General features: G+C 59.4%; 41 protein-coding genes and 1 tRNA gene (1 of these 42 cut by a window edge). 21 read left to right on the top strand and 21 right to left on the bottom strand.

What is annotated here, in order from left to right; all coding sequences use genetic code 11:
* The 6 genes from VH599_07950 to VH599_07925 all read right to left on the bottom strand — a co-directional run.
* On the bottom strand, positions 1-140 hold a 140-nt coding region (locus VH599_07950), incomplete at its 3' end, for a GTP-binding protein (GenBank protein ID HEY7348241.1).
* A 38-nt stretch (positions 141-178) separates the two neighbouring features.
* Positions 179-2,257, bottom strand: a complete 2,079-nt coding sequence (gene fusA / locus VH599_07945) for an elongation factor G (protein ID HEY7348240.1) — start codon at positions 2,255-2,257, stop codon at positions 179-181.
* Positions 2,258-2,310: 53 nt separating this feature from the next.
* Positions 2,311-2,781: a 30S ribosomal protein S7 gene (rpsG, locus tag VH599_07940; protein HEY7348239.1), complete on the bottom strand. Its 471-nt coding sequence runs from the start codon at positions 2,779-2,781 to the stop codon at positions 2,311-2,313.
* Positions 2,782-3,116: 335 nt separating this feature from the next.
* Entirely contained in the window at positions 3,117-3,560 is a 444-nt protein-coding gene (rpsL, locus tag VH599_07935; GenBank protein HEY7348238.1) for a 30S ribosomal protein S12, read from the bottom strand.
* Positions 3,561-3,673: 113 nt separating this feature from the next.
* The gene (gene rpoC, locus VH599_07930; protein HEY7348237.1) at positions 3,674-7,945 is read right to left on the bottom strand and encodes a DNA-directed RNA polymerase subunit beta'; all 4,272 of its coding nucleotides are present in this window, start codon (positions 7,943-7,945) and stop codon (positions 3,674-3,676) included.
* A gap of 6 nt (positions 7,946-7,951) precedes the next feature.
* Positions 7,952-11,377: a DNA-directed RNA polymerase subunit beta gene (locus tag VH599_07925; protein ID HEY7348236.1), complete on the bottom strand. Its 3,426-nt coding sequence runs from the start codon at positions 11,375-11,377 to the stop codon at positions 7,952-7,954.
* 604 nt (positions 11,378-11,981) lie between these two features.
* On the opposite strand from VH599_07925, the gene VH599_07920 reads away from it, so the two are divergent.
* A complete protein-coding gene (locus VH599_07920) occupies positions 11,982-12,386 on the top strand; it encodes a hypothetical protein (GenBank protein HEY7348235.1) in 405 nt (134 codons plus the stop codon).
* A 9-nt stretch (positions 12,387-12,395) separates the two neighbouring features.
* On the opposite strand, the gene VH599_07915 is transcribed toward VH599_07920, so the two are convergent.
* The 5 genes from VH599_07915 to VH599_07895 form a co-directional block, all read right to left on the bottom strand.
* Positions 12,396-13,409, bottom strand: coding sequence for a radical SAM protein (locus VH599_07915; GenBank protein HEY7348234.1), 1,014 nt, complete (start codon positions 13,407-13,409; stop codon positions 12,396-12,398).
* Positions 13,410-13,489: 80 nt separating this feature from the next.
* The gene (locus VH599_07910) at positions 13,490-14,665 is read right to left on the bottom strand and encodes a transposase (GenBank protein HEY7348233.1); all 1,176 of its coding nucleotides are present in this window, start codon (positions 14,663-14,665) and stop codon (positions 13,490-13,492) included.
* 215 nt (positions 14,666-14,880) lie between these two features.
* Positions 14,881-15,789: a type II toxin-antitoxin system HicB family antitoxin gene (locus VH599_07905; GenBank protein HEY7348232.1), complete on the bottom strand. Its 909-nt coding sequence runs from the start codon at positions 15,787-15,789 to the stop codon at positions 14,881-14,883.
* Positions 15,790-15,841: 52 nt separating this feature from the next.
* Complete coding sequence (uvrB, locus tag VH599_07900) at positions 15,842-17,824, bottom strand: excinuclease ABC subunit UvrB (GenBank protein HEY7348231.1); 1,983 nt, start codon at positions 17,822-17,824, stop codon at positions 15,842-15,844.
* A 335-nt stretch (positions 17,825-18,159) separates the two neighbouring features.
* Positions 18,160-19,383 (bottom strand): transposase, encoded by a 1,224-nt coding sequence (locus VH599_07895; protein HEY7348230.1) that lies wholly within the window; start codon positions 19,381-19,383, stop codon positions 18,160-18,162.
* A gap of 615 nt (positions 19,384-19,998) precedes the next feature.
* On the opposite strand from VH599_07895, the gene VH599_07890 reads away from it, so the two are divergent.
* From VH599_07890 to obgE, 7 genes are all read left to right on the top strand, one after another.
* Positions 19,999-20,838 carry an ABC transporter ATP-binding protein gene (locus VH599_07890; GenBank protein ID HEY7348229.1) on the top strand — a complete coding sequence of 280 codons (840 nt, stop codon included), beginning with the start codon at positions 19,999-20,001 and terminating at the stop codon, positions 20,836-20,838.
* On the top strand, positions 20,826-22,667 hold the full coding sequence (locus tag VH599_07885) for a hypothetical protein (protein HEY7348228.1): 1,842 nt from the start codon (positions 20,826-20,828) through the stop codon (positions 22,665-22,667). Before VH599_07890 ends, VH599_07885 begins: the two co-directional genes overlap by 13 nt.
* A 21-nt stretch (positions 22,668-22,688) precedes the next feature.
* Entirely contained in the window at positions 22,689-23,411 is a 723-nt protein-coding gene (locus VH599_07880) for a cytochrome c biogenesis protein CcdA (protein HEY7348227.1), read from the top strand.
* A gap of 129 nt (positions 23,412-23,540) precedes the next feature.
* Positions 23,541-24,389, top strand: coding sequence for a DUF2085 domain-containing protein (locus tag VH599_07875; protein ID HEY7348226.1), 849 nt, complete (start codon positions 23,541-23,543; stop codon positions 24,387-24,389).
* Between the two features lie 865 nt (positions 24,390-25,254).
* Positions 25,255-25,725 (top strand): hypothetical protein, encoded by a 471-nt coding sequence (locus tag VH599_07870; protein HEY7348225.1) that lies wholly within the window; start codon positions 25,255-25,257, stop codon positions 25,723-25,725.
* A gap of 12 nt (positions 25,726-25,737) precedes the next feature.
* Positions 25,738-25,810 (top strand) — tRNA-Ile (locus tag VH599_07865).
* Between the two features lie 4 nt (positions 25,811-25,814).
* A complete protein-coding gene (gene obgE, locus VH599_07860; protein ID HEY7348224.1) occupies positions 25,815-27,116 on the top strand; it encodes a GTPase ObgE in 1,302 nt (433 codons plus the stop codon).
* Between the two features lie 35 nt (positions 27,117-27,151).
* Here obgE and VH599_07855 read toward each other — a convergent pair whose 3' ends face one another.
* Positions 27,152-28,402 carry a hypothetical protein gene (locus tag VH599_07855; protein HEY7348223.1) on the bottom strand — a complete coding sequence of 417 codons (1,251 nt, stop codon included), beginning with the start codon at positions 28,400-28,402 and terminating at the stop codon, positions 27,152-27,154.
* 266 nt (positions 28,403-28,668) lie between these two features.
* Here VH599_07855 and VH599_07850 point away from each other — a divergent pair, with 266 nt between their 5' ends.
* From VH599_07850 to VH599_07840, 3 genes are read left to right on the top strand one after another with little or no spacing between them, the layout of a single operon-like run.
* Positions 28,669-28,899 (top strand): type II toxin-antitoxin system HicA family toxin, encoded by a 231-nt coding sequence (locus VH599_07850; protein ID HEY7348222.1) that lies wholly within the window; start codon positions 28,669-28,671, stop codon positions 28,897-28,899.
* Positions 28,896-29,111, top strand: a complete 216-nt coding sequence (locus tag VH599_07845; protein ID HEY7348221.1) for a type II toxin-antitoxin system HicB family antitoxin — start codon at positions 28,896-28,898, stop codon at positions 29,109-29,111. Before VH599_07850 ends, VH599_07845 begins: the two co-directional genes overlap by 4 nt.
* A gap of 49 nt (positions 29,112-29,160) precedes the next feature.
* The gene (locus tag VH599_07840) at positions 29,161-29,949 is read left to right on the top strand and encodes an SDR family oxidoreductase (GenBank protein HEY7348220.1); all 789 of its coding nucleotides are present in this window, start codon (positions 29,161-29,163) and stop codon (positions 29,947-29,949) included.
* Positions 29,950-30,036: 87 nt separating this feature from the next.
* On the opposite strand, the gene VH599_07835 is transcribed toward VH599_07840, so the two are convergent.
* Positions 30,037-30,615, bottom strand: a complete 579-nt coding sequence (locus VH599_07835; GenBank protein ID HEY7348219.1) for an HD domain-containing protein — start codon at positions 30,613-30,615, stop codon at positions 30,037-30,039.
* 215 nt (positions 30,616-30,830) lie between these two features.
* Here VH599_07835 and VH599_07830 point away from each other — a divergent pair, with 215 nt between their 5' ends.
* From VH599_07830 to VH599_07820, 3 genes are all read left to right on the top strand, one after another.
* The gene (locus VH599_07830) at positions 30,831-31,145 is read left to right on the top strand and encodes a non-heme iron oxygenase ferredoxin subunit (GenBank protein ID HEY7348218.1); all 315 of its coding nucleotides are present in this window, start codon (positions 30,831-30,833) and stop codon (positions 31,143-31,145) included.
* A gap of 26 nt (positions 31,146-31,171) precedes the next feature.
* Positions 31,172-32,311, top strand: a complete 1,140-nt coding sequence (locus tag VH599_07825; protein ID HEY7348217.1) for a peptidoglycan bridge formation glycyltransferase FemA/FemB family protein — start codon at positions 31,172-31,174, stop codon at positions 32,309-32,311.
* Positions 32,312-32,397: 86 nt separating this feature from the next.
* The gene (locus tag VH599_07820) at positions 32,398-33,039 is read left to right on the top strand and encodes a YggT family protein (GenBank protein HEY7348216.1); all 642 of its coding nucleotides are present in this window, start codon (positions 32,398-32,400) and stop codon (positions 33,037-33,039) included.
* A gap of 28 nt (positions 33,040-33,067) precedes the next feature.
* Here VH599_07820 and VH599_07815 read toward each other — a convergent pair whose 3' ends face one another.
* Positions 33,068-33,565 (bottom strand): helix-turn-helix transcriptional regulator, encoded by a 498-nt coding sequence (locus VH599_07815; protein HEY7348215.1) that lies wholly within the window; start codon positions 33,563-33,565, stop codon positions 33,068-33,070.
* 270 nt (positions 33,566-33,835) lie between these two features.
* Positions 33,836-33,985, bottom strand: coding sequence for a hypothetical protein (locus tag VH599_07810; protein HEY7348214.1), 150 nt, complete (start codon positions 33,983-33,985; stop codon positions 33,836-33,838).
* Between the two features lie 79 nt (positions 33,986-34,064).
* Here VH599_07810 and VH599_07805 point away from each other — a divergent pair, with 79 nt between their 5' ends.
* From VH599_07805 to queD, 4 genes are all read left to right on the top strand, one after another.
* On the top strand, positions 34,065-34,463 hold the full coding sequence (locus VH599_07805) for a hypothetical protein (GenBank protein ID HEY7348213.1): 399 nt from the start codon (positions 34,065-34,067) through the stop codon (positions 34,461-34,463).
* Positions 34,464-34,537: 74 nt separating this feature from the next.
* Positions 34,538-35,254 (top strand): 7-cyano-7-deazaguanine synthase QueC, encoded by a 717-nt coding sequence (queC, locus tag VH599_07800; protein HEY7348212.1) that lies wholly within the window; start codon positions 34,538-34,540, stop codon positions 35,252-35,254.
* Positions 35,251-35,892 carry a 7-carboxy-7-deazaguanine synthase gene (gene queE / locus VH599_07795; GenBank protein ID HEY7348211.1) on the top strand — a complete coding sequence of 214 codons (642 nt, stop codon included), beginning with the start codon at positions 35,251-35,253 and terminating at the stop codon, positions 35,890-35,892. The genes queC and queE overlap by 4 nt, the downstream gene beginning before the upstream one ends.
* 12 nt (positions 35,893-35,904) lie before the next feature.
* Positions 35,905-36,267: a 6-carboxytetrahydropterin synthase QueD gene (gene queD, locus VH599_07790; GenBank protein ID HEY7348210.1), complete on the top strand. Its 363-nt coding sequence runs from the start codon at positions 35,905-35,907 to the stop codon at positions 36,265-36,267.
* 7 nt (positions 36,268-36,274) lie between these two features.
* Here queD and queF read toward each other — a convergent pair whose 3' ends face one another.
* The gene (gene queF / locus VH599_07785; protein HEY7348209.1) at positions 36,275-36,739 is read right to left on the bottom strand and encodes a preQ(1) synthase; all 465 of its coding nucleotides are present in this window, start codon (positions 36,737-36,739) and stop codon (positions 36,275-36,277) included.
* Between the two features lie 113 nt (positions 36,740-36,852).
* A complete protein-coding gene (locus VH599_07780) occupies positions 36,853-37,083 on the bottom strand; it encodes a hypothetical protein (protein HEY7348208.1) in 231 nt (76 codons plus the stop codon).
* A gap of 252 nt (positions 37,084-37,335) precedes the next feature.
* Here VH599_07780 and VH599_07775 point away from each other — a divergent pair, with 252 nt between their 5' ends.
* Positions 37,336-38,217 (top strand): alpha/beta hydrolase, encoded by an 882-nt coding sequence (locus VH599_07775; protein HEY7348207.1) that lies wholly within the window; start codon positions 37,336-37,338, stop codon positions 38,215-38,217.
* 241 nt (positions 38,218-38,458) lie between these two features.
* Here VH599_07775 and VH599_07770 read toward each other — a convergent pair whose 3' ends face one another.
* On the bottom strand, positions 38,459-38,656 hold the full coding sequence (locus tag VH599_07770; protein ID HEY7348206.1) for a hypothetical protein: 198 nt from the start codon (positions 38,654-38,656) through the stop codon (positions 38,459-38,461).
* Between the two features lie 20 nt (positions 38,657-38,676).
* Positions 38,677-39,381 carry a hypothetical protein gene (locus tag VH599_07765; protein ID HEY7348205.1) on the bottom strand — a complete coding sequence of 235 codons (705 nt, stop codon included), beginning with the start codon at positions 39,379-39,381 and terminating at the stop codon, positions 38,677-38,679.
* Between the two features lie 705 nt (positions 39,382-40,086).
* Here VH599_07765 and VH599_07760 point away from each other — a divergent pair.
* Positions 40,087-41,010 (top strand): hypothetical protein, encoded by a 924-nt coding sequence (locus VH599_07760; protein ID HEY7348204.1) that lies wholly within the window; start codon positions 40,087-40,089, stop codon positions 41,008-41,010.
* Here VH599_07760 and VH599_07755 read toward each other — a convergent pair.
* Entirely contained in the window at positions 40,988-42,265 is a 1,278-nt protein-coding gene (locus tag VH599_07755) for a VWA domain-containing protein (GenBank protein HEY7348203.1), read from the bottom strand. The genes VH599_07760 and VH599_07755 overlap by 23 nt on opposite strands.
* A gap of 21 nt (positions 42,266-42,286) precedes the next feature.
* On the bottom strand, positions 42,287-43,585 hold the full coding sequence (locus tag VH599_07750; GenBank protein HEY7348202.1) for a VWA domain-containing protein: 1,299 nt from the start codon (positions 43,583-43,585) through the stop codon (positions 42,287-42,289).
* Positions 43,586-43,911: 326 nt separating this feature from the next.
* Between VH599_07750 and essC the strand changes: the two genes are divergently transcribed.
* Positions 43,912-46,641, top strand: partial view of a type VII secretion protein EssC gene (essC, locus tag VH599_07745; protein HEY7348201.1) — the 5' portion only. The gene runs 1,668 nt beyond the window's last position; only the first 2,730 of its 4,398 coding nucleotides appear in the window; the start codon lies at positions 43,912-43,914; its stop codon lies beyond the right edge, outside the window.

The following is a 46,641-nucleotide window of genomic DNA, read 5'->3' as shown; positions in this document are numbered from 1 at the left end:
AAGGCGGTGTACTTCGCCAGCTTCGCCTGCGCCAGCACTTTGGTGATGGCGGCGGTGAGCGTCGTCTTGCCATGATCAATGTGCCCAATCGTCCCCACGTTCACATGCGGCTTGCTCCGCACAAACTTCTGCTTCCCCATGCTGGGTATGTCTCCTTTTGTCTTAGATTTAGAGCCGGTTACTTACCCTGTCGCTTGCGTATGATCTCTTCGCTAAAGCTCTTGGGTACTTCCGCGTAGTGCGAAAACTCCATTGAATAGGAGGCCCGGCCACTCGTCATTGAGCGCAAATCGTTTACGTAGCCAAACATCTCTGCCAGCGGCACGTTCGCGCGAATCACCTGCGAACCGCCACGTTCTTCCATACCAATGACATGTCCGCGACGCCGGTTAAGATCGCCCAGCACATCCCCATAGAAATCTGGAGATGTGACCACCTCGACCAGCATCACCGGCTCCAGCAAAACGGGATTGGCCTTTCTTGCCGCTTCCTTGAAGCCCATCGAGCCAGCCGTTTTGAACGCCATTTCGCTCGAATCAACCTCGTGGTACGAGCCATCAAAGAGGGTCACACGTATATCAACCATCGGATACCCCGCGAGTATCCCGTTCTCCATTGCCTCGCGCACACCCTCTTCCGTCGGCTTGATATATTCGCGGGGGACCGAGCCGCCCACAATCGCGTTGACAAACTCGAACCCCTTGCCGCGTTCCAGCGGCTCGACCTTCAGCCAGACATCGCCATACTGGCCGCGCCCACCTGTCTGCCGGACGAAGCGCCCCTCAGCCTGCGCTGTGCTGGTAATCGTCTCCTTGAACGCCACCTGGGGCCGCCCAACGTTCGCTTCCACCTTAAACTCGCGGAACATCCGGTCTACAATCACTTCCAGGTGTAGCTCGCCCATCCCGGAGATGATCGTCTGGCTGGTCTCCTCCTCAGTGCGCACCCGGAAAGTCGGGTCTTCTTCCGCCAGCCGCCCCAGCGCAATGCCCATCTTATCTTGATCGGCTTTGGTCTTCGGCTCAATGGCAATCGAGATGACCGGCTCCGGGAACTGAATGGATTCCAGGGTGATCGGATGCTCAACCTCGCAGAGCGTATCGCCGGTAAACGTGTTCTTCAAGCCCACCGCCGCGCAGATGTCGCCCGCGCGAATCTCGGTAATATCTTCGCGGTGATTGGCGTGCATCTGGAGCAGGCGCCCGATGCGCTCCCGCTGGCCCTTCGCCGAGTTATAGACATACGAGCCTGCCGAGAGCGTCCCGGAATACACCCGGAAATAGGCCAGCCGACCGACAAAGGGATCAGACACAATCTTGAAGGCCAGAGCAGCAAAAGGCGCGTCATCGCTGACCTTTAAGCGTTTCTCTTCGCCGGTCCTGGTATCTGTCGCTACGGGAGGCGGAATTTCGAGGGGAGAAGGGAGGTAGTAAATCACCGCGTCCAGCATCGCCTGCACGCCCTTATTCTTCAGGGCCGAGCCGCATAACACTGGAATCAGCTTTCCCTCAATCGTTGCCTTGCGCAGCGCGGCCCGAAGCTCATCAACGGTAATCTCCTGGCCTTCGAGGTACTTGAGCGTCAGTTCCTCGTCGGTCTCGGCCACCCGTTCAATGAGGTAGTCGCGCTGCTTCGCAGCTTCTTCCGCCAGATCGGCAGGAATAGCGGTCTGATCAGACCTGGCGCCCAGATCATCAACAAAGACCACTCCTTTCTGCTCGATCAGATCAACAAATCCCTTAAACTGGCTTTCCCGACCAATCGGAATCTGGATAGGCACAGGTACCGCGCCCAGCCGGTCACGAATCATATCCACAGTGCGCCAGAAATCAGCGCCGATGCGATCCATCTTATTCACGAAACAGATGCGCGGCACATGATATTTATCTGCCTGGCGCCAGACCGTCTCGGATTGCGGCTCGACTCCGGCCACCGCGTCAAAGACGACGACACCGCCATCAAGCACGCGCAAGGACCGTTCAACCTCAACCGTGAAGTCCACGTGTCCAGGGGTGTCAATGATATTAATTCGATGATCCATCCAGAAACAGGTCGTCGCCGCCGCCGTAATGGTGATGCCGCGTTCCTGTTCCTGAACCATCCAATCCATCGTCGCCGCGCCTTCGTGTACTTCGCCCATCCGGTGGATGCGCTTTGTATAAAAAAGGATGCGCTCGGTGGTGGTGGTTTTACCTGCATCAATATGTGCGATGATGCCAATATTGCGCGTTTTTTCGAGCGGGTATTCTCTCGCCATAATGTTCTTACCAGTAATGCTCCTGAGACCCTGAGACCCTGGGATCATCCCTCCTACCAGCGATAATGGGCAAATGCCTTGTTCGACTCGGCCATCTTATGCACTTCTTCACGACGCTTAATCGTTGCGCCCTGGCCTGCGGCGGCATCCATCAGTTCCCCGGCCAGCCGCTCCGCCATCGCCCGGCCCTTGCGCTCACGCGCGTAGCGGATCAGCCAGCGCATTGCCAGCGCGTTGCGGCGCTCGCCGCGAATCTCCACCGGCACCTGATAGGTCGAGCCACCAACACGCCGGGGCTTCACTTCCAATGTTGGCGTTGCATTCCGCAGCGCCTGCTCAAACACATCAATGGGGTTACGCTTCTGGCGCTGCTCAATCAGATCGAGCGTATCGTACATGATGCGCTCCGCCAGACTACGCTTGCCATCCAACATCAACTTCCCAATAAAACGGGTCAGATTCTTGTTGTTGTACTTCGCATCCGCAATGACAACACGCCGATCAACCTTTGCTCGCCTTGGCAAAGCATGCCTCCTTGATACAGGGCCGATTATCTGCGGCCCTGGTTCTGATGGATAATGAGCCTGTTTTAGACAGCGCCGGGGGCGCCGAGACAAATCTCAGCGCCCCACACGCAAGCGCCTTTCCACTTTGCTCCGTATCGGTACACGAAACGCTTTGAGCAGCGGAGGACACCCGACTCTGCCAGCGCAGCAGCACTGACCGTGTGTTGATCGCCGACCTGGCTACATCTTCTGTACCAACCGCCCTTGCAGCCGGTATCGGCTTGCCGAACGCACTCTTCGCGCGACATCGGCGGCTTACTCTATTTCAACCACCAGCCTCTTCGGCCTGACAGTTAGTGGCGACCCCTCGCGGCTTCCTGACCGCCTTTTGGTCGCTTGGCCCCATACTTCGAGCGCCCCTGGCGCCGTTTCTCGACCCCATTACTATCAAGCGTCCCACGCACGATATGGTAACGGACACTGGGCAGATCCTTCACGCGGCCACCGCGAATCAAGACTACCGAGTGCTCTTGCAGGTTATGCCCCTCGCCCGGAATATACGCCGTCACCTCCATCTGGTTCGTCAGGCGCACACGAGCGATCTTGCGCAGCGCAGAGTTCGGCTTCCTGGGCGTCATGGTTCGCACCAGGGTGCAGACACCGCGCTTCTGGGGCGCGGCGCGCAACTTGCGGGTCCGGTTTGTCAGGGCGTTAAACGCGAAGTGCAGCGCAGGCGCCTTGACCTTCTTGCCCTTTTCTTTGCGCCCCTTGCGCACCAACTGATTCACTGTCGGCATATGTTCTTATCCTCAAGACCTTCATCAACCAGGCATTCGACGGCAGTTTTGGGGGCGATCAGCCATCACCCCCAAAAGCTTTTTCTTCACCTAGCGCACGATACAGCATCGTATCACGAACCAAGAATCATGTCAAGAGCAGTAGTGGAAGAAGCGGCAGCAGCCAGGCGCTCTGCCTGCTGCTTACCCAGCAGTTCCTTGCGCCCAAGCACACCCGTTCCGGCGGGAATCAGCTTGCCGATGATGACATTCTCCTTGAGTCCAACCAGATGATCGGTCGAGCCATGCACCGCCGCATCGGTCAGCACGCGCGTCGTCTCCTGGAACGAAGCCGCCGCCAGGAAGCTCTCCGTGTTCAAGGATGCCTTGGTCACACCCAGCAGCACCGTCTGGGCAGTTGCCGGTTCCCCGCCTTCTGCCAGCACCCGCGCATTGGTTTGCTCATAGATGAACCGATCAACCAGATCGTTTGGCAGCAGTTCCGTATCGCCGGGATCATCCATGCGCACCCGCCTGAGCATCTGCCGCACAATCACCTCGATATGCTTATCGTTAATATACACACCCGTGTTGCGATAGACCTTCTGCACTTCCTTGACCAGATACATCTGGACCGCATCGCGCCCCTGGATACGCAGCACATCCTGCGGATCAACCAGCCCTTGTGTCAACTGCTGGCCTGCCTGCACGCGCTGGCCCGCAGCCACATCTTTGTGGATGTTCACGGCTGCCGGTACAGGATACTCGCGCTCCTCGCGCTCCTCGAAACGCACCGCAAGTTTGCTATCGCCCTTCAGAATCACCTCGCCAGCCGTGCGCGCTTTCTCCTCTCGCCCGGCGCCAGCGCCATCCTCCGCTGGAAGTCGCGCGATCACCTGATCGCGCTCGATATGATCCCCATCTCGGACCAGCACCTCGGCGCCCGATGGCAGCGGATACTCATCCAGGAAGACTTCAGCCGAAACGACCTTGAGTTTGCGCGCCCCGTTCTCGTCCACCGCAATCTCCACCAGGCCATCAATCTCACTGATGATCGACTTATCCTTGGGTACACGCGCCTCAAAGAGTTCTTCTACACGCGGCAAGCCCTGCGTGATGTCTTCCTGAGCGCCCGCAATACCACCCGTATGGAAGGTACGCATCGTCAACTGCGTGCCAGGCTCGCCAATCGACTGTGCCGCAATGATACCCACCGCGTCACCCAGCGCGACCAGTTTGCCAGCCGCCAGCGCCCGCCCATAGCACTTACGGCACACACCATGAGGCGCCAGGCACTGAAGAACTGAGCGCACATAGACCTTATCAACGCCGCTCTTCAGCATCGCGTCAACCGTATCCTCATCCAACTCCTCGCCTGGCAGCGCCTGCTCAAAGCCGGGTACCGCTGCTGCCAGAATACGACCCACCAGCCGATTCCGCAGCGGCTCCGACATAGCTGTGCTATCCTCAGCGGTGATCCAGATGCCCTCAGTCGTGCCACAGTCCTCTTCAAGCACGATCACATCCTGGGACACATCAATTAACCGCCGCGTCAGATAGCCCGACTCTGCTGTGCGCAGCGCCGTATCCGCCAGACCCTTGCGCGCGCCGTGACTACTGATGAAGTACTCCAACACCGTCAGCCCTTCGCGGAAGTTGCCACGAATAGGCACCTCGATGATACGACCCGATGGATCAGCCATCAGGCCGCGCATGCCTGCAAGCTGGCGAATCTGTTGGAACTTCGCTTTCGTCGCGCCGGAGTTCGCAATGGTATAAATCGAGCCATACGGATCAAGCGTCGTTTTGACCGCATCAGTGACGCGTTCTGTGGCTGTGTTCCAAAGTTCCACCAGCCGATGATAACGCTCGTTCTCCGTAATCAAACCCTCGCGATATTGCTCGTCCAACTCGACGACCCTGGCATCGGTCTCCTCAAGGATGATCCGTCGCTCCTCTGGCACAACGACATCGCTAATGGCAATACTGGCCCCGGCCTTGGTGGCATAGGCAAACCCAAGCCGCTTGATCTCATCGGCCAGTTCAGCCGTTGGCTGCCGACCATACTCGCTAAAGCATTCGGCGACCACCAGCTTGAGGTTGCTCTTATCCATCGGATAGTTCTTGAACTGCAAGTGCTCTGGCAGCACCTCGTTAAAGATAATCCGGCCAGCCGTAGTCTCGATCAGCCTCCCATCAGCCAACGCAGAAGCCACGCTTGGCGAACGGAAGACAGCGACCCCTTCTGGCAGGCGAACCTGAATCTTTGCCTGGAGGTCAATGACCTCATGGTGGAAAGCCAGCAGGGCTTCGTTTCTATCGGCAAAGCGCCGCCCCTCGCCTTTCAACCCCTCGCGCTCCATCGTGAGATAGTAACAGCCAAGCACCATATCCTGGGTAGCGCCAATCGATGGCTCGCCAGTCGCCGGATGCAAGATATTGCGCGTCGAAAGCATCAGCTTGCGCGCCTCTTCCTGCGCCTTCTCCGAAAGCGGCACATGCACCGCCATCTGGTCTCCATCAAAGTCGGCATTGAAGGCCGAACAAACCAGCGGATGCAGTTGAATGGCGCTCCCCTCCACCAGCACCGCCTCAAACGCCTGGATGCCCAGGCGGTGCAGCGTCGGCGCCCGGTTCAGCAGCACCGGATGGTCGTGAATGACCTCTTCCAGCACATCCCAGACCTCCGGCTTGACGCGCTCCACAAAACGCTTGGCGCTCTTGATGTTGTGCGCCAGGTTCTGCTCCACCAGCTTACGCATCACAAAGGGCTTGAACAACTCCAGAGCCATCTTTTTGGGCAAGCCACACTGGTGCAGCTTCAGATCGGGGCCAACCACGATCACCGAGCGCCCGGAATAGTCTACGCGCTTGCCCAGCAGGTTCTGGCGGAAGCGCCCCGCCTTACCTTTGAGCATATCGGAGAGGCTCTTGAGCTTATGGTTGCCCGAACCGGCAACGGCTCGTCCGCGCCGTCCATTATCAATGAGCGCGTCGCACGCCTCTTGCAGCATACGCTTTTCGTTGCGGATGATGATCTCTGGCGCGCCCAGTTCCAGCAGCCGCTTCAGACGGTTGTTGCGGTTAATCACCCGGCGATAGAGATCGTTCAGATCAGACGTGGCGAAGCGCCCGCCATCGAGCTGCACCATCGGACGCAGATCGGGCGGCAGCACCGGCAGCACCGTCATGATCATCCATTCAGGGCGGTTGCCAGACTTGCGAAACGCCTCGACCACCTTCAACCGCTTTGTCGCCTTCTTGCGCCGCTGGCCGGTGGTCGAATGAATCTCATGGCGGAGATCTTCCGCCAACTTATCCAGGTCAATTGCCGCCAGCAGTTCACGCACCGCCTCCGCGCCCATGCCAGCGCGGAAGACATGCCCAAAAGCGTCGTTTAACTCACGATAGCGCGCCTCTTGAAGCAGATCGCCCCGGCGCAATCCCTCCAGATCGCGCCGACGTGTATCCACCTGCGCCTGCATCTGATTGCTCTGGCCGACAAGCTGGTCCTGAAGCGCGTTGATCTCGCCATCAGTCGCCAGCCGGATACGCTCGGCCTCGCGCTCGCTCTCCAGGCGCGCGCGTTCGATCTCTGCGCGCGCCTGCTCAGCGGCAGCATTCCGGGCTGCCTCGCCAGCTTTCTCCAACGCCTCCAGATGCTGCGCCGCAATCGTATCTCCCTTGCGAGCAATACGCTCGCCAGTCGGCTCATAGAGGGCATCGTCCTTGATGACTTTGCCCATCTCAGCGCGCAGCGTCTCGCGGACGGTGGTTTCGGCGCGGTTGGCCGCCTGCAAGGCTTCGCTGCGCTGCATCTCGGCTTCTTCGCGCACCGTTTGTGCCTGCGCCAATAAGTCCTCGATAGCGCGGTCGCGCCCTGCCTGCAACTCCTGAATGCGCGCTGTCGCGTTCTCCTCCAACCGCTGAATCTGGCGCTGCACATCCTCATCTATTTGTCCAACCACCTCACGCCGCGCATCTTCGTCAATATGAGTGACGACATACAGAGCGAAGTAGAGGATACGCTCCAGGTTCCTTGGGGACAGGTCCAGCAGCAGGCCAATGCGGCTGGGCGTACCCTTGAAGTACCAGATGTGACTGACCGGCGATGCCAGTTCAATATGCCCCATGCGCTCGCGCCGCACCTTGGAGCGCGCCACTTCTACGCCACATTTATCGCAAACAATGCCCTTAAAACGGACGCGCTTATACTTTCCACAATAGCACTCCCAATCCTTGGTCGGGCCAAAGATGCGCTCGCAAAAGAGGCCATCTTTTTCCGGCTTGAGCGTGCGATAGTTAATCGTTTCCGGCTTCGTCACCTCGCCATAGCTCCACGAGCGAATCTGCTCCGGGCTGGCGAGGCTGATGCGGATAGCGTTGAAATCGTTCACTTCGAGCATGGGCGGTCACTCTCCTTCAAACCCAGACAGGTTGATGCCCAGCTCCGGCATCACGTCGGTCGAGGTATCTTCCACAAACTGAATCTTCTGCTCGTCCTCGTTCAACACCTCCACGTTAATGCCCAGGCTTTGCAGTTCTTTCACCAACACTTTAAAGGACTCCGGTACCCCCGGCTCCATGATATTCTCGCCTTTGACAATCGCCTCATAGGTCTTGACACGCCCGACCACATCATCGGACTTGACCGTCAGAATCTCTTGCAAGATGTTCGCCGCACCATAGGCTTCCAGCGCCCAGACCTCCATCTCCCCAAAACGCTGCCCACCAAACTGCGCCTTGCCACCCAGCGGCTGCTGCGTAATCAAGCTATATGGCCCGGTTGAGCGGGCATGCACCTTATCCTCCACCAGATGCGCCAGCTTCAACATATAGGTGTATCCGACTGTCACCGGCTTATCGAACGGTTCGCCTGTGCGCCCATCAAAAAGCTGCACCTTGCCGTTGCCCGGCAGCCCTGCTTTCTCCAGCAGTTGCTCGATGTCTTCCTCGTGGGCGCCGTCAAAAACCGGCGTCGCCACTTTGAAGCCGAGCGCCTGCGCCGCCCAGCCTAAATGCGTTTCCATGATCTGGCCGATATTCATGCGGTGCGGCACGCCCAGCGGATTCAGAATAATATCCACCGGCGTCCCATCCGGCATGAAGGGCATGTCTTCAATGGGCAGCACCCGACTGATCACGCCCTTGTTGCCGTGTCGCCCGGCCATCTTGTCACCCGCGCCGATCTTGCGCTTCTGCGCGAGGCTCACGCGCACCAACTGATTGACGCCCGGCGAGAGTTCATCGTTATTCTCGCGCGAGAAGACCTTGACCTCGACAATCTTGCCGCGCTCGCCGTGTGGCACGCGCAGGCTGGTGTCCTTCACCTCGCGCGCCTTCTCACCAAAGATCGCGCGCAGCAGCTTCTCCTCTGCCGTCAGTTCGGTCTCGCCTTTCGGCGTGATCTTGCCAACGAGAATATCGCCGGGGCCAACCTCGGCGCCGACATAGATGATGCCGCGCTCATCCAGATTGCGCAGCCCTTCTTCGCCGACGTTGGGGATGTCGCGCGTGATCTCCTCTGGCCCCAGCTTGGTGTCGCGCGCCTCCACCTCGTGCTTCTCAATATGGACGCTGGTAAACAGGTCTTCGCGCACAATCCGCTCGCTGATCAGAATGGCGTCCTCGTAGTTGCCGCCTTCCCAGGACATAAACGCCACCAGAATGTTCTGCCCAAGCGCCAGTTCGCCGTTCTCCGTCGAGGAGCTATCGGCGATCACCTGGCCCACCGTCACCACATCGCCCTTATTGACAATGGGGCGCTGGTTGATGCACGTCCCCTGGTTCGAGCGCACAAACTTGCGCAGCCGGTGGATATGCTCAACCCCTTCATCGTCCAGAATCACGATCTGGCGGGCCGTCGCGCTCACCACCGTGCCAGCGGCACGCGCCAGCACGACCTGGCCGGAGTCTACCGCTACCTGGCGCTCAATGCCCGTACCCACTACCGGCGCCTGGGGCTGAAGCAGCGGCACCGCCTGACGCTGCATGTTCGCGCCCATCAGCGCGCGGTTCACGTCGTCATGCTCCAGGAACGGGATCAACGCCGCCGCTACGCTCACCATCTGCCGGGGCGACACGTCCATATAGTCCATCCGGCTCGCTGGCTCTTCCACAAAGCTCATCTCATAGCGGGCGGAAATACGATCACTCAGGAAATGCCCGTTCTTATCCAGCGGCGCGTTCGCCTGCGCAATCACAAACCGCTCTTCGTCATCCGCCGTCAGATAGACCACCTCCTGAGAGACCCAGGAGATAATCGGAATCTCTCGCTCCCCCAGCTTGCCAAGCTTGCGGAAGAGCGCCTCATCCACCTCAGTTTGCGCCGGAGCGATAAGTTTGCCCGCGTCATCCTTCACATCTCGGCTGAGCTTCTGCCCAATCAACCGGCGATCATCATTCTTCAGCTTGTGGAAGACCTTGCGGTAGGGGGTCTCCACAAACCCATAGGGGTTGATCTGCCCATAGGTCGCCAGCGCGCCGATCAAGCCAATGTTCGGACCTTCCGGCGTCTCAATCGGACAGATGCGTCCATAGTGCGATTGGTGCACGTCGCGCACATCAAACCCGGCACGCTCGCGCGACAGACCGCCTGGACCCAACGCCGAAAGACGCCGCTTATGCGTAATCTCGGAGAGCGGGTTGGTCTGGTCCATGAACTGCGAAAGCTGGCTGCCGCCAAAGAACTCTTTCATCGCCGCCACCACCGGGCGAATGTTAATCAATTGATTCGGGGTCGCCTGTCCAGGCTCCTGAATCACGCTCATGCGCTCCTTCACCACGCGCTCCATGCGCAGCAGCCCCACGCGGAACTGATTCTGAATCAACTCGCCCACACTGCGCACGCGCCGATTGCCCAGATGGTCAATATCGTCTTTGCGCGCCCGCCCGTTATTCATATCAATCAGCCGACGAATAATGTTGACCAGATCTTCCTTGGTCAGCGTGCGCGTCGTCTGCGGAATCGCCAGGTCCAGCTTGCGATTCAGCTTGTAGCGGCCCACTCCGCCCAGATCATAGCGGCGCGGATGGAAGAACAGGTTATTCACCAGCGTGCGCGCGTTCTCCAGCGTCGCCGGATCGCCTGGGCGCAGCTTGCGATACAGTTCCAGCAGCGCGTCATCCGGCGCTTTCACCGGGTCACGATCCAGGGTGGCGCTGATATAGCGATGGTCGGGGTTGGTATCCACATCCTGGAAGAGTTCCAGCATCTCGTGATCCTGCCCATAGCCCACCGCCCGCAGCAGGGTGGTAATCGGAATCTTGCGCTTGCGATCAATCTTGACGGAAAGCAGATTCTTGTTGCTGGTCTCGAACTCCAGCCAGGCGCCGCGATTGGGAATGAGCTTGGCGGCAAAGAGCGTCCTGCCGGTGGTCGGGTCTTCATCGGCGGTAAAGTAGACGCCGGGCGAGCGCACGAGTTGGCTCACCACCACGCGCTCGGCGCCGTTAATAATAAAGGTGCCTTCTTTGGTCATGAGCGGGAAATCGCCCATGAACACATCTTTTTCGATAATCTCGCCAGTCTCTTTGTTCGTCAAGCGCGCCTTCGCCGTGAGAGGCGCGGCAAAGGTGGCGTCGCGGTCTCGGCATTCATCTTCACTATATTTGGGCTTGCCAAACGGCTCATCAGGAACAAAAAACTCCAATTTCAGGTTCTTGCCAGTAAAGTCTTCAATAGGCGAAATTTCACTAAAAAGTTCGCGTAACCCTTCTTTCTTAAACCAGTCAAACGAGTCCAGCTGAATCTGAATAAGGCTGGGCATTGGACGAATGTCAGGAATGTGCGCGAATGTCACGCGCTCTGGAGGCATCACAGCCATGCTAACTGCCATGCGATACAAGCTCCTCTCGCCAGTTGCCCAAGCCGCCTGACAATACGTGCCCTCAACAACAAGCGACCTCATTGCTGAAGGCTGGGGGTCAAAAATCGGCGGCTGCGCTGCATTTGTGAACAACGAAAAAAGACAACAAAAGTAACCGCTCGTGATCTCACTGGACGTAAGATAGGCGGTTACTCAGAATTAGCGCTCCTAAAACCCAGGTGATAATCCGGCAATGCCAACCAACAATTTACCTGACTTCTTCGCGCTCGCTCCACCGGCTTACCAGCAGTTGTAGACAAACGGCCACGCCAGCCAGCGTTTGAGCAGAGAAAAGGCGCTAAAAAAGCTCTCTGATGGCGAAGCAAACAGTTCTCTGCCTCTCAAGAGAACCATTCCTCACCCAAAAAGATGAGAGCCAAAATGATAAGATTGCGTACTCCTACAGCGTAGGATTATATCATGTACTGGCAACTACGTCAAGGGCTTTTAGGACTTTTTCCTTAAAAATAGGCAAAAAACATGCAAATAGCGTTCCTGAAACACATGCAAATAGCGTTCCTACACTGTTTCCTGGTAGAAGTAGGGGCATATGATGAAGGGTAGAGGATACGGAATGGACAGGAGGGCAAATACACTGCGCGTCTTTATCGAGTTTGCTGCGGCTCAGGCGTCGCTCACCAACCTGTTCATCTCGCTGGCCTTTGGCGTGGGTCAGGTCATTGTTGGCGCAGCGATGATCAGGTATACGACGCGCAAAGCGCGCTGGCGCCGAGGCGCCTTCTTTGGGCTGGCGCTCCTGGGCGCCTGGATTGCCACCAGCGGCTTGACAGAACTGGTGGTGTCGGGAACCGAAATGCTGGCTCGGCTGGGTGGGAATGTCTCAGCCGCCACAGCGGAGCAGATTCGCGCGAACGCCGATACGGCCTTTCTCGCTGCCTCCCTGGCGCTGCTAGTCGTCGGCGCGGGCTATCTGCTGCTGGCCCGACGCTGGGCGGCGCAGCGCAAAACAGATCGCTAAACCAGAAGGCTACAGATCGCTGCTCTCATCAATCGCCGCCAGGTCTTCTTGCACAAATCCGGCGTCCAACCCAAACTCCTCCAGCGCCTCTACGGCGGCGCGATACTCGCGCCAGTGCAGCCGCCGGTTAAGGTTCGGGTCGTCAAACGCCTTCCAGGCAGGAAAGTATTGGTCCATCAGACTCACCGGCACGTCGGGGCCAAGCTCGGTAGCAATCCAGCGCAGCACTTCGCTCGTCCCCGCAATATCGTTCGGCATGACCAGATGGCGGATCAGCAGTCCACGCACGCCAATCCCTTCTTCGTTTACCTGAAGTGGCCCCACCTGGCGATACATCTCCTTGAGCGATGCGCGATTGAAGTCCACATAATGATGCATCTTCGAAGTCTTCAGAGCATGGGTGTTATCAGCATACTTGGCGTCGGGCATATATATATCAATCACGCCATCGAGCAATCTGAGGACATGCAGATGCTCGTAGCCCGCGCAGTTATAGACAAAGGGCAGTCGAAAGCCTCTTGGAATCGCTACCAACAGCGCGGCCAGGAGTTGGGGAACGAAGTGCGTCGGCGTCACCAGATCGATATTATGGCAGCCCTTCTTCTGAAGATAGAGCATCATCTCGGCCAATCGTTCCGGCCCAACGCGATGCCCCCGGCCATACTGGCTGAGCCAGAAATTCTGGCAATAGGTGCAGCGCGCCTGGCAATTGCCAAAAAAGATCGTGCCAGCGCCGCGCGTCCCGCTGATCGGCGGCTCTTCGCGGCGATGCACGTTCCACGACCCAACAATCGCCTCTGTGCCGGAATGGCAGGCCCCCGTCTTCCCTGCAATGCGATTGACCTTACAATTCTGTGGGCAAACGGTACAGGCGCGCAATAACTCCCAGGCCGCCTCGGCGCGTTTCTCCAGTTCTCCGGTCTCATAAAGCTGCATATACGCCGGATACGGCTCCGTCACCTTCCACTGCTCAGGGCTGATATGTTTCACGTCCGGCCCAACCGGCACTTCCAGCAAGCGCATAGAGTTCCCTTCAGGCTAGTGACCTATCCGATACGCAGCCAATAGCTCGTGAAGTACCTCTGCCTCAAGGCAAGAGGCTTCTACGACGCCGTAGCATCGTGGGCCACTTCCTGGCCCCGGAACAGAATGTTGATGGCGGCGTTGTGGTCCCGGTCTAGCTCTGTGCCACACTGGCAGGAATGCCAGCGCTCATCTAGCCCTTTCTGCACAATGGCCCCACAACCGCTGCAAAGCTGGCTGGTATACTTGGGGTCTACCAACACCACGCGCCGCCCGGCCCTCTCAGCCTTGACGATACAGAACTGTTGGAACTGGCCCCAGCCAGCATCTAAGATCGATTGGTTCAAGCCTGCCTTGGCCGCCGCGCCATTGGGGAGATACTCGCCCGGATGGTCCGGGTCGGGCTTGGGGTCCGGTGTGGCGGTCATGTGCAGGATAGACAAGTCTTCCATCGCTAGCAGTCCGTATGCGTTCACCAGACGGCGGGAAAGCTGATGGTGGAAGTTCTGCCGCTGGTTACGGACCTTACGATATGCTCTAGCCAGGGCAAGAGCCGCCCGTTTCCGGCGATGGCTGCCCTTTTTGCGCCGGTCCTTGATCTGGCTCAGTATCTTGATGTGCTTTAGCCCTTTGCGGTAGTGCCGGGGGTTCTCAATATGTTCGCCAGTGGATAGGGTAGCAAATCTCATGACACCCAAATCTAGACCAGCGGCGCTCTCAGTTAGCGGCAAAGGGGCTTCTTCTGGCGCCTCACAGGAAAAGGTGACATACCATTGGTCGATGTCGTGCCGGATGGTGACGGTCTTGATCGTGCCTTGCAGTTCCCGGTGCAGCCTGATTTTCACGTCACTTACGCCCGCCAGCGCCAGGCGGTCCCCTTGTAACTTCCAGCCCGCCTTGTCAGGATAGGTGAAACTATGATAGCGGCTCGTACTCTTGAAACGAGGATAGCCGGGTGTCTCTCCATTCCTGATGCGTCGAAAGAAGGCGGCAAAGGCTTTGTCCAACCTGCGCAGCACATCTTGCAAGACGTGCGCGGGCAGTTCTCGATAGGCGGGGTACTCCCGCTTCAGATCGGGCAATTCGTTGATTTGCGTGTAGCAAGACAGCGAAGCGCGGCGCATCTGATAGTAGGCGCGGCGCTGTTCCAGTCCCGCGTTGTACAGGTCACGACAGCGCCGCAGGTAAAAGAGCAACGTCTGTTCCTGCTGCTTCGTCGGGGAGAGCCGGTACTTAAAGGTCTTCCTACTTGGCATCCTGCTATTCACTTCTCTTTTGTTTGCGTTTTAAGTATTCACGAACAGCTTGCACGATTTCCCCGTTCAGGGACCGATCTTCCAACTTCGCTACGGGGCGCAGTGCCTCAATAAGTTCCGCTGGAAAGCGCACCGTGACTTTGATTTCTCGTTGCTTCTCCATGCCATCATTATATAACTATTTCGGCGGCATTTCAAGCAGCAGCGAGGGCCGCCTAACCCCCGCCTGAAGAGCGTGGGTATGCAGCGACCCACTCATCAATCTGATTGAGATGGTCGCGCTCGTGCCAGACGGCGCGGCGCAGCGCCTTGCGCAGCGTCCACTGCTCGCCCCGATGGGTAAAGACTCTTCCCCGCAATTCTTTCGGATAGCTCTTCACGCGCAGAATCGCTGCCTGACGTACCCGCTGGAGCCGGTCAATCGTCGGCCCTGCCAGCGCGCTGACACGAATGCGCGGCGGCGTCTCATCCAGACGCCCCATATACCAGACCTCGGCCTGAGCGATATGATCGAGCATCTCACGAATACTCTGGCTATCGGGGGTATTCGTCGGCTTCCAATCGAGCTTTTCATCAGCAAGCGCGCCGACCCGATCCAGCAGGTCTTCACGCTGCCAGCCCAGCAGAGTCAGCGCCCACTCGATGTCCTCTTCGCTGGCTGGCTCGGCGTCTGGCGCGAAGAAACTGTGAATCTCATAATCTCCCTCAGAGGCAATCTGAAAAACTTCTTTGACATTGAAGACAAATGGGCTATGCACATCGGGTGTATACTCATCGTGGCAACGCAGCCAGGCATGATACTCAACGGTGGCCTTCTGGAGATGCTCTAACGCTTCCTGGCGGCTCGCGCCGCTGGCATAACAGCCGGGCAAATCAAGGATCAGCGCCAGAGTCACGCCTTCAGCCGTCTCTTCCAGATAGACGTCATAGGTAGCAGCCGAGACTTCCTCAGCCGGGGTCGGCGTCTCGCTGGCTTCACTGATCCCGCCAACGATGCCCTCCCCAGGCTCAGCCTCATCCTCCGACACGTCGGCCATCACAGCCGTACTTTCGGCATCTGCTTCTGCCAGGCGCGCTTCCTGCGCCCGCTTCTTCGGGCGCTTGTCTTTCTCGCGTGCGCTCATGAAGTCCTCCTCCTTCTCCCGCGCCTGCTCCATGGGCCACGCCCTTTAGTCGTCACTCCAGCACATAGCGGCGCAGTTCGACAATCTGGTCACGAAGTTCGGCGGCGCGCTCAAACTCAAGTTCTCTAGCCGCGCGGCGCATCTGGCCTTCCAGGTCTTTAATCAGCTTCAGCGCCTCTTCTTTTGGAATGGTCTGAAGCGACGGCGCATTCGCGTCGTAGCCTGCCCTGGATTCGGCCACCTTCAGACGATCAGAGAGCGCCCGAACCTCTTTTCTGATGCCAACAGGCACAATCTGGTTGCGAGTATTATACTCAATCTGAATCTTCCGGCGGCGGTTGGTCTCATCAATCGCTCGCTGCATCGAGCGCGTCACCACATCAGCATACATGATAACCTGCCCCTCCACGTGCCGGGCTGCGCGGCCTGTCGTCTGAATCAACGAGCCTTCCGAACGCAAGAAGCCCTCTTTGTCGGCATCCAGAATCGCCACCAGCGAGACTTCTGGCAGGTCCAGCCCTTCACGCAGCAGGTTAATGCCCACCACCACATCATAGACCCCCAGGCGCAGGTCACGCAAAATATCCACGCGCTCGATAGTCTCAACTTCCGAGTGCAGATAGTGAACCTTGATGCCAAGCTCTTGCATATAATCGGCCAGGTCTTCGGCCATCTTCTTCGTCAGCGTCGTCACCAGCACCCGCTGGCCCTTCTCCACACGTTGATGAATCTCGGCCAGCAAATCATCAATCTGCCCTTCCGTTGGGCGCACCGAAATCACTGGATCAAGCACGCCCGTCGGGCGAATGATCTGCTCCACCACCTGCTGACTATGCTCGTATTCATACGGGCCAGGCGTCGCCGAGACAAAGATGGCCTGGTTCAGATGCTGCTCATACTCACCAAAGCGCAGGGGCCGGTTATCCAGCGCCGAAGGCAGCCGAAAGCCATATTCCACCAGCACCTCTTTGCGCGAGCGATCACCGGCATACATGCCGCGCACCTGCGGCAGCGAGACATGCGACTCGTCAACCACCATCAGGAAATCATCCGGCATATAGTCCAGCAGCGTCCAGGGCTGCTCTTCCGCCTGGCGTCCGGCCAGATGCCGCGAATAGTTCTCAATGCCAGAGCAGATACCCGTCTCGCGCAGCATCTCCAGGTCGAAGTTCGTGCGCTGGCGCAGGCGCGCCGCCTCCAGCAGTTTGCCCTGATCGTTCAGTTCTTTCAGGCGCTCATCAAGCTCAAGCTCAATGTTGACAATCGCCCGCTGGAGGCGCTCTTGCGTCGTTACCCAGTGCTTGGCAGGATAGATGTCGAGCCGCTGGCGCTGTCCCAGGATTTCGCCGGTCAGCGGGTCAATCTCGACCATGCGCTCAATCTCATCGCCAAAGAACTCGACGCGCATCGCCAGGTCTTCATAGGATGGAAAGATTTCAAGCACATCGCCGCGCACGCGAAACTTGCCGCGCACAAAGTTCGTATCATTGCGCTCGTACTGAATCTCCGCCAGGTGGCGCAGAATCTTATCGCGGCGGCGCAGCTCGCCCTGCTTCAGCGTCAGCACTACCTCGCCGTATTCTTCGGGCGAACCCAGGCCATAGATACAAGAGACCGAAGCCACGATCAAGACATCGCGGCGCTCAAACAGGCTGCGCGTGGAGGAGAGGCGCAGCTTCTGAATCTCCTCGTTAAGCTGGCTCTCCTTTTCCACATACGTATCAGTTCGCGGGATATAGGCTTCCGGCTGGTAGTAATCGTAATAGCTGACGAAGTATTCCACCGCGTTATTGGGGAAGAACTCTTTGAACTCGCTGTATAACTGCGCCGCCAGCGTTTTATTGGGGGCCAGCACCAGCGTGGGGCGTTGCACCGCCGCGACTGCGTTAGCAATGGTAAAGGTTTTTCCGGTTCCGGTAGCGCCAAGCAAGGTCTGATACTTATCGCCTCGCTGGAGGCCCTCCACTAACTGATCAATAGCGGTGGGTTGATCGCCAGTCGGCTGCCAGGGGGCGACCACCTGAAAATCAGACATGATGCCGTCTCCTCTATTTCAATACCCTCGCCTATTCCGATACGCTCAAAACAGGTCGCAGCTATGCTAGCTCACCCGCGCCAGGCACACGCCCGCTGACAGTATAGCACAGCAAGCAGCAGCCCAGAGAGGAAGGCGGATTTTCCGCTCCCCACTGAGGAGAAATGAAACAATCGTTCTATAAGTATAGCAGATAAAAGAGGGCTGGTCAAGAAAATCGCGCCTCTTCACAGCGGATGATACGCTTTGATCGCAAGGCTTTACGGTCTAGAGAGGCGCTTAAGAAATTGTGACACTCCGCTGCCGATAAATCGGCGCGGCTTCTTGGGATTGCCCTACGCGGCAGGTGGCCCCCAAGCCAGGTCCGCCGTGTCCAGGCGGCTACGCTTGCCCGCGAACGGGTGACGATACTTTTCTTGCGGTGGCAGCACATGCCCCGGTTCGCCGGTATAGTGCTGACTCAGAATGTTGGCTGCCCCTACCGCGTCTCGATGGGCCACAAAACCACAAGCCGGGCAACGATACACGCGCCCCTTGGGTTTGGTGCAGTGACCACACTGCGGGCAGGTCTGCGAGGTGTAGGCTTCTGGGCAGAGGGTAACGGTGATGCCCGCTGTCTCTGCCTTATAGGTGATGTAGGCGCGCTGGCGGCCATGCGACCACAGGCCGATCTTCTGCTGGCTCAACGCGCGCAGGCGTTTGCCATCCGCTACGTCCCTGACATCGCCAATGACGAGCGTACCCACGCCGCGCTCCCTGGCCCACGCGACGACGCCGCGACTGGCCTTGTGCTCCATGTCTCGCGCCCGCCGCTGCTGTTTGGCGAGAAAGCGCCGCTTGCGCCGTTGCAGTCGCTTCCACGAACGAGAGCCTTTCTTTTTGCGGTCCTGTTTGGCGCGTATCTCGGAGAGTCTTTTGGCCGTGTATTGCTGGTTTGCTCGCAGCGCCCGACAGGTGATGATGACCGTCTCTTGTCCATCAGTGAGGGCTGCCGGGTGTATCTCGCCCAGGTCTACCGCTGCCGTGTGGGAGCCTGGGGCGGGTTGCGGCTCCAAGCCGTCTTCTATCACCAGATGCCACCTATAGTGCCGGGCGGCGCGGTCCCACACCAACCGCACTTCCAAACAGGCAGAGCCAGGCAGGGAGAGCAGGTTGGACGGCGCCAGCAGGGAAACCGGAGCCAGCCCCCGCGCCCGCGCCAAGAGCAGATGGTCGCCTTTCCTGCTGATGCCGGTGCGTTTCCAGATCGTGGTGCGCCAACGCTTCCGATGATAGGGGTACTTCGTCTCCAATCCCGTCGCCTTGCACGTCTTGGCCGTTTTGCAAGCTTTGTAGAAGCCCTGTTGGGCCGCGTCCCGACTGTGGGCGTGCAGCGTGGTTGGCCCGCCCAGGGCGTCTTCCAGGCGCTCGCCAGACGTAGGAGCCAGCCAGACACGCCTCTTGCGATAGAGGCGATAGTGGCGGACCAACATGTCCGTGTAGACCCGCCCGCTTTCCGCGTTCAGGGCGTCGGCTTCTGCCCTGGGCAGTGTGCAGGCACACTGTACAGTACGCATCATGGGCGTGGCTCCTGCTTGGGGCGAGCCGGGAGGGTGATCGTGAGCGTTGGGCTGGCGGCCAAGACCCGTAAGGCAAGCCGCATCGCCTGGCTGTCTGATTCACAGCCATATCGGGTCTTGATGGTTGCGAGGGCTTGCACATCCTCTGGCTCTAAACGCAATAACTTTTGTACGGTCATGCCTAAAGTATATCATAACAATATATCTGGCGTCAAGGAAGGGCTAAAGCCCAAAAGGAAACCCGCCTAGACCCCTGTCGCTAAAGACGGCATGGCTTGTGGCGGGTTTTTCTGTCAATTTCGCGGCTCTGGTGTGGTACAATCACCTGTGTTACTGTACGGCTATAGGCGCTTGCTGCCAGGTCTGGCGATAGCGCAGCAGCTCCTATAATTGCAGCGGCCTCTATAATTAAAGAGCAGGTTCTGAGTTTTTAATCACTGTTTTCTGGCCTGTAGCTTGCGAAAATAGGCAATGGTAGCGTTCATTACGCATAGACGGATAGGCGCAGAGTGCGTTGGTATACCACGCCAATAGCAGACGCCTTCCAGCGATGCCAACAATAGGCGAATGTAGCGATAGGCGCATGTAACGATAGGCAAATGTTAAGGAAGAGCAATGGCTTCAATTTCGCAATTTCCCCAGTCCTCTGCCGACCACTTGAACGGCGCAATTGACCCCCAGGCGGCAATTGTAACGCAGGGGCTGGTCCGCGCCTTCGGCCCCAAGATTGCTGTCAATGCTCTCAACTTGACCGTACAGCGGGGAGAGTTTTTTGGTTTCCTTGGCCCCAACGGCGCAGGAAAGTCCACCACCATCAAATTGATGGTCGGGTTGCTGCGCCCAACAGCGGGCCGCGTCTGGGTCGGCGGCGTTGATGTCTGGCGCGATCCCCTGGCGGCGCGCAGGCTGATGGGCGTTTTGCCAGAGCAACTGAATCTGTATGATCGCCTGAGCGGGCGCGAATTCCTGACCTTCGCCGGGCATATGTACGGATTGGACAAGGGAGAAATCAGCCGCCGCTCGGAAGATTTGCTCACGATCCTGACGCTGGCAAGCGACGCCGATAAATTGATCGTGGATTACTCGGTGGGCATGCGCAAGAAGATCGCGCTGGCCGCTGCCCTCATCCATCGCCCGCAGGTTCTTTTTCTGGATGAGCCGTTTGAGGGCATTGACCCGATCAGTTCACGCATCATCCGCAATATTCTGCGCGACCTCACGGGCGCGGGCGTCACTATCTTCTTCTCTTCCCATATCATGGAAGTGGTCGAGCGCCTGTGCAGCCGGGTAGGCATCATCAATCAAGGCAGCCTCGTCGCCGAAGGCACATTGCAGGAACTACGCGAGCGCGGCGCGCGCGACGGACAGACCCAGGAAGCCGCGACGCTCGAAGATATTTTCCTCCAGGTGGTGGGCGCGCGCCAGGAAGGGGGAAACCTCAGTTGGCTGGAGTAGCCTCCACACCGCGCGCGAGCAAAACTGCGCCTCCTCCGCGCCAGCGAATGATTCACTGGTCAAATATCTACTGGCTCTTCTGGCTGCGCACGAAACTGCTGCTGCGCGGCTACACGCGTGACTGGCGCCGCCTGCTCGGTGGTATCTTGCTGCTGCTGATCGCCATCCCATTCCTGGGAGGCATCGCACTGGGTACCTTCGCCGGATATGTCGCCCTGCCTCACTCAGAAGCAAGGGAACTCCTGCTGATGGTCCTGGTCGGGTTGTATCTCTTCTGGTCGCTGCTGCCTCTGCTCGAATTCAGCGTCAACGAAGGGCTAGATGTTACCAAACTCACGCTCTATCCGCTCACGCGCGTCGAACGCATGATCAGCCTTTTGCTCGCCACCTTGCTGGACATTCCCACCCTGGGCATCGCCGCCCTGTTCTTCGCCATTTTGCTTGGTTGGGGCGTTCCACCAGTCACGCTGTTGATGATCCTTCCCGCCTTATTGGTGGCCTATGTCCATATTGTCGGGCTGAGTCAACTCGTGCTGGCGACATTTATGGGCCTGCTGCGCAGCCGACGCTATCGAGACCTGACCATTATCGTCTTCGCCCTCTTTGGCTCCGCCTGTTCTATTGGGCAGCAAGTGATCGTCCGCCAGTTCAATAAGTTTGATAGCAGCGATCTCGCCCTCATTCACCTGGCGCAGTACCTGCGCTTCACCCCGCCAGGCATGGCCGGATGGGCCATCGTCAGGGCTAACGAGGGCGCCTGGCTTTCAGCCCTGGGGTGGCTCGCCGTCAGCGCCGCGTGCGCCATTCCCCTGCTCTGGGCCTGGATGGTGATGCTGGATCGTGGGCTGGCGATGGCCGAATCTGGACCCCAGCAGACGCGCCGCCAGCGCCGCCAGATACGCCTGCCCAGACAAACTGGACAAACCGCCAGCATCTCCCAAGGCGCAGAACTGGCTGCTGCGATACCTGGAGGGGCCAGCGCCAACCGGGCGATCAGCATGCCGCGCAGCAGCGAGAACGCCGCGCCCAGCCTGGCTGCCAGGGCGGCTTCCTCCATGCAGCGCGCCAGGAGGTTTCTGCCTCCGTCGGTTCGCGCCATCTTTGTCAAAGAGATGCGCTACTTCTGGCGCGACCCCCAGATGAAGGCGAGCATGCTTAGCTCGTTCTTTATCCTGATCGTGCTTTTTGTAGGGCCACTCTTTGGCTCGCGTCCCGGTGATCCCAATGAGCGCCCCTGGACAGTGCTTTTCTCGTGCCTGGCCCCGCTCTTTATGGCGATGAACTTTTCGCTGAATATCTTCGGCCTTGAGCGCCAGGCGCTCACCACGCTCTTCCTTTTTCCGGTGCGCCCGCAGTATATTTTCTGGGGGAAGAATCTGGCGGTAGCAAGCGTCGCATTTGGCGAACAAGTCCTCATTGCCGCCGCTTTCGCCTTTATTACCAATAGCTGGGGCTATTATATCCCTGCTATCGTCGTTGGCATGGCGGCCATTGCCGTGATGATGGGGTGTGGCAATATCCTATCAGTGCTGCTGCCGTTCCGCGTACCCCAATTTAGAATGGGCGCTTCAGCCAGCGGCTCACCCGAATCCGGCTGTTTACGCTCGCTGATGGGTATGTTCTCTCTAGGCGTAACGCTGGTGGTGCTTGCGCCAGTGATTGCTGGCGTGGTCTTACCGCTCATCTTGAGCGCGCCCGATATACTGACCATCACCTTGCCACTCGCCTTGCTCTATGGTCTAATCATTCACCAGGGGGCAACACGATTCATCGCTCCTCGCCTGGAGCAGCGCATACCAGAGATTCTGGCGCAAACCACCAGAGAGTGAGGGCGCAGAGACTAAGCCGACATGAACACCTCAATCACCTTTGCCATCGCTTTTAGCGCGGGGCTGGCCTCGTTCCTCTCTCCGTGTGTCTTGCCCCTCGCGCCTATTTATCTGGCGCAGCTCGTCGGGCCAAGCGTCATCCAGTCCACTGAGCAGCGCACCCCCTCCATGCGCCTGTATACGTTTCTGCACGCCCTCCTCTTTGTCCTGGGCTTCTCGCTGGCCTTCATCGCGCTGGGAGCGACGGCCAGTGTGATCGGACATTTCCTCAAGGATCACCAGATCTTATTCCGCCAGGTCGGCGGCATCATCCTCGTGATCCTGGGGATACACCTCGCCGGTCTGTGGCGGCTCCCGTTTTTGTACCGCGAGGCCCGCTTTCACTACCGCATCAGCCGACCAGGCTTCCCTGCCTCCTTCTTAATGGGCGTGATCTTCTCCATCGGCTGGACGCCCTGTGTCGGCGTCATTTTGGGCAGCATCTTGCTCCTGGCGGGCGCCAGCCAGACCTTACAAACCGGCATAGCCCTGCTGGCAGTCTATTCGCTCGGCCTGGGGCTGCCTTTCCTGGCAATGGGCCTGGCCGCCAACATGGTCTCAGGCTGGCTCAAACGCCTCAAGCCCCATCTGGGGAAGATCGAGATTGCTACAGGGGCGCTGCTGGTCGTGGTCGGTATAGCCATGTTCCTTGGACTGATCAATTATCTGCCCCAATATTTCAATTTCCTCCCCGTCAGCGGTTAAACCGTGTATAGCTGATGGAGTCTTGAGATAGTTACCTCGCCTGGTATACTACTGTAAGGGGATAAAGCAGGCTGAGAAAACCGTCGAAAGAAATGGTGCAAGCAATCTGGAGGCAAAGGTGGCAGCGATATGACAACACCGTCAATGGAAGCCGCAGAAAGAGAAACCGCGCAGATGGCGGCGGAAGAGCCGTCTTCTGGCCCGCCAACCTGGCTCATCATCGGCTCGGCAGGCGCTCTGGTGGCGCTGGCAGCCGTCATGGTCTTCTGGCCGGGGGCCACTCTGCTCGACCGCTTGCGCGCCTTGGATGGAGGCATCTGCGCCCAGCTTCCCACTCACTCCTTCTATCCCGACGGCCAGCGCCTGCCGCTGTGCGCCCGCAACACCGGCATCTATCTGGGCTATACGATTGCCTTTGTAACCCTCTTTCTGACCGGACGTGGACGCGCCGCCCAATTTCCTCGCTGGCCGCTGGCGCTGGTCATGTTCATCTGTATCGCCGCGCTTGGTATTGATGGCTTGAACTCGCTCTTTCTCGATCTGCGCCTGCCACATCTCTATCAGCCACATAACCTGATCCGCCTCACCACCGGGCTGCTGACCGGCGCTTCTATGGCCTGTTTCCTGATGCCCGTCACCAACTCCGTTCTCTGGAAAGAGATGGGCGAACAGCGCAGCGTAGACTCCTGGTGGCAGCTTCTGCGCCTGCTGCCGATCCTGGCGCTGGCGTTTCTGGCAGTCGGGACACAGGCGGCAATCTTCCTGTATCCCGTAGCAATTCTGAGTTCATTCGGCGTAATAACGGCACTCTGCCTGATCAATCTCACTGTTATTGTCGCTGTCTCTGGCAAAGCCTGCTTGCTGAACACCTATCGCCAGCTCTTCCCATTTTTCTCGGCTGCCTTCTTGATGGCGGTTGGAGAACTGGTAGGACTCTTCTACCTGAACCACTGGCTGCTGCAACAGGTAACTGCCTGAGCAGCCTCAGCATCTCTGGGATCGGGCGCCTGGAGGATATATGGCATCAGCTTATACGACAGTAAATGAACCTATACACCTGGATATTGAGAAGAAAGTCTGGGCAAACGGCTGCTGGCACGGGTTCCACCAATTATCGGGGGTTGCCACCTGTAGCGCCGCCTTCCTGGCGGCTAGCCACCTGTAGCGCCGCCGGGACGGCGGCTCAACGCTGCGCCAGGGCGCGCGTTCGCCCTCCGGGCCACGGCGCCAGCAGGCCAACGCTGGCCGCCAGGAGGGACGCGCGAGCGACCAACGGGAGCGAGAGTGCCGAGGCATAGCCGAGGCAAGCGGCCCTTCCCGAAGGGATGGCGGCGCTACGGGTACACCGCCCCACAGCCCCCTGCCGCCGTCCCGGCGGCGCTACCAGTGACCCCGCTTTTTGGCAGAACCGCTGGCACACTCCGGCTTGCAATTTCGTCAGGAACTAGCTATCCTATAGCGGGCATAATCCCCCGACGCTGCCAGTCCTGAAATGAGATGAACGCAGGAGCATTTCAAGCGAAGGCACTGGTTGGGCTGGTTGCAGGATGGCATTATTCTTGCGCCAAACATCGAGTAGAGAGCGCCATTCTTCCATCTCTTTCTCCGATACCGGCAGTAGCACATCAGAGCCTGGTGCAGCAATCACCCCTATGAGAACCATCATCCATATCAACGCTGCATCCGCTGAAAGGTGTGCAGAGCGGGAGAGCAGGGCAGCCTGGAGACAACTAAAGCATGCTTGTGCAGAACCTTGAAGTAAGGTATAATGATAGCAAACACAGCAGAGGCGCTTCGCATAGCGACAAATCCTGCTCTTCCGGTAAATCGGGGGGTGCCGGTCATGCCTAACAAATATGAGCGGGAGATTGAGGAAATCTTGCGGAACATGGAGCGCACTGAGCCAAAGCCATCTTTCCGCGAGCGGCTGAACATGCGGATGCGTGGGCAGCCCAGGCGACCGGAACCGATGCGACCCAGGCCGGCGCGGCCCTCTCTTCACCTCAACTTCTCAACATCAGAGTGGTGCTTTCTTGCCGGAATCCTCCTGGGGTTAATCGCGGCAGGCTTCGCTTATGTCAATGCGCAGACCGGCAATGTATTGACGGGATTTCTGGCTGTTCTGGCGTTTGTTTGTATCATTATGGGCATTATCACCCCCTGGCGAGAGAGCCGCCGCCCTCTCTATGGGCGCTCCTGGTATGGGGAGACCAGCGCGCCAAAGCGATCACTACCACGCCCTTTTCGTTTTGTAGTAACGCAGTGGAAAATCCTCCAGCTCAAAATGCGCTACCGGCGCCACCGGGGGGGATAGCCCCACCGTTGCGGGCCTATAGCTCAGTGGTTAGAGCAGCCGGCTCATAACCGGTTGGTCGCAGGTTCGAACCCTGCTGGGCCCACCTTATGCAATTCTATGACCGCGCAAAAATCTTCGTAAAAGCCGGAGATGGCGGCAGCGGCTCTGCCCATTTTCGGCGCGAAAAATACGTCCCCTATGGCGGACCAGATGGCGGCGATGGTGGCCGGGGCGGCAGCGTCTACCTCCAAAGCGACACCAGCCTCAACACCCTGGTAGACTATCACTACCGCCAGCATCACCGCGCCGGGAGCGGGGGCAACGGCTTCAAGCAGCGTTCCCACGGGGCTAAAGGCGAAGACGTTGTGCTGCGCGTGCCTGCGGGTACCGTCGTCCGCAAGGCCGATTCCGGCGAATTGCTGGCCGATCTGGTCGCTGCCAACCAGCGCGTCATGGTGGCGCGCGGCGGGCGCGGCGGGCTGGGCAACGTTCACTTCGCCACCGCAACCCATCAGGTTCCGCGCGAAGCGCAAAAAGGCGAGCCGGGCGAAGAAAGCTGGCTGACCCTGGAACTCAAGCTGATCGCCGATGTCGGCCTGGTCGGCTTCCCCAACGCCGGGAAATCCACCCTGCTCTCAGTCGTCAGCGCCGCCCGCCCCAAGATCGCCGATTACCCGTTCACCACCCTGACCCCCAACCTTGGCGTCGTAGTAATTGGCGAACCCGGCTCCAGAGATGAGCTAAGCTTTGTGCTGGCTGACATCCCTGGCCTGATCGAAGGCGCCGCCCAGGGGGCCGGGCTGGGTCATGAGTTCCTGCGCCACGTCGAGCGCACGCGCCTGCTGCTGCACTTGCTGGATGGCGCATCGCTGGAGCGCGACCCCTGGGAGGGTTTCCAGGCTATCAACCGGGAACTGGCGGCCTACAGCGAGGCGCTGGCCGCGCGGCCCCAGATCGTCGTCTTGAACAAGATCGACGTGCCAGAGGCCCAGGCGCGCTGGGCAGTCCTCCAGCAGCAGGCCGAGCAGGCCAATCTGCCGGTGTTCGCCATCTCAGCCGCTACGCGCCAGGGAGTCAACGAACTGCTCTACTTCACTGCCAACCGCCTGCGCGAACTGCAAGCCGAGGCGCGCGCCGAGGCCGAGCGTTCCCCAACGCCTGCCGGGCCGGTCCTGCGCCCAGAACCTGAAGATGCTTTTACCGTGAGCCGCGAACAGCACGTATTTGTGGTGCGTGGCAAGCGTGCCGAGCGCGCGGTGGTCATGACCGACCAGGAGAGCGAGGAAGGCATGGCCCGCCTGGAAAACACGCTCCAGCGCATGGGTGTCACCAGGGCGCTTGAAGAGGCGGGCGTCCAACCGGGAGATACCGTCCGCTTCGGCAAAGTAGAACTCATCTGGGGAGAATGAGCCAATTGGCTGCGCGCCCCCGCAAGGTGATACGCTCACTTGGTCCCTGGGCTAACCACCATCTTCCAGGCGTTGTGCTGATAGCGCAAAATGGCCCCGTCATCTGAAACGGCCCAGCCGTCGCTCGCCGAAAGCAGCAAAACAGCCAGGTCATACCCATTCAATTCCGGCCCAGTTACCTGCTTCCATTGCCCGCCAGTGTAATGCAGATAGAGCGTTGTTGAGTCAATCACCGCTTTGGCGACGGAGCCAAACGCCCAGCCATCGTCAGGCGCATCCAGCGCAAGGCTCTTTACATTCATCGGTGTCGTGAAGGTTTGCATGGCTGTCCAGGTCTTCCCATCATAGTGCGCAAAGACCGTATCGCCGCCATATGACCCATCGGCAATGAGCGCGTTCCCTGCTCCAGCAGGACGCTTGAAGCCAACCGCCCAGCCATCGTTGGCCGAAGTCATGGCTATGTGGCTAATATCCACTCCAGGAATCCTTACCTGGGTCCAGGTCTTCCCATCGTAATGCCAGGCGCCAAAGCCGCTGTCCTCTGACTGCCCAACGATCCAGCCATCTGTTGGCGCAGTCATGACCACCTGATTCAACGTCATCGTCGCCAGGGGAATCACCTGCCAGGTGGCGCCTGTATAATGCAGCAAGACCCCTTGCTGATGGTCATCCCCTCCAACCGCCCAGCCGTCACTGGCCGAAAGCATCGCCAGCCCGTTCAGATTCACCCTGGGCAGCGACATCTGCGGCATCCAGCGGCTCCCGTTATAGCGCAGAATCAGGCCGAAGAGGGTGTTAGCGGCGTCGTGGTAGCTGCCAACCGCCCAGCCATTCGTCGCTGAAAGCATCGCCACCTGGGTCAGCGTCACATCCTTCGCCTGAAAGCCGCCGCCAATCGCGTTCGTGATGCGTTCCCAACGATGGCCCGTGTAGCGCAAGATCAGGGGTATCCCGCGATCACTGCCAACCGCCCAGCCATCGCTGGCTGAAGTCATAGAAATGCCGTAGAGCGAATCACCAAACGTTGCCACATAGGCCGACGCTTGAAGAGGGGCGTCAGTTGGCTGAGGGGAAGCGGCAGCGGTAGAAGCCGCGACAGGGGCCTGGCCTGTCTCCGGCTGAGAAAACAGCCCGCTTTTCAAGAGCGCGACACCCAGAGCGACCACCACTACCACCACAACCACTACGCTGAGAACAGGGAGCAGCCTCCGGCGCTGCCTGGGTGGCGCCGGAGGCGAAGGGTGAAACGACTGGGACGGGCGGCGCACACGCTCCGAGTTGCTCAAGATGCTGGCTCCATGCGATATGCGGCTTTGCGCTTATCAGACTGCCAGCCTATAGCAAGGATACTCCCAAAAAACAAACAAGTCAAGATATTTTTGGTCCGATTTCTAAACCTTTGGAGCGAGGAGAAAGCGCGAAGATAAATTGTTAGCCAGAGAGAAGCTTGACAGGCGGTGTACCGTAAATGCGAATCCTGGTCATACCTCAGTGAGAGCTTTTATCGTATGTACGGCGCGGGGCAGAATATGTTAGGATGGGAGAGAAGGGAATGCCGCCGAAAGTACGCCAGTTGCGCGCTGAACTACAGAAGGCTGGCTTTCAGGAAGAGGCCAGGCGGGGGAAGGGTAGCCATACATGGTGGGAGCATCCCGATGTGCCAGAGTTCCCGGTCAACCTGGCTGGACAAGACGGCGATGATGCCAGGCCGTATCAAGTGAGAGATGTGCGTGACGCGCTGGCGGCGCTCAAGCGGAAACAGAAAGGGAAGAAAAAACTATGAATGCGCCACTCGCTGTGCAGCGCTATGCCGTTGTGATTGCGTGGTCTGATGAGGACCAGGCGTATATTGCTTCGTTTCCCGACTTTCCCACCCTGCGCACGCATGGAGCGACCCGGCGCGAGGCTCTGGAGAACGCAGAGCAGGTGCTTGATATGGCGGCTGAAGTTGCAGCCAGGCATGGGCGAGTATTGCCGCAGGGGCGCTCAAAATAGCGTTCCTTGCGTAGCGCAGCAAAAAAAATACAACAGAAGGAGCATGGCGATGGATTTTGGTATCAAAGGCCAGGGAGCGGTCATTGCCGCTGCCAGTAAAGGACTGGGGCGCGCCTGCGCGCTGGCCCTGGCGGCTGAGGGTGTCAACGTCGCCGTCTTTGCCCGCGATCTGGACGCGCTGAACGAAACCGCCGCAGCCGCGCGGGCTCGTGGCGTCCAGGCACTCGCCATCCAGGCGGATGTCACCCGGCCAGACCAGATTCGCCAGGTGGTCGAGCGCGCGGCCAGTGAGTTTGGGCGGCTTGATATTCTCATCTGCAACGCCGGTGGCCCGCCGCCGGGAACCTTCGCCTCGGTGAACGAAGAGCAGTGGGAGCAGGCGTTTCAACTCAATTTGATGAGCGTTGTCCGGCTCGTCAACGCCGCGCTCCCGCATATGCGCCGTCAGGGTGGCGGGCGCATCATCACCCTCGTCTCCACCTCGGTGCGCGAGCCTATCGAGGGCCTGATCCTCTCCAACAGCATCCGCCCTGGGGTCATCGGCCTGGCAAAGACGCTTGCCAGAGAGCTAGGGCCAGATCACATCACCATCAACAACATCATTACCGGAAGCATCATGACCGCCCGCCAGCGTTCCCTGCGCGAGCGCACCGCCCAGCAGCTTGGCATCTCCCTGGAAGAAGCCATCAAGCAGGTGGAAAAAGACATCCCGTTGGGACGCCTGGGCGAACCGGAAGAACTGGCGGCTCTGGTTGCGTTCCTCGCCTCGCGCCAGGCCGCTTACATCACCGGCGCCAGCATCCCGGTTGACGGCGGCATCATGAAAGGCATCTGGTGATCCGCCCGCAAGCTTCAAGCTTCGATTCGAGGGAGCGAAGCAAGGGGCCTTCTGCTCTGAAACCTGGAAAGCTCCTTGCTTCGCTCGTTATTGCGCGGCGTCAGTCCCGCGCAGGCCAAGCGCATCCGCCTCGGCCTCCATCGCGTGAATCACAAACGTAATATGCTCGGTCAGGTCCACTTCCAGACCTTCCGCGCCCTTGATGATCTCCTCACGATTCACGCCGCGCGCAAACGCTTTATCCTTCATCTTTTTCTTGACCGAACTCGCCTCCAGGCCCAGGATACTCTTATTGGGCCGCACCAGCGCCGTAGCCGTAATCAGGCCGGTCAGTTCATCGCAGGCAAAGACCGTCTTAGAGAGCAGATCGTTGCGCGGCAGCCCATGATAATCGTTATGCGCCTGCACCGCGTGGACCACATCATCAGGATAGTTCTGCTGGCGCAGCAGATCAGCGCCCACCTTGCCATGCTCCTCCACGCTCGGGTGCCGCTCGTAATCAATATCGTGCAGCATGCCCGCAATGCCCCACCTGTTCTCATCTTCGCCAAACTTGCGGGCATAGGCGCGCAAGGCTGCCTCCATCGCCAGGCCATGCTTGACCAGACCTTCATTCTGGTTCCACTCGGTAAAGAGGCGAAACGCCTCGGCTCGATCTAACGCCATCAAAAGACCTCCAACCAATCTGTTTCACCGCTTGCCAGGAGCCTGAGACTCCTGGCGTTTCTTGTATTGTACCAGGGCAGGGTTCGGGGCAACATCCCTGCGTTGCTGGCGGCGGTCATGGTAAGTCTCATGCTATAATCCACCCTGGAAGGCGCGCAGCCGCCACAGTGCCTCAGCAATAGACCAGTTACTCAACGGCGAGGAGATATATCCCCGTGTCAGACTATGTGAAGGTTGCTTCTGTCTCAGACCTGGCTCCTGGTGAAATGACCCTGGTAGAAGTGGATGGAGAACTCATCTGCCTGGCAAACGTCAATGGCGCCTTCTACGCGATTAGCGATGAATGTACCCATGTTGGCGGAGCTTTGAGCGATGGGGAATTGGAAGGATACACCGTTACCTGCCCCGTACACTTCGGCCAGTTTGATATTCGCACTGGCGAAGTCCTCCAAAGTCCTCCACGCGAGGATGCCACAACCTTTGATGTCAAAATCGAGGGAGAGGATGTCCTCATTGCCAGGCCGGAATAAGCTGGGAACCAGAAAGTGCAAGATCAATGGAAGTGCGCGAGATTTCTGACCGCGCGCAATGGGATAACTTCGTCTCCCAGGCGCAGACCGGCCATCTGATGCAGTCCTATCAATGGGGCGAACTGATGCAGCGCGACGGGCGGCGCATCATGCGCCTTGGCGCGCTCGAAGCAGGCCAGCTTGTGGCAGCGGCGCAGGTCCAGTTTGCGACCATACCCTACGTGAAGGCGCCCTGGCTCTATGTCTTGCGCGGCCCGGTCGTGGATGACCCGGCATCGCCCGCCCTGTCGGCCATCATCAATGAACTCCATCGAATCGCCCGCCGCGAGCGCGCCGCCATGCTCAAAATCGAACCTCACGTAGAAGAGGGTACGCCAGGCTGGCGCGAGGCGCTGAAAGGGCTGGGCTTTCAGACCAACCCGATCCCCGCCCATGTGCGTCGAAGCTGGCTGCTGGATATACGCCCTCCCGAACAAAAGCTCCTGGCCGGAATGAAACGCTCCTGGCGCTATAACATCAAGGTTGCCGAGCGCGGCGGCGTTCAGGTGCGCACCGCCTGCGCGCCAGAAGATATGGAAGCCTTCTATCGCATGTATCAACAGACCAGCCAGCGTGACGATTTCACCATCCTGCCGCTCAAGCACTATACCAACATCCTCGAACTCTTTGCCGACGACGCGCGCCTCTTCCTGGCAGACTACGCGGGTGAGCCGCTGGTAGGACACCTGCTCATTCGCTACGGCGCGGGCTGCTGGGATATGTTCGGCGCAACAGCCGAAGCGCATCGCAATCTCAAGCCCGGCTATCTGCTCCACTGGAAAACGTTTTTGTGGGCCAAAGAACAGGGGTGTTCACTCTATGATTTTCGCGGCATCCCCGAAGTGTTGGAGCCAGGCGAAGAAATGTGGAACGTCTACGAATACAAGCGCGGCTTTGGCGGCTTCTCGCGCTTAAGCCTGGCAACCCACGATTATATCTATCGCCCGCTGCTCTACTGGCCGGTCACGCTGGCCGCGCGGGCGCGCGTCAACTGGCGACGCCGCCAGCGAAGACGCTGGGAATTGCAACGCGCTCAGCGCGGAGAGAGCAGGAAATCAGAAGAGAAGACCGCCGAAGAGAAAGAAAAAGAAGCGGCTGAACCTGTGGGAGAAGGGCCAAAACACTAACCCGGCGGCGCTGGCTGGCGCTGGTCTGAAACTTGCACGCCATGAAAGGCAGAGCGCTCAGGCCACAAGAGAGAGGAGACCTCCCAATGCAGCCAGCGCCAGACCCAAACCAGGCGCCTGCCGACCCATCAACGATACCGACAGTGCCTCTGGCCCCACAACCAAAGCCGCTCATCCCCCAGCAGCAGGGGGTAGCGGGGGGCCGGGGCCTTATGCCAGTTCAATCAACCATCCCCCCCGATCCCTACGAACCACCACCGCTGCCCGTGAAGCAGGGACAGGCCGGTTCTGTATCAGAAACACTCGAAACCGTAGAAAACCAGCAGACCACCGAAGAAGAAACCTTCTACAGCACCGAAGTAGACGCGCCGCCCTCGCCCAGCCAGCGGATGCGGCGCATCAGCAAAACGATACGCTTCATCTTTATGGTGATAGAAATCGTGCTGGCGCTGCGTTTTTTCTTGAAGCTGATAGGCGCCAACCCGGCCAGCCCGTTTGGCGCTTTTCTCTTCGGGCTGACCGATCCCCTGACCGGCCCATTCGAGTCTTTGCTCGTCAACCCACAGATTGGCGCTGGTGAGGTCGAATTCACCACCTTGCTGGCGCTGATCGTCTATCCCGTCTTTGGTTGGATCATCATACGCGGCATCCAGCTCATGTTTTATCGTGAGCAAGGCGGCCAGCGAATCTTTCGCCAGAAACGGCAAACCAGCCACGACGGCTTTTAAGCGTCTCCGCCCAACGGCGCGCAGAGCTTCAGCGCCCTGGCGCCTCAAGCATCTGACGCAAAAAGGCCAGGAGCGCGTGAAACTGCTCCTCAGTAAGCTGCCCCAGCAGTGGCGCGGTTTGCTCACTGCGGCTGTTCCCTATCGCTTCCATATCCAGGCGCGCTGGCCCACGCATAGCCGCCGCCCGGCACAGAATCTCGATATTCATATTCAGAGCCGTCGCAATGGCCGCCAGCGTCTCAACGGTTGGTGAACGGCGGCGGTCAGAGCGAGACGTAATATAGCGACTGAGCGCCTCGCGCGAAACGCCTGAGCGCCGCTCCAACTCAGAATAAGAGCGGCAGGAGGAGGTAGCCTCCGCAAAGCGGTGTTCAATCAGGTGGCCCAGCGGATTGCGCGTAGATTCGGAGCGCCGCCCCGAACTACTTCCTCCACCAGCGCCCAGATCAGCCGGAGCGCCGATCCTTTGACTATACGAATGATCAGAACTTATTGAATGACCAGATGGCCCAACATGAGAATACATCCTTTGGATACTCCTCTAGCCTGGCATGAAGAAGATGCCTGCCACCGGCAGAGCAGGTGGGCATGGGGAAAATGCACAGCGAGTATGTGCCTCGCAGTGTAGCAGAGATAGGACCGAGATACAACAACCTGAAGACCTTTTTGGAGACGCTTTCTGTAGCTATTTAGACCCACGAAACACCCTTCCATCATTATATCTCTTTTATCGTTTTTCAGTTGCTCACTTCCTTCATGGTTCCACCAGACATGAGATGTCGGCAAGCGAAGCGTGTTACTTGTAGCGCCGCCATCCTGGCGGCCAACGCTGCGCCAGGGCGAGCGTTCGCCCCCCAGGCCACCGGACCAACAGGCCAGCGTTGAGCCGCCGAGACGGCGGCGCTACCAGCGGCAACCCCCGATCATTGGTGGAACCTTGCTTCATAGACGCCTTGACTGATTTTGCCCGCCAGTCCTATAATGAGGGGACTCGACCTGCATATCTTCCTGATCTGGTAACGCCTATGGAATCTGATCATACTGAAATGGACCCGCCTGCTCTGGCAGCGTCGGCCCTGGATGGGAACCAAACGCCTGCCCTGGATGGCAAGAAGGCGTGGAACAGCGCCATCGAGCAGGAATGGAGCGAACACAGCGCCACCGCCTGGGCGCTGGCGCACGTCATCCATCACATCCGCTCGACACCGCTTCCGCCATTCCTCTTGCCAGAACAACAGCGCCATTTCCAAAAAATCATCCTGATGGCTGCCGCGTTGATGGAAGAATGGCAGCGCAGCGAGCGCGATCAGGCGCAGCAGCTTGCTATTGGCAGGCCAGTAACCGGGCTGCCGATGGCAGCCGACCCTGAAGAGCCTGCCGCCGAGCAAGAGCCTGATGAAGCGCGCCAGAACCACACCCTATAACCAGCAAGATATAATACAATGGTTAGGCGGAAAAGACGGGAATAGCAGGAATAGCAGGAATATCGAGGAATAGCATGAGTGACGCTCAGCCAAAAGCAATCGTGTTGCTGAGTGGGGGGCTTGACTCCACCACCACGCTTGCCGTTGCCAAACAAAAGGGCTTCGCACCCTACGCGCTCACCTTCCGCTATGGGCAGCGCCACGAACTGGAGATTGAGGCCGCGCGCCGCGTTGCCGCGCGCCTGGGCGTGAGAGAGCATGTCATCGTCGAAATTGACCTGCGGCTCTTCGGCGGCTCCGCCCTCACCAGCGACCTGGCCGTCCCCAAGGGGCGCGCCCTGGCCGAGATGGGCCAGGGCATCCCCATCACCTATGTACCCGCGCGCAACACCATCTTTCTCTCGTTTGCGCTGGCCTGGGCCGAGGTGTTGGCAGTGAACGACATCTTCATCGGGGTCAACGCCCTGGATTACAGCGGCTATCCCGATTGCCGACCAGAATACATCGCCGCCTACGAGCAGATGGCAAACCTGGCAACCAAAGCAGGAGTCGAGGGCCGCCAGCGGCTGACCATCCACACCCCGCTGATCGAACTCACCAAGGCTCAGATCATCCAGCGCGGGCTTGAGCTAGGGGTTGACTACTCAATCACCCTTTCCTGCTATGATCCCGCGCCCACCGGAGAGGCTTGCGGGCGCTGTGATGCCTGCCTGCTGCGGCTCAAGGGGTTTGCCGAGAGCGGCGGGCAAGACCCCGTTCCCTATCAGCTAGAGAAACAGGCGCCAGCATGAGCTACGCAGTTAAAGAAATCTTCTATACCCTGCAAGGCGAAGGCGCCAATGTCGGGCGTCCGGCGGTCTTTTGCCGTTTCGCCGGATGTAACCTCTGGTCGGGCCGCGAGGCAGATCGCGCCAGCGCCATCTGCACGTTCTGCGATACCGACTTCGTGAACACCAATGGCCCTGGGGGCGGCAAGTTTGCCTCGGCGCGCCCCCTGGCTGAAGCCGTCGCGGCAAAGTGGCCCGCGAACGCCGCGCCACAGGCCCGGCGATTTGTCGTCTGCACCGGCGGTGAACCGCTGCTCCAGCTTGACGAGCCGCTCGTCATAGCTCTACATGATCTGGGCTTTGAGATTGCTATCGAAACCAATGGCACACAGCTTCCGCCGCCTGGCATTGATTGGATCTGTATGAGTCCCAAGGCAGGCGCGCCGCTCGTTCTGCGCGCCGGGCAAGAACTCAAGCTGGTCTTCCCTCAAAAGGGCGCGGAGCCAGAGCGATTCGAGCATCTGGATTTCCAGCATTTCTTCCTGCAACCGATGGACGGCCCCCACCGCCAGGAAAATACGCAGTTAACGCTGCGCTATTGTCTGGAGCATCCTCAATGGCGGCTGAGTTTACAGACCCATAAGCTGCTGGGCATACCCTGAGAGGGGGCGCGCATGGAGATTTTCAAGGAGTTTACCTTTGAGGCCGCGCACCGCCTGCCGCACGTTCCGGCAGACCACAAGTGCGCGCGGCTGCATGGGCATTCTTTTCGCATAGAACTGCACGTGCGCGGGGCGGTGGACCCGGCAACAGGCTGGATAATGGACTTTGCCGACATCAAGCGCGCCTTCCAGCCGCTTTACGACCAGTTGGACCACAACTACCTCAACGAGATCGAGGGCCTCGCCAACCCGACAAGTGAGCATCTGGCCCGCTGGGTCTGGCAGCGGCTGCATCCCGCATTACCAGGGCTATGCCGGGTCGTCGTCCACGAAACCTGCACCTCCGGCTGCATCTACCAGGGAGAGGACGACTGACCGTTCTTCATCCCTGGGCTTGCTGCGCGGCCTCTGGCGTCTGCGCATACGTCGCGTCAACGGTGATCGAAATGCCGCCGCGCACACTAAACGCGCCGGTCACATGGCAGGAGACCGGCTGCAACGCCTTCACCAGATCATCGAGAATCTGATTCGTCACCTGCTCGTGAAAGACGCCTTCTTCCCGATAGGACCACAGGTACAACTTGAGCGATTTAGACTCCACGATGCGCTGATCGGGGATGTAGCGGATGGTGATCGTCGCAAAGTCCGGCTGCCCCGTCATGGGGCAGACACAGGTAAACTCCGGGCAGACCAGCGTGACCGTATAGGGTCGGCCAGGGTGCTGGTTAGGAAACGTCTCCAGTTTGCGCACTGGCTGGCGCACCTCGCGCCCCAGCAGGGTCAAATCTTTGGTTAGCTCCTCATTCGTTTTATCGCGTTTTGTCGCTTTTGTCGTCTTCTTGGGCATAGCCTGACTCCATTTCGCCTCATCAAAGCGTTCGTTGGGATACATAAGCGCACAGGGTATTGTATCTTGGCTCAGCCCCTCCAGGCAAATGAGGCGCGAGGCTCCTTTGCCGGTTATACGCTGTCGCGGTTCCACCACCTATCGGGGGGACGCCACTTGTAGCGCCGCCCCCCTTCGGGAAGGGCCGCTTGCCTCGCCTGGGCCTCGGCATTCTCGCTCCCGTTGGTCGCTCGCGCGTCCCTTCCAGGCGGCTCAACGCTGGCCTGTTGGTCCGGTGGCCTGGGGGGCGAACGCTCGCCCTGGCGCAGCGTTGGCCGCCAGGATGGCGGCGCTACAAGTAACACGCTTCGCCTGGCAACACCTCGTGTCTGGCGGGAACCGCTTGCCGCTCTCAGGCCAGATGCGCTATACTAGGTGTTGGTTGGCAGCGCCTGTGATGAGCGGCCAATCAGGAGAGACTTGCGCCAACACCGCGCCGGTGATGCTCTGCATGCAGGCGCGCGACGATAGCAAGAGCCTCCCAGGCTCTCGAACAGCCTCCGCAGGAGGCGCCGATTACAACACAGCGCGGCAATCCGCGCGAGGAGCAAGTGCCGATGCAGACAGCATCTTCCAGCACGATCACCCCCCACACACATCACCGCAAGGTACGTTCTATCCACTATACCCTGAGCTACACGCTCCAGGGGCAGGAACACGGCACAGATAGCGCGGTCCTCCTTCTGCATGGGCTGCCCGGCGATTCGTTCTCCTGGCGGCGCATTGCGCCAGTACTCGCTGCCAGGCGCGCCGTCTACACCTTCGACATGCTCAGCTACGGCAAATCAGACCATCCCTGGCCTGCCGATGTCTCCATCTGGGGGCAGGCGGATGTCCTGGCCCCTTGCCTGCGCACGCTCGGCCTCTCCAATATCGTGCTGGTCGGCTATGATGTTGGCGGAGGCGTGGCCCAGGTGCTGGCGACCCGCATGGCAGCCGAGCGTATCAAGGCCATCGTGTTGATTAGCACTACCTGCTATGCCCAGGCTTTCGCCGATAACTGGCCGCTGCCGGATATGAGCCAGCGCCAGGAGTACGACGCTCCACGCCGTACCACCAGCGAGCAACTGCTCGCAGACTTCAAGGCCACCTTTCCCAGGGGCGCGGCCAATCCCAAGGCAATCACCTCTGATATTCTGGAGCATTACCTCGCGCCCTGGACCAGCGAGGTTGGCAAAGAAAACCTCTTCCAGCACATTCGCAAGCAGCTTCCAAACTACAGTATGTCTGTGGCCTCCGATATGAAATGGGTGAACAAGCCTGTTCTCATCATCTGGGGCGAAAAAGACGAGGCGCTATCCCCCGCCTATGCTGAGCGCCTGCACCGCGATATTCCCGGATCGCGCCTGTCGCTGCTGCCCGACACCGGGCATCTTGTTCTGGAAGAAGCGCCCGATGCCGTTGCGCGCCTCATCGGCGATTTCATCGCGGGCCTCTAATATCACAATCCTGTTGCATGCTTGCGGCTTCGACTTGTAGCGCCGCCTTCCAGGCGGCTTGTCGTCTAGCCGCCTGGAAGGCGGCGCTACAGGTACAACGCTCCGCTTCATGCGGATGTGATATAACCCCTAAAAGCTGTAATAAAGGTTATAGCTGCCGTCTAAACGCATCGGCCCCGCTCCCCTGACCAGAGGGGAGCGGGGCCGATATAATTTTCTTTGCGCGCAGGTTTGTGCGCAGCTAGGATGCCAGGGGTTGCTCAAGGTGTCTGGAAAGCCGGATATAGTCTTCCAGGGCGCGCATATAGAGGCGGCCCAGGCGTTCCAGCGCGTGATCGGGTTGGCCGCGCTGCTCGGCCTGCGCCAGATCGTACCATAACTGCTGCACGCGCCGTTCAGCGCACTTCAGTTCAGGATGAGAAGCGGTTGTCCCTGGCATACTCTTCCCCGATCTAGCAACTAGCTGGCGCGCCGCGCGTTGTTATACTCGCGGCTCAGTTGGCGGATCAGCGCGCCCGCGCCCGTAAAGGTCAGGACATTGGGAGCGGGTTCTTCGCGGCCAAGCGCCGCGCAGAGCTTGCGAATGCTGATAAGCTGCTGCTCATTGGCGGGCGGTTCCCCATCGGCCTCTGCCTGTTCACCCATAGAGGCTTCTGGCGCTGCTGTGGCCTTCGCAGGAGTACGCGCCGTCTCGCCTGTTCCGGCGCGGCCAGGGCCAGAGGATGGCCCGCGAGTCGGGCGCTCCACAGGGCTATCTACGATGCGCTGCTTCTCGTCCAGTTCGGGCGCAAATTGTGTTCCAAAGGACAGACCAGCGAGCGCACGACCAAGCGCCTTCGTGGCCGCTTTCTCGTAGTAGTCATTGAAGTCCGCCCGCGTCTCGGACCCTTCGCCGGTAGCGACACGCCCGCAGACATCCAACTCCACGCCGCGAATGTTCACATGCCGCCAGGTCTCGTCTTTGCCGTCCCAGGCAATCGTGAAGAACTTGGCAAAGCCATTCTGACGATCATGATCCAGTTCGACGGTGACATATCCCGCGCGCGAGTCTGTCGCCTGATGAAACCAGACCAGCCGCCAGCGCACCGGCAGATAGTCTTTGCCCTGTATCCGTAAAAGATGGTCATTTGGGTTGAAGTCTTTGATTTGTTCCTGACTCGCCATGTTCTGCTTCCTCCTGCCCGGTATGCCCGACAGTACTAGAAATCTTGTTCTAATTTTATCACCTGTATCCTGCTCTGTCAAACCAGGCGGCTAGCCGTTAGAGTCGCTTGCTGCCTATGCTCGCGCTCGCCATATCATTCTTTTTTTGGGGGGCAAAAACGGAGTTTCTACAATGGCGTTTCCACATAAAAACGCCTGATAAGACGCTGACGGCGCAGCAGTGTTCACTTGTAGCGCCGCCCCCCTTCGGGAAGGGCCGCTTGCCTCCCCCTGCGGGGAGCGGCCCTTGCGGGAACTGGGCCTGCGGCCTGGGCTGCTTGCCTCGGCTGGGCCTCGGCACTCTCGCTCCCGTTGGTCGCTCGCGCAGCCCAGTTCCCGCATTCTCCCTCGCTGCGCTCGGTCGCGGGCCGCTGCTATGCCTCGTCGAGCGAGAGGTCCTCGCTCCCGTTGGTCGCTCGCGCGTCCCTTCCAGGCGGCTCAACGCTGGCCTGCTGGTCCGCTGGCCTGGAGGGCGCACGCTCGCCCTGGCGCAGCGGTGGCCGCCAGGATGGCGGCGCTACAAGTGGAAGCCGCAAGCATGCAACAGGATTTGAGAGTATAGCAACTTTGCCTGAAGAAAAGTCGTCTAAAAAGATGCAAGGAGCACCACGATCTTACGCTTAGAGGAAGCGTTATCAGTCTGCTATTCGCCTGAAGGGGTGTACTATGTCAAACCTGCATCACCACTTCTCAATGCGCAGCTTTGTAATTCGCTCTTTTTCTCCGCTCAGCAAACCCGGCTGGAAAGCGATCTTGCTGCTGCTCTTATGCGGGCTGCTCACGCTCGGCACGAGTCAGAGCGCCACCGCGGCAGCGGCGTCCATACCCTATATGCACCCCTTCTTTGCCCGCTTCACCCCCTCGGTGACGTATGAGCAAGCGCTTCGCCTGGTTACTGATCTGGGGCTGCAACCGGCTTTTGACTGCGCAATCTGGCAGCCAATGGGGCAACAAGACGCCTTTGCTAAAGAACACCGGCTGCTCATAGCGCCTGCCTATCTGATGGCGCCTGATGATTGGTTTGTGCGGCTCCAGCAGACTGCCGGGGTAGAGACGGTGGTAGAAGGCTTCCCTACCATTGCGGGCTACACCCCGCCGACTTCCGTCCCTGCCGATGCGGTCTATACCTGTCCATCTCAAGGGACCGCCCCGCTGAACTCCGGCGAAGCAGGAACCTTTGCGCAGATCAGCTTTGCCTCTCCCCAAACGACCTATGACCAGGCGTTATTCGATGTCAGCGACATCGGCCCTCAGCTTGCTGATCCCTGTTATGAGCAAAGCCAATTGCAACGATTCTCTCTACCCTGGCATCCAATGGGGCAGGCGGATCGTTTCGCTCAGAGCAGCACGCTCATCGTCCAAACCAATAAGCAGGTCACGTCGGCCCAATGGCGATACCAACTGCGTGCGCTCCCAAATGTCATAGCAGTCGAAACGCTCGCGCCGCCCTCCTGGTGCTGGACTCCCATCCTGATCGCTCTTGTGGCGTTCGGCGCGCTGAGTATCGCGGTGCTGGTCGCTGTCTTCTGGGTGGTTTGGAGGAGGAGATCAAGGCGCAGAGGAGGTATTAGCGATCCAGCCGCTGGGTGAGTCGCCGGGTTTTCTGGCTGATCTCCTTGACTATGGTTTCCGCCGCGCCGCCGCTGGCCTGGCCCTGCGCCAACTGGCTGAGCGCCGCCTGGGTTTCGGGGTCCAGATTCGCCAGCACATTGGGGGCCAGGCGCGTCGTCACTTTTCCTGTCTCACGATATTCATCCAATGCGCGCGTCACCAGCCGATGGGCGCTGGCTTTCTCCGCCATATTCATCACCTCCGCGTTCACCGCCTGCGCCTGCGCCGCATCGGCGACGTACTCGACGAGTACATCCGCTGCTACGGTTTCGTTAAAGAAGCCCAGATTCGGCACATCATACGCTACTTCCGCGCGCGCCAGCCGGAAACTGCCTGGCCGCTGTGCCAGCGCCATCAATTCGATCAACACGGCCTGCGGCGCGCCGCGCTCAATATCTCCCAGGGGGACCAGCGCCCGCCGATCAGAAAGGCCCGACTGGCCCAGATCGCTAATCAACGGCAGCGTTTTGATGACGCGGCGCGGCGTCACCCCAGCGGGCAAGTCCAGTGTCAGCGTCGCGTTGCGCACCGCCACCGCCGCCGCGCTCTGAAACTGCTGCTGAAACATCGTCAGCGCATCGGCAGGCTCGCGGATAAACTCCGCCGGTTGCCCTCGGCTGCGCGCGCCCACTTCGTCGAGCAGCTTCTCGTTCCACTCTGATCCCACGCCCATCGGATGAATGGGGATCGCCAGAATACGGGCGCTGTCGGCCAGTTCCAGGCATTTGTTCCGGTTGGAAGTGCGCCCGTCCGTCAGCAGCACCATGCGCGTGACGACATGCGGGCTATGGCGCTTCTTCAGTTCCTCCAGGCCAAGCGCCATGCCCCGCGCCATCTGTGTGCCACCGCCTGTGCGCAGGCCCGCGACCAGCGTTTGGATCGCCAGCTTATTGCTGGTCGGCTGCGCGGGGACAATCACCTTGCCATTGCCCGAAAACGAAACCACCGAAACGATGTCATCCGGCAGCATCTGATCGATCAGGATGCTGACCGCTGTGCGCACCGCTTCTATTTTCTTTCCGCTCATCGAGCCAGAAGTATCGAGGACAAAGCAGAAGTTCAAGGGGAAGCGCGCCGCCTGGATGGCATCCGTCGCCTGCACCGTAGCCAGGACATAGGTAAGCTGCCCAGCCGCTGAAACGGCTATGCGAGGTCGCCCTACCTGGCAATGCAGGTGCAGCGCCGGAACATGCGCTTCGCCCTCACGAGCATGGCCGCCTCCTCCAAATGGCATAGTAATGTCTCCTCAGTTCTTTCAAGGCGCGCGCTTTTTCGCCTGCCGTTGGGGTTTGCGCTTGCCGCTGTCGAGCGGATCGCCTTCTTCCATACGCTCGGTCATACGCCGGGCGCGCGTATTGATGCCCTTCATCACCGCCGACGCCTGCTCAGGGGCAACCTGTCCGGCCATCAGTTGCTCCAGTTGCGCGCGGGTCAGGTCGTCCAGCATGGCTGTTGCGTTCTGAGCCATGCGCACCGTCGAGTGTCCGGTGCGCCGGTATTCATCGAGCGCGCGGTTCACCAGGCGATACGCATTGGCGCGCTGGGCATAGGCCATGACCGTCTCATCAACTGCCGCCGCCTGCGCTGGATCGTTCACAAAGGCCACCAGCATATCCTGGCGCATGCTCTGTTTCATCAGGCCCAGCAAGGGTATATCATAGGTCAGTTCAATCTGGGCGATGCGAAAGTGTCCGGCGGTGCGTGGCTCGATCAACAACTCAAACAGCACGCCCTGTGTGGCTTCACGCGGTAGATCGCCCAGGGAGACCTCGATCTTCATCGAGTGCAAGACCGCTTCGCCCAGGTCATCCACGATGGGCAGCATACGCACCGCGCGACGCGCGGCCACCCCTGGAGGCAGGCGCAAATGCAGCATGGTGTTGCGCACCGCTATCGCCGCAGCAGATTGGGCCTGCTGTTGAAAGATACGTAACATATCTGCCGGTTGTTGCACGAACTCTGCGGGCATGCCGCCGCTGCGCTGGCCCAGATCATCGAGCAGCATCTCATCCCAGTTTGCGCCCAACCCCAGCGGATAGATGCCGACCCCCCAGGCGCGCGCCTGGTCGGCCACGTCGCGGCATTCGGCCTCGTCACCCGATGTACGGCCATCGGTCAAGACCACCAGGCGGCTGACCACATCCGGGCGCATATATTTGCTGAGTTCTTGCAAGCCGCCGCGCAAGCCCTCGGACATCTTTGTGCCGCCCCAGGCGCGCATCCCATCCACCGCAGCTTTGATGGCTTTTTTATCCTGCACCGGCTGGGCAGGCACAATTACATCCGCTTTGCCCTTGAACGACACCACTGAAAGACAATCGTTTGGCCCCAGCGCATCAACCAGCAGGCCAACGCCTTCTTTTACGGCCTGAAGGTTGGCCCCGCGCATCGAAAAGGAGCGATCAAGCACCAGCGCAAAGTTCAGCGGAAAGCGCAGCGCCTGCAAAGACTCCGCAGGACGCACCAGCGCCAGAATATACGCCACCTGCCCCTCGCTCGTCACCGGCATTGCTGGTTTGCTTATCTGGCATTGCAGCAGTACCTCGCCTGCCATAATCCGGCCTCCTTTCAGGGTGGACGCCCTCATTCCCACCGCTTTCTGCCTGTTCCACCACCGCCGCTCATTATCGGCTCTCTTCAGTATATGCCACCGGACAGTACTGTCAACGGTAAAAATACCGCCAGGAGTCGTTACTTACCTATGAACTACCTCATAGCCAGGCTGTGGTAATGGACCCTTGACGGGCTGCCGCTCTTATGAAACAATAGGCAGGCAGATGTAGAATAGCGGCCACGATCAATGTCGTGAAGGGAGGGCAGCGAGGGAGCCAGGTTGCTCATCGGCCCTGGGGCACTCGCATCACTGTTATGCAGACACGTATGCTCGTCGCAACGGTGAGAGATCGCAACGAGCGTATCTCTCGTGATTTACAGCTTCCGGGGGATACGCCTATCGCACAACTGATCCCCCAACTAATTACCACCATGAGCCTTCCCGCGCGAGACCAGCAAGGCAAGCTGCTCCCTTATGCGCTCATCCTGCGCGACAACGGTTATATTTTGCCCGACGATCAAACGCTGATTTCCCTGGGCATTGCGTCGGGGCGCATCCTGCTCCTGGTGGTACCCACCCCCGACGAGCGTCTGCGCTCTACAAAAGTGCGCAGTGTCGTGGCGGCGCCAGCGGCTGCCCCACTTCCCAGTACGGTTGGCGCGGCGGTTGCGGTCGGCGATGCGCCGCTGGCGGGGATTACGTTCAACCGTCCGCCGCGCATCCGCGTTCATTTGCCCGATGAAGAAGTGCTGCTTCCTAAGCCTCCCACGACGCCCTCTGGTAGTCGCAGGCTTGACGTTGTGGCTTTGATCTTCCCAGTCTTTCTCTTTGGTATTCTGGCAGTTCTGCTCCTTGTGGTCATCCCTAAAGTCTTACCACAGCAGAACTTCTTCAGCCCGATCTTTCTGGTGTATATGGGCGTGTTTGCTCTGCTCAACCCGGTCGGGCAAATGCTGAGCTTCTGGGTTGAGCGGCGGCGGATTCGCAAAGAGCAGCGCGAGCAGGAAGAAGATTATCGGCAGCTTCTGGCGAAGCTGCGCTCGAAACTGGACGCGCAGCGCATCGAACAACACCGGGCGCGGCGGGCCTCCTCCCCCAGCGTGCGCAAGCTGCGCAGCCTGGTTGATGAGCGTATCCATCTTTGGGAGCGGCGGCCAGACGATGACGATTTCCTGCACCTGCGCATGGGCAAAACAACGCTGCCCTCCACGGTGAAAGTCAAAGCCCCCGACGCTGGCGATAACTCCGAGCTTCAGAATGAGGCTGAGGCGCTGGCGAAAGAGTTTGAGTACGTGTCCGATGTCCCGATCACTTTGCCATTGCCGCAGCTTGGCTCAGTCGGCGTCACGGGCGCGCGCGGGCCAGTAGTAGACTTTGCCCGCGCGCTGGTCTGCCACCTGGCGGTGCATCATTCGCCCGACGAGGTGCGTATCCTGGGCATCTATCCCTATGAGCAGAGCCGGGAATGGGAATGGCTCAAGTGGATGCCACACACCAATCACTTCAGGCCAGGCGCGCAAAATAAGATGCTGGCCTTTACCCCGGACCAGATCGAAGAACTGCTCAACGAAGTGACGGAGGAGATCGGCAGGCGCGAGGCCCGCAAAGAAGAAGAGAAAGATGGCGGTGAGGTTGAGTCGCAGTTGCCCTACCTGGTCCTGCTGGTTGATGATTATAACCGGGTGCGCGATCATGTCGGGCTTTCGGAAGTGCTGCGTCACGGGCGCGGCCTCAATCTCTCGGCTATTGTGCTGGTGGACAGCCGCCAGGATATTCCTGGCGACTGCGGCGCGATCCTGGAAGTCCCCTCTTACGAGCAGATGATTTATTCCGTTGCCGGAGCGGAGGGCGAAGTCAAGGACCAGATTGCGCCTGATCGCGTGGATCGCGGCACCGGCGAAAACATCGCCCGCAGCCTGGCGCCCATCCGCGTGAGCGGCTCACAAGGCCCAGGCAACATCAAGACCAGCGTGCGCCTGCTGGATTTGCTCAACCTGGAAGCGGCGGATCAACTGGAGCCGCGTACCTGGTGGGGCGAGCAGCCACGCTTTGGCCGCCTGACAGTGCCTATCGGGGAAAAGAGCGGCGGCCCGCTGCTGCTTGATCTGACCGATACCGCGCATGGCCCACATGGGTTGGTGGCGGGAACCACCGGCTCCGGCAAAAGCGAACTGTTGCAGACGCTGATTGCCGCGCTGGCGGTCACACACCATCCGCACCTGATTAACTTTGTGCTGGTTGACTTCAAGGGCGGCAGTGCCTTTAAGGATTTTGAGAATATCCCCCATACCGTCGGTATGGTCAGCGACCTGCATGGCCGCCTGGCAGAGCGGGCGCTGGTTGCGCTCAAAAGCGAACTGAAGCGGCGCGAGCACATTTTGCATGAAGCCAATGCGGTCAATATTACTCAGTACCAGGCGATGCGCGCCCGCGATCCCAACGCGCTGCCGCCTATGCCGAGCCTGCTGATCGTGATTGACGAGTTCGCCGAACTGGCAAAAGAACTCCCTGAGTTCATGGGCGGTCTGATTAGTGTTGTGCAGAAAGGCCGAAGTCTGGGTGTTCACCTGATCCTGGCGACCCAACGCCCCGCGGGCGTTGTCAGCGCCAATATCTGGTCGAACGTAAAGTTCCGTATTTGTCTGCGCGTGGCTTCGGTTGATGACAGCCGCGAGATGCTGGGGCGCTCGGACGCCGCCCTGCTGCCACATAACCTGCCTGGGCGCGGCTATTTCCAGGTCGGGGCAGAGATTTTCGACCAGTTCCAGGTAGCGCGCGTGGCCGGAGCCTACCGGCCAGCCACTCCGCGCGACGCCAAAAAGCAGGCTGAAATCGCCGAACTGACCCGCGCGGGCCACATCCACAATATCGGTTCCGGTAAGTCGGCGCGGGCGGGCGCTGGGGTCGTCACTGATGACCGCAGCGAATTGCAAGTGATGATGACGCAGATGGAGCCATTCAAGGAATCGCTGGGCGCGGCGCTCTTCCGTCCCTGGCCGGACCCTTTGCCTAGTGACCTGACGCTCCCAGATATGTTCCAACTGGCAGGTAAACCA

This window comes from Ktedonobacterales bacterium, from assembly GCA_036557285.1.
Lineage (GTDB): Bacteria > Chloroflexota > Ktedonobacteria > Ktedonobacterales > DATBGS01 > DATBHW01.
Note: the sequence above shows the minus strand (reverse complement) of the source record. Positions and strands in the feature narration are given on the sequence as shown.

Bases quoted from the DNA above. Each gene is read 5' to 3' on its own strand.
- VH599_07920 (HEY7348235.1), top strand. From the start codon at position 11,982: ATGGACAGGAGGGCAAATACACTGCGCGTCTTTATCGAGTTTGCTGCG.
- VH599_07815 (HEY7348215.1), bottom strand. From the start codon at position 33,565: ATGTATTCTCATGTTGGGCCATCTGGTCATTCAATAAGTTCTGATCAT.
- VH599_07880 (HEY7348227.1), top strand. From the start codon at position 22,689: ATGAACACCTCAATCACCTTTGCCATCGCTTTTAGCGCGGGGCTGGCC.
- VH599_07805 (HEY7348213.1), top strand. From the start codon at position 34,065: ATGGAATCTGATCATACTGAAATGGACCCGCCTGCTCTGGCAGCGTCG.
- queE (HEY7348211.1), top strand. From the start codon at position 35,251: ATGAGCTACGCAGTTAAAGAAATCTTCTATACCCTGCAAGGCGAAGGC.
- fusA (HEY7348240.1), bottom strand. From the start codon at position 2,257: ATGGCGAGAGAATACCCGCTCGAAAAAACGCGCAATATTGGCATCATC.
- VH599_07760 (HEY7348204.1), top strand. From the start codon at position 40,087: ATGTCAAACCTGCATCACCACTTCTCAATGCGCAGCTTTGTAATTCGC.
- rpoC (HEY7348237.1), bottom strand. From the start codon at position 7,945: ATGCTCGAAGTGAACGATTTCAACGCTATCCGCATCAGCCTCGCCAGC.
- VH599_07810 (HEY7348214.1), bottom strand. From the start codon at position 33,985: ATGAAGCAAGGTTCCACCAATGATCGGGGGTTGCCGCTGGTAGCGCCG.
- VH599_07925 (HEY7348236.1), bottom strand. From the start codon at position 11,377: ATGGCAGTTAGCATGGCTGTGATGCCTCCAGAGCGCGTGACATTCGCG.
- VH599_07775 (HEY7348207.1), top strand. From the start codon at position 37,336: ATGCAGACAGCATCTTCCAGCACGATCACCCCCCACACACATCACCGC.
- VH599_07835 (HEY7348219.1), bottom strand. From the start codon at position 30,615: ATGGCGTTAGATCGAGCCGAGGCGTTTCGCCTCTTTACCGAGTGGAAC.
- queC (HEY7348212.1), top strand. From the start codon at position 34,538: ATGAGTGACGCTCAGCCAAAAGCAATCGTGTTGCTGAGTGGGGGGCTT.
- queD (HEY7348210.1), top strand. From the start codon at position 35,905: ATGGAGATTTTCAAGGAGTTTACCTTTGAGGCCGCGCACCGCCTGCCG.
- rpsL (HEY7348238.1), bottom strand. From the start codon at position 3,560: ATGCCGACAGTGAATCAGTTGGTGCGCAAGGGGCGCAAAGAAAAGGGC.
- uvrB (HEY7348231.1), bottom strand. From the start codon at position 17,824: ATGTCTGATTTTCAGGTGGTCGCCCCCTGGCAGCCGACTGGCGATCAA.
- VH599_07765 (HEY7348205.1), bottom strand. From the start codon at position 39,381: ATGGCGAGTCAGGAACAAATCAAAGACTTCAACCCAAATGACCATCTT.
- VH599_07750 (HEY7348202.1), bottom strand. From the start codon at position 43,585: ATGGCAGGCGAGGTACTGCTGCAATGCCAGATAAGCAAACCAGCAATG.
- VH599_07755 (HEY7348203.1), bottom strand. From the start codon at position 42,265: ATGCCATTTGGAGGAGGCGGCCATGCTCGTGAGGGCGAAGCGCATGTT.
- VH599_07895 (HEY7348230.1), bottom strand. From the start codon at position 19,383: ATGATGCGTACTGTACAGTGTGCCTGCACACTGCCCAGGGCAGAAGCC.
- VH599_07890 (HEY7348229.1), top strand. From the start codon at position 19,999: ATGGCTTCAATTTCGCAATTTCCCCAGTCCTCTGCCGACCACTTGAAC.
- obgE (HEY7348224.1), top strand. From the start codon at position 25,815: ATGCAATTCTATGACCGCGCAAAAATCTTCGTAAAAGCCGGAGATGGC.
- VH599_07845 (HEY7348221.1), top strand. From the start codon at position 28,896: ATGAATGCGCCACTCGCTGTGCAGCGCTATGCCGTTGTGATTGCGTGG.
- VH599_07825 (HEY7348217.1), top strand. From the start codon at position 31,172: ATGGAAGTGCGCGAGATTTCTGACCGCGCGCAATGGGATAACTTCGTC.
- VH599_07875 (HEY7348226.1), top strand. From the start codon at position 23,541: ATGACAACACCGTCAATGGAAGCCGCAGAAAGAGAAACCGCGCAGATG.
- VH599_07905 (HEY7348232.1), bottom strand. From the start codon at position 15,789: ATGAGCGCACGCGAGAAAGACAAGCGCCCGAAGAAGCGGGCGCAGGAA.
- queF (HEY7348209.1), bottom strand. From the start codon at position 36,739: ATGCCCAAGAAGACGACAAAAGCGACAAAACGCGATAAAACGAATGAG.
- VH599_07820 (HEY7348216.1), top strand. From the start codon at position 32,398: ATGCAGCCAGCGCCAGACCCAAACCAGGCGCCTGCCGACCCATCAACG.
- VH599_07870 (HEY7348225.1), top strand. From the start codon at position 25,255: ATGCCTAACAAATATGAGCGGGAGATTGAGGAAATCTTGCGGAACATG.
- VH599_07840 (HEY7348220.1), top strand. From the start codon at position 29,161: ATGGATTTTGGTATCAAAGGCCAGGGAGCGGTCATTGCCGCTGCCAGT.
- VH599_07770 (HEY7348206.1), bottom strand. From the start codon at position 38,656: ATGCCAGGGACAACCGCTTCTCATCCTGAACTGAAGTGCGCTGAACGG.
- VH599_07915 (HEY7348234.1), bottom strand. From the start codon at position 13,409: ATGCGCTTGCTGGAAGTGCCGGTTGGGCCGGACGTGAAACATATCAGC.
- VH599_07850 (HEY7348222.1), top strand. From the start codon at position 28,669: ATGCCGCCGAAAGTACGCCAGTTGCGCGCTGAACTACAGAAGGCTGGC.
- VH599_07910 (HEY7348233.1), bottom strand. From the start codon at position 14,665: ATGCCAAGTAGGAAGACCTTTAAGTACCGGCTCTCCCCGACGAAGCAG.